Below are 57,671 nucleotides of genomic sequence, written 5' to 3' on the forward strand. Positions count from 1 at the left end.
GACCCAAGCTCGATGAACTGCGCGATGCGCAGTTCATCGAACAGGCCCGGTCAAGACCAGCAACGACCCTGCCCACCAAGACCGCCGCGCTGCGGGTTCGGCTGGCACCCCGGCTTCTTCGTCGGCCCGTTTGAAAAACTGCGCGTGGCGCAGTTTTTCAACCCTCGGTCCAGGCCGTGCCTGGTCCGGGTCGAGGGGCGGACAGCCCCCGCGGGGTCCGGGGCAGCGCCCCGGCGCGACCGCCTGCCAGCCAGCTTTCTGAGAATTCTCTCACGATCCCCTCAGGATCTCTCCTGCGTCGCGGCGCTAGGGTCCGCGCATGAGCTTCTGGCTCGCGCTCCCGCTCGCTGCGAACGTCGCGCTCGCGGCCACGGCGCCCCCGAAAACCCTCTCGTTCGACGAGGCCATCGGCCTGTCCGTCACGACGCCGGACGTACGCGGCGCCGAGCGCGCCGTGGCCACGAAACATGCGCTCGGCGCCCGGATCTCGGGGATGACGGAGAACCCGCAGATCTACGTGCAGCCGGGGTTCCGGGTGCTGCCCACGCCAAACCAGGGCGTCGAGATCCAGGCGAGCGTGACGCAATCGTGGAACCTTGCGGGGTTGTCCTCGGCCCGCAAGGCTGCGGCGCGGGTCGAGGAAGAGGAGCTCTCGGCCGGGGCGCGCGCGCTCGCGTTGACGCAAAGGCTCGATGCCGCGCGGGCGTGGATCGACCTCTGGGCGGCGGAGCGTGTGCTCGACGTGGCCACGCGGGAGGCGGCGCTCGCCGGGGAGTTTGCGCGGCTCGTGGAGAAGGCGGCGCAAGCTTCGGCGGCGACGAAGGCGGATGCGGCCGACGCGCGCGCTTACCACGCGGAGGCGCGGCTCGGGGTGATCGGGGCCGAGGGCGAGGTGTTCGAACGTGGGCTCGGGCTCTCGCGCGTGATCGCTGCGGGCGTGGATCCGCTTGGCGCGCGCGGGGATCTGCCGGTGCCCGTGCTCCCCTCGGGCGCGGGCTTGCGGGACGCGCAGAAGCGCGCGGCGATGCTGCCGACCGTGCAGCAGAAGGCGATCGCGGCGCGGGTCGAGCGCGCGCGCGAGGCCGAGGAGCGGGCCGCGCGCGGGACCTCGCTCTCGGTCGGCGTGTACGTGCAGCGGGATTCGCCTGGCGGGCTCGTGGGGTATGGCGCTGTTGGGCTCACGCTCCCGGCCTTTGATCGCGGCGAGCGCGAGCGCAGCGTGATGGCCGCGCGCGCGGCGCAGCTCGAAGGCGAGACGAAGCGCGAGGCGGCGAATGCGTCGGCCGATGTGGCGATGGGGATCCACGAGGTCGAGCACACGCAGGACATCGTGGACACGCTTGCGGGCGCGATCTTGCCGGCGCTCACGGAGGGGCTCGCGGCGCGGGTGCGGCTCTTCGAGGCGGGCGAGGGGACGATGCTGGAGGTCCTCACCGCGCGCAGGAACGTCGCGGCCGCGCAGGCACGGCTGGAGCGCGCGCGGGCCGCGAACGCGTGGGCGCGCGTAAAACTCTGGCTCTGGCTCTCGGCCATGGATGACGGGAAGAAGCAGGAGAAGGCGCGATGATGGCGCGAGGGATCGGGGGGATCGTGGCGGCGCTCGTCGTCACTGCGTGCGCGGGCCCCGAGGCGGCGCCCGAGCCGGCCGCGGAGATGGGCGTGGGCCCGAAGAGCGTAGAGACGCCGTGGGTCGCGGCGCGCGCGCCGGGCGGGCTCTCGCTGCTCGAAGCGCCGGCCGAGCTCGTGCCGCCTGCGGGGGCGAAGGGCGCGGTGGTGCCGCCGTTCTCGGCGCGGATCACGAAGGTGCACGTGGAGCACGGCGAGCGCGTGGACGAGGGCGCGCCGATCGCGGACGTGGTGATGCCGGAGGTCGCGCGCGCGGCGGGCGCGTTCGCGGCGGCGGGCACGCGGATCGGGGCGCACGGCAAGCGCAAGGCGCAGCTCGAAGCGCTCCGGAAGGACGGGCTCGCGAAGATCGTGGACATCGCCGAGGTCGAGGGCACGCTCGCGGACGCGTCGGCCGCGCAGCAGATGGCGCTCGCGACGCTGAAGATCGCGGGGCTCGGGCCGAAGGACGTGGCCGCGCTCGTGCGCTCGGGCGGCTTGGTGACGTTGAAGAGCCCGGTCGCGGGCGTGGTGACGGACCTCGACGCGGCGATCGGCGCGTCGCGCGAGCCCACGGGCGCGCCGATCGCGTTGATCGAGGGCGCGGGCGCGGCGCGCGTCGAGGCGCGGTTCGCGCAGCGGCCGCCGCCGGGCGCGCGTTTCGTCTTCGTGGGGCCGCTCGGGCAATCCACGGCGCTCACGCTCCTGAGCGAAGCGCCGAGCACGAGCGGGCGGGATGGAACGGTGGCCGCGTGGTTCAAGCCCGCGGAGGGGATCTCGTTGCCGCATGGAACGCTGGGGAAGGTGCGCGTCTCGCCCGATCCGGGCGGCACGGCGGTGGCGATCCCCGCGGCGGCCGTGACGTTGAAGGACGGCGTGGCTGTGGTGCTCTCCCGAAAGACGGGCGCGCCGCTGCCGGTGAAGGTGTTGTCGAGCTCCGGGGCGGACGCGCTCGTCGAGGGCGAGTTGCGCCCCGGGGACGAGGTGGCCGCGGACGCGTCGCGCGCGCTGCCCACGCCCGGCGGAGACGTCGATTGATCCCCGCGCTGGTCAAGCTCTCGATCCGGCATCGGGGCCTCGTCGTGGCGGTGACGCTCGTCCTCGCCGTCGTGGGGGCTTTTCTCGGGCGGCGGCTCGAGCTCGACGCGCTGCCGGACATCACGAACAACCAGGTCCTCGTGCTGACGAGCGCGCCCGGCCTCACGCCCGAGGAGGTCGAGCGGCAGGTGACGCGGCCGATCGAGCTCGCGCTCGGCGGGCTGCCGGGCCTCGAAGAGCACCGCAGCTTGTCGCGGTACGGGATCTCGTCGGTGACGATCGTCTTCGACGACGGCGTGGATCCGTGGCGCGCGCGGCAGATGGTCTCGGAGCGCATCGGCGCGCTCGCGGGCGCGCTGCCGCCCGGCGTGAGCGCGCCCGAGCTCGGGCCCGTGACGGGCGGGCTCGGCGAGATCTTCCACTTCACGTTGAGCTCGCCGTCGCGCTCGCTCGCGGAGCTTTACGAGCTCTCGTCGACGCGCGTGGCGCCGCTGCTCCGCGCGGTGCCGGGCGTGGTGGAGGTGAACCCCTGGGGCGGCGAGCGACGCACGATCGAGGTCGTGGCCGATCCGGCGCGGCTCGCGCAGCGGCACATGACGCTCGGGGCGCTGCGCGAGGCGCTCGAACGATCGACTGGCAGCGCGCCCGGGGCGAGCTTGCCGCTCGGCCGTGGACAGGCGCTTCTCCGCGCCGTGGCGCGGCCGAAGGATCCTTCCGAGCTCGGACACGCGATCGTGTCGCCGCTCGATCAGGAAGGGCGCGCGGTGCGTGTCTCCGACGTGGCGGAGCTCCACGTGGGGGGGCTGCCGCGTATCGGCGCGGCGACGGCCGACGGCCGCGGCGAGGTCGTCTACGTGATGGTGCAGATGCTCCGGGGCGACAACGCGCTCGACGTGATGGACAGGCTCCACGCGCAGATGCCCGCCGTGCGCGCGGCGCTCCCCGAGGACGTCTCGATCCGGCTCGTGTACGACCGGAGCCACCTCGTCGGCAGCACGCTGCGCACGGTGGGCAAGAGCCTGCTCGAAGGTGGCCTGCTCGTCGGCGTGGTGCTCTTCGCGATGCTCGGGAGCCTGCGCGCGGGGCTGCTCGTGGCCTCGGCGATCCCGCTCTCGATGCTGGGGGCGCTCTCCGGCATGGTGGCGCTCGGGATCCCGGGCAACCTGATGAGCCTCGGCGCCATCGATTTTGGCCTCGTCGTGGACGGCGCGGTCGTGATGGTCGAGCACGTCTTCCACGCGTCGCAGAAGGGGAACGCGCCGGCCGGAGGGCCGGAACGCACGTCGTGGGTGAGCCGCGTCAGCGCCGAGGTCGCGAGCCCGGTGTTCTTCTCGGTGCTGATCATCCTGATCGTGTACCTACCGGTGCTCACGATGACGGGCGTGGACGGCAAGATGTTTCGGCCGATGGCGCTCACCGTGGTGTTCGCGCTCTTCACGTCGCTCGTCCTGTCGCTCACGTACGTGCCCGCCGCGATGAGCCTCGTGCTCCGGCAGAAGGACGTGCCGGCGCGGGATCCGTGGCTCGTGCGGTGGGTCGATCGGATCTACGGGCCCACGCTTTCCTTCGTGGTCAAAAGGCCCGTCCTCGTGGCCGCGAGCGCGCTCGTGCTTTTCGCGGCCGGCGTCGTGCTCTACGCGCGCGCGGGCAGCGAGCTCGCGCCGCAGCTCGACGAGGGGGACCTCGTGGTGCAGACGACGCGCGCCCCCGACATCAGCCTGGAGACGGCGGTCGTCGAAGCGGGGAAGTTCGAGGCCGCGGCGCGGAAGGTGCCCGAGGTGGTGCAGGTCGTCTCGCGCGTGGGCAGCCCCGCGGTCGCGACGGACATCATGGGCCTCGAACAAGCCGACGTGTTCCTCACGCTCGCGCCGCGGGACAAGTGGCGGCCGGGGCTCGATCGCGAGGCGCTCATCGAGGAGATCCGGCGCGCGGTGGACGCAGGCTCGCCGGGCGCGGATCCCTCGTTCACGCAGCCGATCCAGATGCGGTTCAACGAGCTGCTCGGCGGGGCGGTGACGGACGTGGCCGTGAGCATCTACGGCGCGGATCTCGGGGTGTTGCGAGAGCTCGCGGAGAAGATCGCGGCCGAGATCGCGGCCGAGAAGGGCGCGGCGGACGTGAAGGTGCTGGCGCCGCCGGACGTGTCGCTCCTCGAAGTCGAGCCGAAGGCGCTCGAAGCGTCGCTCGTGGGCCTCGGCGTCGGCGACGTGCTCGACGTGGTGCAGGCCGTGCGCAGCGGCATCGAGGTCGGCGCGACGTACGACGGGCCGCTCCGGATCCCGGTGGTCTTGCGGATCGGGGGCGTCGCGGGCGCGTTTGATCTGCCGAACCTGAGCTTGCCGACGGCGTCGGGCGGTCTCGTGCCGCTCGCGCGCGTGGCGAAGGTCGAGGCGCTGCCGACGCCGGGCCTCGTGAGCCGCAAGGATGGCGAGCGGCGTATCGTGGTGGGCTTCAACGTGCGCGGCGCGGATCTCGGGGATCTCGTGGCGCGGGCGCGCGCGCGTGTGGACAAGGCCGTCACGGCGCCGCGCGGCTACAGGCTCGTCTGGGGCGGGCAATACGAGACGTTCCAGGAGGCCTCGCGGCGGCTGCTCGTCGTGGTGCCGGCCGCGGTGGCGCTCATCCTCGCGGCGCTTTACGCCGCGTTTCGGAAAGTGAAGCCGATGCTCGTGATCTTCACGAACGTGCCGTTCGCGTGCGTGGGCGGGATGGTGGCGCTCACGATCCGCGGCATGCCGGTGTCGATCTCGGCGGCCGTGGGGTTCATCGCGCTCTCGGGCGTGGCCGTGCTGAACGGCGTGGTGTTGCTCTCGCGCGTGCTCGCGAACGAGGCCGCGGGGCAGGATCCCGCGGCGGCGGCCGAGAACGCGGCGCGCGCGCGGGCGCGGCCGGTGCTGATGACGGCGCTCGTGGCCGCGCTCGGGTTCGTGCCGATGATGCTCGCGCGGGGCGCCGGATCCGAGGTGCAGCGGCCGCTCGCGACCGTGGTCGTGGGCGGGCTCGTGACCTCGACGCTCCTCACCTTGCTGATCGTGCCGAGCTTGTACGGCTGGATTGGCCGAGGCCGCCGGGGCACGCCGGCGGCGGCTCCTTCCCCGCCGGAGGGCTCGTCCGGCGCTACGATGGCGGCGTGAAGCTCTTCGTGGTGGAGGACGAGGCCAAGATGGCCCGCCTGCTCGAACGTGGCCTCCGCGAGGAGGGCCATCAGGTGGACCTCGCGGCGAGCGGCACGGAGGCGCTCGAGCAGGGCCTCGGGGTCGTCTACGACGTCATCCTCCTCGACTGGTCGCTGCCCGGGATGGACGGCGTGTCGCTGCTCCGGCGGTGGCGGGAGCGCGGGCTGAAGACGCCGGTCCTCTTGCTGACGGCGCGCGGGACGGTGGGCGAGCGCGTGACGGGCCTGCGGGCCGGCGCGGACGATTACCTGGTCAAGCCGTTCGACTTCGAGGAGCTCGTGGCGCGCCTGGAGGCGCTGCACCGGCGCGGAGCGGGGCACGAGGCGCTGACGCGGCTCGGGCCGATCACGGTGGACGGGCGGCGCCGGGTGATCGGGCGGGACGGCGCCGAGGAGAGCTTGACGGCGCGGGAGTATGCGCTCCTGGCGGAGCTCGCGGGTCACGTGGGAGAGGCGCTGACGCGGACGGAGCTGCTCGGCACGGTGTGGGGGACGGGGTTCGACGGCGCGCCGAACGTGGTCGACGTGTACGTGGGCTATTTGCGGAGCAAGCTGCGGAGCGTCTGCGGCGAGGGGGTGACGATCCAGGCCGTGCGAGGCGTGGGGTATCGGCTGGTCGTGGCGAAGCCGCCGCGGGGCGAGGCGTGAGGGTCCGGGCGCGGCTCGTCCTGTTTGGTGCGGCGCTGCCGTCGCTCGCGCTGGTGCTCGCGGTGGGCGTGGCGGGTGTGGTGTTTCGCGGGAGCTTGCTCGGCGCGCTGGATCGGGCGCTGCTCGCGCAGGCGGCGGTGGAGAGCGTGAGCCTCTTCGACGGTCCGACGGGCGCGCCACACGTGCACCTCGGCAAATCGCCGCTCGCGGACGACGTGCGCTCGTTCGTGCCGACGGCGGGGCTCTACGACGCGGCGGGCAAGCTCGTCGCGCATTTCCCCGAGCATGGCTGGGTCCCCGAGCGGCCTTCTGCGGACGTGGGCGCGGAGGGGCCGCGGCTCTTCACGCATCGGGCCTCCGATGGGCGATGGATGCGCTCGCTCGTGGTGGCCGTGCGCGCGCCTTGGGGCGAGCCGTACGTGCTGACGCTGGAGAGCTCGCTCGCGGAGATCGACGCGACGATGCGGCTCTACTGGCAAGCGACGCTGGGGCTCGTGGCCGTGGCGGCGGCGCTCCTGTTTTCCTTGCAGGGGGTGCAAGCGGGCCGGATGAGCCGGCGGATCGGCGACATGACGGCGCAGCTCCCGGAGCTGCGCGGCGGGGCGCTCGCGTGGCGGCTGCCCCCGGATCCGACGGGCGACGAGATCGCGGATCTGCGCGTCGCGCTGGCGGAGGCGATGGAGCGGCTGCGCGCGGCGCGGGACGCGCAGGAGCGGCTGATCGCGAACGCGGCGCACGAGCTGCGCACGCCGCTCGGCTTGATGCGCACGGAGATGGACCTCGCCTTGCGCAAGGAGCGGAGCGTGGAGGAGCTGCGGGAGGCGCTCGCGGGGGCGCGGGGCGAGGTGACGCGCTTGTCGAACCTGGCCGCGCGGCTGCTCGATCTCGCGGCGCTCGGGAAGGTGACGTGGGAGGCGAAGGCGGGGGATCTCGCGGCCGTGGTGCGGGAAGCGGCGGAGGCGTGTGAAGGGGAGGCGGAGGCGCGGGGGCTGACGATCGCGACCTCGCTGCCGGAGGAGGCGCCGGCCGCGTTCGAGGCGCAGACGGCGCGGCAGGCGATCGACAATTTGCTCTCGAATGCCATGGCGCACGCGCCGCGCGGGACGACGATCACGGTGGGAATCGAGGCGGCGGGGGAGGCGTGGCGGATCTCGGTGGAGGACGAGGGCGAGGGGATCCGCCCCGAGGAAGCACCGCACATCTTCGAGCCGTTTTACCGGGGAGCCAAGGCGAAGCAGGGGCAGGGCGCGGGGCTCGGGCTCTCGATCGTGCGAGAGATCGCGCGGCGGCACGGGGGGAAGGTGGTTCTCGCGCCGAAGGAGGGGCGGGGAGCGCGGTTCGTCCTGGAAATGCCCCGGCAGGGGTGAAGGGGCGGTTCAAGCCGCCAAGGCCACGTCGGTCTCGGGCACGAGCCGCCCGTGCGTCGCCCGATAGAGGCGCACCGTCGTCTCCCCATCCACGACGGCTTCGGCGCCAAACACGCGCGGCGAGGCGCCCGCCCAGATCGATCGATTCTCCGATCGATGCGCGTGCCCGTGCGCCACGTGGAGCCGCTCGCAGCGCGCGAGCAGCGCGTCCATGGCCTCGGGCGCCTGCAATCCGTCGATCCAGTGCCACGCCGCGATCGCGTGTTTGCCCGGCGGGTGATGTTGCGCCGAGAGGACCACCTTCCAGGCGAAATGCGGATCCTCCGCGAGCCTGCCGAGCCGCTCGACGGCGCCCTGCTCGATGAGGCCACTCGATCGGGTCACGGGCAAGGGCACGGCCGTCGAGATGGGGACGATCAGCACGTCCCGGAGCTCGGTCATGGCGCCGGGGCGGCTCGTCCTTGCATAAGCGCGGAGGGGGCCTTCGAGGGCACGCGCGAACGCCCGTCCGTCGTCGTAGAGGTCGTGATTGCCGGGGACGAGCGTCACGCGCTCCGGCGAGAGCTTGCTCTCGGAGAGCACCTCCGAAAGGGTCTCGAACTGCGCGGACACGCCGTCCTCCGTCAGGTCGCCCGTCACGATCACGTGATCCGCGTCCGTCATGCGCGCGCGTACGAGCGCGTCGAGCGCACGTTCACGCCGGCGACGCGCGCACGGCGATCGACCGAACGTCAAATAACGAAGCCTCCACAGCTCCATTCCGCTGCGGCTGTCGTGGCGATCTTCCAGCAAATGTAGATCCGTCACCTGCGCAATCCGCGTCATGGCGCGCCATCATGCACGGGCAAGTTGACGATCCTGCGACGGCCGCGAAAAACCTCCGCGAAAGCGGTGTCGCCAATCTTCACACGAGCAGACACCAGAATGTGACGAACGACGGATAACGTGGCCTCCCGAGGTGAAACGATGAAGAGCACGCTGGTGGCTCTCCTCGCGGGGGGAGCCCTCTCGTCGATCGTGATGACCGTGGCCTCGCAAGGGGCCGCGCTGCGCATTCTGCGTCGGGCTCCCGCGAAGGAGCGCCCCACGCCGCCCATCACGATCCTGAAGCCGCTCAAGGGCGTGGACGATGGGTTACGGGAAAACCTGCTTTCCTTCGCGTCCCAGGACTACCCGACCTACGAAGTCCTCCTCGGCGCGGAAGACGCGGACGATCCGGCGCTCGTCGTGGCGCGTGAGGTGATGGCGCGTTGTCCGCGCGCGCCGTTCTCGATCGTCCATTGCCCGCGCCGGACGGGCCTGAACCCCAAGGTCAGCATCCTCGAAGCGCTCGCGGCCCGCGCGCGCCACGAGCATGTCCTCATCTCGGACTCGAACGTGCGTGTGGGGCCGGGGTATCTGGGAGCCATGGCGGCAGAGCTCGCGGATCCACGCGTGGGGCTCGTGACGAGCGTCATCGTGGGCGCGGGGGAAAGGACCCTCGGGGCTGCGCTGGAGAACCTGCACCTCAATTCGTTCATCGTGCGCTCGACGCTCGCGGCGAAGGTGTTCCTGGGGCACGCGTGCGTGATCGGGAAATCGATGCTGCTGCGACGCGGGGATCTCGCCGCGGTGGGCGGTTTTGCCTCGGTGCGGGACGTACTGGCCGAGGATTACCTGCTCGGCAAAGCGTTCCAGGAGGCGGGATTTCGTGTCGCCTTGTCGACGGAGCCGGTGCGGACCGTGAACGAGCGCTGGCGCCTCGATCGGTTCGTGAGTCGGCATGTCCGCTGGACGCAAATGCGGCGGCGCGTGCACGTCGGTTCGTACTTGGTCGAGCCGCTCTTCAATCCCGTCCCGCTGCTCCTCTTGCTTTCGCTCGTGGCCGGCGGCGCGCTCGGAGGGGCCGCGCTCTTCGGCGTGGCGCTGAAGATCGCCCTCGACGCGGCGCTCTGGTCACGCCTACGCGGCGCGCGGATGTCGTGGCGGTGCGCCAGCCTCGTGCCCTTCAAGGATGTGCTGGCGACCTTTACGTGGGTCGTCGGGGGCGTGCGGCGCACGGTGGATTGGCGGGGCCATCGAATGCGCATCGGGGAGGGGACGCGGCTCGAGGCGATCGATGTCGCGGCGACCGTGAACGAGCCGGCGGAGGTCGCCCCGAGGGTCGATCAACGATGGGCTGCATGAGCCGCGCCGGCTTTGTACGGAGCCTGCCGTGGGCACGAACCCCGACGCGCCTCGAATGAAACGGTCGTGCAACGAATTTGTGACATTCGTGTGAGGACAAGGATACGGGTCGGGCCGGTCTTGAAGTTTCCGCGATCGTTCATCTACCCTGAACGAACCACCCCGGAAGCTTCTGGACCTCGATGCGATCCTCCCTTTTCCTTGCCATCCCCTGCGCCCTGAGCCTCGCGCTCGTGGCCCCGGCCGCGCTCGCCGCCGGCCCGAAAAAGCCGCCCACCAAGGAGGAGATGCAGGAAGCGCAGCGCCGCTACCAGAGGGGCCGGGAGCTTTACGAGGACAATGATTTCACGGCGGCGCTCGTCGAGATCCGCCGCGCCTACGAGCTCGCGCCGAGCTACAAGCTCCTGTTCGACATCGGCCAGATCTGTTATCAGCTCCCCGATTATCCCTGCGCGCTTCGCAGCTTCAAGCAATACCTCGACGAGGGCGCCGGCGAGATCAACCCGCAGCGCCGCGCGGAGGTCGAGAACGACGTCCGGAAGCTCGAAGGGCGCGTCGCGACGCTCAAGATCACGACGACCCGGCCCGGCGTGGAAATCCTCGTGGATGACGTGATCGTCGGCAAGACGCCGCTCGATACGCCCGTCCTCGTCGGCGCGGGCAAACGCAAGGTGACGGCGCGTGTGCAGGGCGCCGAACCGGTGACCCGCGTGATCGAAGTGGCAGGCACCGATGTCGTTGATGTCGCGCTCGAAGTCGGCGCCGGGAGCACGGCGGCTGCGCCTTCCGCCGGCGACGGGACGAACGTGCCAGGCGCGGGGTCGCCGGGGGAAGACAAGGGCGCGGGGCGCCACGTGCCGGTCGTGCCCTGGGTCATCACGGGCGCGCTCGCCGTCGGCACGGGTATCGTTGGAGGCCTCGCGCTCGCGAAAAGCTCCGAGTACCGGAGCCAGCTCGATACATTCGGCGCGACCCGCGCGACGCTCGACGCGTCGTACGGCACCATGAAAAACCTCGCCATTGCGACGGATGTCTTGCTCGGCGCCACGGCGGTCGCGGGCGTGACTTCGTTGATCCTCACGCTCACGGCCGGACCGAAGGGCCCCGCGAAAGCCGCGCTTGTCCCCGTGCATGCCGGCGTCGGCCCGGGCAGCGTCTGGGTCAAGGGCACCTTCTGATCTGAGCTCGTACGGGAACGAACATGCAAGAGAACAAGGCCCTCCCGCCGCATCGTCGCGGGTCCCCTCCCGCCTTTGGTTGGCTCCGCGCGGCCCTCGTGGGGTTCGTGATGGCGGGGCTCGTGGGCGCCTGCAACCTCCTCGTCGAGGGCGCGACGGATCAATGCACCACGGACGCGGATTGCAACAAATTCGGGAACGGCTCGGTGTGCCAGCAGGGCGTGTGTGTCGTGAAGGGAGGCTCGGGGTCGAGCAGCGGCTCGGGCGGCTCGGGCGGCGGGGAGGCGTGTTTCTCCGGCGAGCCCACGAAGGACGAGCAGTACCTCAACCAATGCACGGACGCGACGTGCGTCGATTTCGACAACTGCGCCCGTCTCGGGCTCTGCGATGGCGCCGCGTTGCCCCCTCTCGTCGAGCCCACCCCCGTTCCTTGAATCTCCCCGAGGCATGGTCATGAACGAGATTCGATTCCCCAGCACGAAGGCGAAACGTCCTCTCGGGGCCGCGCTCGCCCTCGGCTTCGCGGTTACGCTCGTCGCGGAGGGCGCGTCCGCCGTTCCCACGAAAAACTGCTTCGACTCCGTCGAGCGACCCAAGGTCGTCTACGTCGCCGGATCGAGCGCCGTGAGCGGCTTCCTCGGCGTCATCCAGGGGATCCTCACGGCCGAGGGGTCGCCGTACACCATCGTGTATCAGTCGCAAGGCTCCTGCACAGGCGTCTCGGCCGTCTATTCCGAGGACCCCGCCTCGCGGCTCATCAAGGACATCCCGGCCGCCGGCGGCAAACCCGCGAACTATGCCCGGTTCTACAACGCCGACGGCACGACCGAGGAGTGTTTCCTCGATCCGGCTGGCAATCCCGTCGACGTCGGCGTCTCCGACGTGTACGCCGGCACGTGCGATTTTGCCATGGCGCCGTCCGGCGTGCAGATCGCCGACTATCAGGGCCCCATCCAGCCGATGACGTTCGTGGTTCCGGCGCTCTCGACGCAAAAAGTCATCAGCGCCGAGGCGGCGTACATGATCTTCGGCACGGGTGGCCACATGGGCGCCGCCGCGCCGTGGACGGACCCCACCTATTTCTTCGTGCGCAATGCGAGCTCCGGCACGCAGCAGATGATCGCGCGCGCGATCCACGTGCCCGCCGACAAATGGTGGGGCAAGGATCGCGGTGGATCGAGCGCCGTCCGCGATGGGCTGAAGATCCTGCTCGACGCGTCCCTCGCCGAGCAGGCGATCGGCATCCTCTCGACGGACGTCGCGGACGACGCCCGCGCCGATCTTCGGGTCCTCGCGTTCAAGGCGTTCGGGCAGAGCTGCGGGTATTACCCCGACTCCACGCCGTTCCTCTTCGACAAGCGGAACGTGCGCGACGGCCATTACCCGATCTGGGGGCCTCTCCATTTCTACACCCGCGTCAGCGCGGGGATTCCGACGGAGCAGGCGGGCGCGCTCGTGACCCGCTTCGCCGCGCCCAAGCTCTCGAACGCGCTCGTCGAGGCGATCACGAAGAAGCACCTCGTCCCCAAATGCGCGATGCGCGTCGACCGGTCCACGGAGATGGGCCCGCTGAAGACGTACACGACCGACTCGCGCTGCGATTGTTTCTTCGAGCAGATCGTCAACGGGAAGACGACCTGCCAGGCCTGCACGCAGTCCTCGGAGTGCCCTTCGAGCGCGCCCGCCTGCAGCTACGGGTATTGCGAAGCGCCGTGATTGCCCGCGCTCGGCGCGGTCACCAGGGATTCTGGCCGTCGCCGAGCGAGCGCTTTTTCCCCGTCGTCGTGGCTGTCGGCGCGGCCGCATTGAAGGGATCCCCATCACCGAGCTTCCGCTTGGCGCGGGTGCTCGTCGCGGCGGGGGCGGGCGACGGCGGCGGGGTGGGGGTCGCCGCCGGTTCTTCGGGCGCATCGTCGCTCGCCGTCGTATGGCTTGCTTGCGCCGCGCCGCTCTTCGGCTCCAGCACGAGCTCGAGCTTCGCGTCCTTGTCGAAGGTGACGATCTGCGCGGCCGATCGATGATCCCGCGCCTCCGCGTGGACACGGTGGCTGGCTCCATCCGCGGGGAATTTGCCGGTGAAGGGGTTCGTCGGCAGGTGCGCGCCGTCGAGAAAGAGGTCCGCTTGCGCCGGGATGGCGCGCACTTTGATCTCCACCATCGCCGTCCCCTCGGGCGTGGTCGTCGGGGAGGCGGCAGCCGTTGCGACAGGCGCGGCCGACGGGGCCGGCTGCAGGGCCGATTCTGTTTGCGTGGCCTCGGCCGACGACGGCGCCGCATGCGGGCCGGGCGTCCCCGATTTCAGGTAGACGAAGGCGCCCATCGCCGCGGCGAGGACGATCGCGGCGCCAAGGATCATGCTCCCTCGGTTCGACGCCGGGGCCGCCGCGACCTGCATCGTCGCTTCGTGCCCCTGCGATGGCAGGGCCCCGGGGGGCAAGCTGTTCGTGCCTGGAATGTGCGCGTTTGATCCCGTCAGGCTCTTCGGATTCGAGCCCGAGCCGTTCAAGCTGTGGCGCCCGGAGCCTCCGAGGTTCGGGATGCTCAGCGAATCGGGCGCCGCGTCGGGCGGGCCCGCGACGTCGGGGATCGCCAGCCGCTCCCCCGATTGTTGCGCTTTCAGCTTGCTGATCTGCTGGTCGATCACCTTGCGGATGTCGGCCCGTTTGTCCCCGAACGCGGTCGTCACGTAGCGGCCCACGTCCTCGCTCGACGCGCGGAGCCGAGCCTGCTCCAGACACGCGAGGATGTCCGCGCGCATCTCGGCCGCTGTGGCGTACCGCTCGGCCGGATCCCGGGCCATCGCTTTGGCGCAGATCCGATCGATCTCCTCGGGCGCGTTTGGATTCACGTCGAGCACGCGGGGGTACTCTCCCGTCGCGAGCCTGTGGAGCACCTCGATGTCCGAGGCCTTGTCCCAGAGCTTGCGGCCCGCGGCGATTTCCCAAAGCACGATGCCGAGCACGAAGATGTCGGCGCGCCGATCGAGCGGCTTGCAACGCGCCTGCTCGGGCGCCATGTAGGCGACTTTGCCCTTGACGATGCCGGTGCGTGTCTCCCCCGAGCGCACGTCGGATTTCGCAATGCCGAAGTCGAGGATCTTCGTGTGCCCGTCGTAGGTCACGAGGACGTTGTGCGGGCTCGCGTCGCGATGGACGATGTGGAGGGGCGTGCCGTCGTAGTCGGTGAGCTCGTGCGCGTAATGCAGCCCTGCGAGCGCGTCCGCCACGATACGGAACAAAAGCCCGGGCGGCGGCGGGTCTTTTTTCGCGCGGCTGATGATGCGGTTGAACGGCTGGCCTTCGAGGTACTCCATGGCCATGAAGTATTCCCCGTCGGACTCGCTCACCTCGTACGTCTGGACGACGTTCGGGTGGCTCAGCCGCGCCGCGAGGCGGGCCTCGTCGAGGAACATCTCGACGTGATCGGGATCCTCGACGTAATCGCGCCGGAGCCGCTTCACGACCTGCAGCTTGTTGAATCCAGCCGGGCCGGGGACGACCGCGAGGTACACGTCCGCCATTCCGCCGTGACCGAGGCTCGCGATGAACCTGTACTTGCCTAGGCTCGAATCGCCGTCGTGATGGGACAGGGGCGGGGCAGCAGACACGGCCCACATGATCCGCTCCTTGCCGTGACGAAGCAAGGACGATTCCGTGGCGCGCGTTTTTCTCCGCGTCGGTTCACCGACAACCGTAATGAACCTCGCGTGTCACACAATCGTAACGAGACCGTCGGCAACCTGAAACGCGCGTATGCGTCACGCAATCGTGACAGGCTCCACGCCACGCCGAAACGGAGACGCGTCACCCTCGCGCGCGCTCGTTCCGAGCGGGACGAACCAAGCGAGGTGCTGCGAATGAAACGAAAGATCACGGGAGCCGGGCCGCGTCATCTCCTCACGCTCGCGGGCGCCGGTGCGCTGCTCGCCGCAGCGCTCGGGGCTTGTGGGAGCGACGGGAAGAACGGCGCGGAGGGTCGAGACGGCGTCGACGGGCAGGACGGGACGCAAGGGCCGCAAGGGGAGCCGGGGTCACAAGGCCCGCAAGGAGAGCCCGGCGCGCCCGGGGAACCCGGGTCGCAAGGAGAGCCCGGCGCGCCCGGGGAGCCAGGGTCCCAAGGGCCGAGCGGGGAGGCGGGCATCAAGTGGCCCGATCCTTCGCGGCCGCTCTCGGGAATGATCGCGCTCTCGTTCCTGGATGATCTCGGGACGGGCGCGGCGGATCTCGGAGCGTACGTGCGGACGCGGGTGGATCAGGTCGCGAAGGGCGCGTTGCCGCCCGGCGTGCAGTTCCCGCTGGCCAATGTGGCGACCGACAGCGTGCGCGCGATCGCGGGCCTCTCGGGGAACGTGGTCGTGGCCTGGCTCGATCCGCTCACGTTCGATCAGAGCCACGCGGCGCCGCGGTTTGGCGCGAACAATGATTACGTCGCGTTCTTCGGGGACGGCTGGAGCGACGTCGCCGGCGCGGCGCCGCAATGGAACGGCAGCGGGGCCTCCGGCTGGATGTGGGTCAACCACGAATACATCTCGAACAACGCCCCGACGGCGACGACGGCGCCGGTGGGGCAACACCTGACGCTCGCGACGTACCTCCGTTCGATGGATGTGCTCGTGAACGACGTCACCTCGAACGAATGGTCGGAGGCGAGCCGCGCGACGTACGTGCAGGAGTCGAAGCGGCAAAACGGCGGTTCGTGGTTCCACGTGGTGCAGGATCCGGCGTCCGGCGAATGGGAGGTCGATCGCGGGGCGAAGGCCGTGCGGTACGATTCGACGAGCCGCACGCTCCTGCACCTCACGGGCATCAAGACGGCGGCGGAGGATCACGACGATCAGGGCAATGCATTGCCGCCCGGCGTCGTCAGCGGGATCATGGGGGATTGCTCCGGAGGACAAACGCCCTGGGGCACGGTGATCACGGCGGAGGAGAACGTCCAAGATTATTACGGCGACCTCGAGTCCTTCTGGACCAGCGAGCAGAAGCTCGTCCTCGGGGCCGGCGCCGATCCCGGCGGGCCGATCACGTTCGACACGAAGGTGAGCCCGACGAGCGAATATGGACTGTCCCCGGATCCGCTGACGCACCACGCGCGGGATCTGTATGGGTACCTCGTGGAGATCGATCCGGGGCAGCCGGAAGGCGAATACGAGGGGAAGACCACGAAAGGCGTGGGGCACAAGAAGATCGGCGCGATGGGCAGGGCGCGATGGGAGAACGCGACGTTCGCGGTCGACGCGCAGTGGAAGCTCGTGCCGAACCAGCGCGTTGTCGTCTACGCCGGGGACGATCGGCGGAGCGGCCGCATTTTCAAGTGGGTCTCGAAGGACCCGTACACGGCCGGGATGACGAAGGCGGACTCGCGCGCGCTGCTCGACGAGGGATCACTTTACGTCGCGCATTTCGCGGGCCTCGACAACACGACCGGCGTCACGATGCTCGCCACGGGGCAGGCGCCGACGGAGGCGCAGCCGGGGACGGGGCAATGGATCCACCTGAGCACCACGAGCACGACGGTCGCGCCGAACGCCGCCGCGCTCGGCGAGCCCGGCAAGACGGTGGGCGCCGCGCTGATGGATATGGACTTCAATGGCCTCGGCGGCTTCCTGAGCGACGACGACGTGCGCCGCGCGCTCTTCACGGCCTGCGCGAAGGTCGGCATCATGGAGCTGAACCGCCCCGAGGACGTCGAGTACAACCCGAGAGATCCGAGCGGCACGCCCCGGCTTTACGTGGCGTTCACGAACCACGGCCGCAAGACGCAGCTCGATCAGCAAGGCAAGCTCATTGCTCCGGCCGAGCACGACGTGACGTCGCCGAAGCGCCCCGACGCGGTCGGAAACATCTTCGCGTTCCAGGAAGCCAATGCAGCCGATCCGGGCGCGTCGATGTCCTTCACGTTTTTCCGTGCATGGGCAGGGACGAAGGCCGCGGGGCCGTACGACGCGGCCAACCCCGACAACCTCGTCATCGATCGGGACGGCGGCGTCTGGTTCGGCACGGATGGGAACTTCGGCACGAACAAGACGTCCGACGCCGTTTATTTCCTCGACCTCGATCCGGCGCACGCGGCGGGGCAACCCGGGATCGTCTCGGCGACGTTCGGCAAGGCATTCCGCGTCCTCGCCGTGCCGAGTGACGCAGAGGCCACCGGTCCGGCGCTCGGGCCGGACATGCGTACGCTTTTCGTGAGCGTGCAGCATCCCGGCGAGAGCGTGTGGAGCGTCTGGCCGAACGGAGGTTGAGCCCATGAAGAGGACGCACGAAGTTCGCCCGGGATCGTGGCTCGCCGCAGCGCTCGCGTTTTCCCTCGTGGCGGCTTCGTGCGGCCGCCGCGAGGAGCGCGGCGCCGAGGCCGGATACGACCCGCTCGCGCGCGCCCGCGAGGCGGCGGGGCGCGTGAGGAACCCCGAGGCCTCGGTGCCGCCGCTTTGTTATACCAAGACCAACGGTACCTCGAATCCCTGCTGGGTCTGCCACACGAGCGCCCACGGCCCGAACACGCGCGCGGACTGGGATCTCCAGGTGGAGTATTCGTTCTCCGAGACGGCCCTGAAGAACCATTACGAGAATCTGTTCGTCGACCGAAGGGCCGACATGGCGGCCCTCTCGGACGAGGAGATCCTCCGGTACGTCCGTGAGGACAACTATGGCCCGCTCCGGCGCGCGCTCGCCGGGGCGCCAGGGTTCGAGGGGTACGTGCCAGATCTCGACCTCGAACGTGGCTTCGACGAGCAGGGATTCGCGAAGGACGGGAGCGGGTATCGCGCTGTGCGGTACAAGCCTTTTCCCGGCGCATTCTGGCCGACGAACGGGAGCTCCGACGACGTCTTCCTCCGCTTGCCCGAGGCCTTCCGCAAGGACACGCAGGGCGCCGCGTCCCGCGCGATCTACACGCTCAACCTGTCGCTACTCGAAGCCGCGATCACGTCCGATCCCGATGCCCCGCCGGATCGGATCGATCGCAGGATCGAGCCCGTCGACGAGCGCCTGCTCGGGTTCGATCTCGACGGCGACGGGACATTTGCGCCGGGCGTCACGCGCGTGCGGCGTTTGCCAAAGACCTACGCCGGGGGCGCGTCGAGCGTCCCCCTCGAGCGTGGGCTTTACCCACGCGGCGTCGAGTTTCTGCATTCGGTCCGTTACCTGGATCCCGACGCGCCCGGGTTCGCCGCGCGGCGAATGAAAGAGCTACGATATGCGCGAAAGGTGCTCTCCCCCGATCGATGGGCGCTCCTGCGGGCGCAGGAGAAAGAGCTGGACGAAAAGGACGAGGGGCTCCTGCCGGTGTATACGGGATCGGCGATGGGCGGGCTGCGGAATGCCTTTGGCTGGCAGCTCCAGGGGTTCATCGAGGACGAAGCTGGGCGGCTGCGGCTCTCGACGGACGAGGAGCATCGCTTTTGCATGGGCTGCCATTCGAGCCTGGGCGTGACGGTCGATCAAACGTTCTCGTTCGCCCGCAAGGTGCCCGGTGAAGCGGGGTGGCGCATGCAAGACATTCGAGACATGCCCGACGTCCCGCAGCTTGGCCACACGGAGCCCGAGGTGCTCGTGTACCTCCGGCGCGTCGGCGGCGGCGACGAACTCCGGGCAAACGATGAAATGACGGCGCGATTTTTCGCGGGCGGCGCGCTCGCCGAGGCCGAGGTGCGGCGCGCGGCGCCCGGCGGCGATCGGGATCTCGCGTTCCTCCTCTTCCCGTCCCGCGCGCGGGCGCTCGCCCTCGACAAGGCCTATCGCGTGCTGGTGCGCGGGCAGCGCTTCGATCTCGGCCGAGATGCGCTGCCCACGCCCGCCGTGAACGTGCATGCCACCATCACGAACGGGTCGACGGGGCTCGAAGCGGCGAATCGGGTGTACAGGGACGGCCGATTGCGGCTCGATTGGGGGGCGACGGCCACGAGCGCGAGGTAGGACCACGGCGAGCCCCATGCAAAAGGGTATCGCCTCCCGGGGGCTTGCGATACCCTGCCGGCGGTGGACCTCCCGCAGACGCTCCACGTGCTTCATACCTCGCCGGCGCTCACCGTCGTGGATTTCACGTGTGCCTGCGGTCCCCGGCATGCGTCCCCGGAGGAGGCCTCCGCGAGCACGGACTTCGCCTTCGTTCGGCGGGGCAGTTTTCTCAAGGAGAGCGAGGGCCGGAGCCTCTGGGTCGACCCGCACCGGGTGCTCTTCCACAACACCGGCGAGGTGGGCCGGGTGCGGCACCTCGTCGACGGGGGCGATCGCTGCACGATCTTTCGCCTTTCGGAAGATCTGACGCGTGAGGTGGTCGCGTCGCACGACGCCGCCGGCGCCGATCGGCTCACACGTCCTTTCACCCGGCCCGAGGCGCCGGCCGACAGCCGCACCTATCTGCTCCACCATCTGCTCGTGGCGGAGCTCGAACAGGGGCCCGGCGAGCCGCTGCGTATTCAGGAGCGGACGCTGGATTTGCTCGACGCGGCGTTAGGCGCGGCCCGAGGCAGCGCGCTCCGCCCGCGTCCCCGCGACGCGGCCACGCAGCGCCGTCATCGCGACCTGGTCCAAGGCGCGGCGGAGCTGCTGTCGCGCAACCTCGCGGACCCTCCGGACCTGGCACAGATGGGCCAGGCGCTGGACAGCTCACCGTTTCACCTGCATCGGGTCTTCCGGGCGAGCACGGGCCTGCCGGTGCACCGTTATCTGCTGAGCCTGCGCCTGCGCACGGCGCTGGAGCGCCTGGTCGGCGGGGCGCGGGATTTGACGGCGCTGGCCCTGGATCTCGGCTTCTCGGACCACAGCCACTTCACGAACGCCTTTCGCCGCGAATTCGGGTGCAGCCCCTCCGCCGTGCGGCGCCTCCCTTGGCCCACGTCGGCGCGCAAGATCCTGCAAGTCCGCACGCCGACGGAGATCTAGAGTCCTCGGTGTCGAGAGGAGGATCCATGATTGGTGGCATCAAGCGTGTGCAGGTGAGGGCGGGTTCGGAGGCCGATTTCGAGGCGGCACACCGAGCCTTGGTGGCGCAGGTGAAAGCCCATGAGCCGGGCACGCTCAGCTACGAGCTGTTCCGGGATGGCGCCCCGGGGCGTTACGTGGTCCTCGATTGTTATCGAGACGGCGAGGCCCTGGCCGCCCACAACGTCTCTCCTCACGGAGCGATCTGGTTTCCTCGGATGCGGGCGATGCTGGAGCGGATCGACGTGAGTTATTTCCCGGGCCATGCGCCGGGCGAGACGCAGTACACCGCGCTTTCCTTGACGCGCGCGCCGTGGGAGAAGGCGTTCCGTCTGGCCGCGGACCTTCGCCTCCTGCCTCGCTGGGCCACGCGTTTCTGTCAGGAGCTCCGCGAGGAGGGAGAGACGTTTGTCGTGCGCTCTCCGCAGGGAGACGTGCGGCTCCGCTACGAGGCAGACGCCGCCGCGCGCGTGATCTGGCATTGCATAGATGCAGGCGGCGGAGAGCTGCGTATGCCCATGCGCGTGTTGCCGCACGGCCCCGGGAGTCTGCTTTTGTTCACCATCCAGCAGCCGGCCGGGTGCTCCGACGCGGCCTTCCACGAGCAGATCGGATGGGTGGATCAGGAGATCGGTCAGCTCCGGGAGCTGGTCGAGGCGCCATAACGTCCTGGAACGGACGGACGATGCACGGGCCGCGCTTGCACCGGTTTGTCTGGGACTGTGTTATCCCGCAGGAGGCGGTCCGAACCAAGTGGTGAGCGCGTCCGCGAGCCCCACCTGGGTTCGGTCTCCCACCCAGGCCACATATCCGTCGGGCCGCACCAAAACGGAGGTGGGAGCCGGGACCGCCCCGATGGCCGGAAGCTCCCACGTGCCCGCGTATTGGGCGTCGAACACCTGAACGCGCTCCGCCCATGGAGGGAGCTCGAAGCCGCCGGGCTCCCCGAGGTTGAGGAGCACCGGCCGGGCATCGTGCAGCAGGGTGAAGACCCGCCGCGGGCCGTCGGCGGTGATCAGGTCGAGATCGGGCATGCGGCGTCCGAGCAGCGGGTGCCCCTCGCCGAGGTCGTAATGAACGTCCAGGCCAGACATCTCCGCGGCGAGTCGTCTGCGAGGCTCGGCCATGCTGAGGAGCGTGGAAACGTAGTCGCCCAGGGCCTTCGTGCGGTCGTCCGTTCGACGAAGCGCGACCTGCGCCATGGTGGCGCGTAATGCGCGGGCAGCGACCGGGTGGCGCTCGGCGTGATAGGTATCGAGCAGGCTTTCTGGGGAGGTCCGCTTGACCACCTGGGCGAGCTTCCATCCCAGGTTCACCGCGTCCTGCACGCCGATGTTGAGGCCTTGTCCGCCCACCGGGGGATGCACGTGCGCGGCGTCGCCGGCCAGCAGGACGCGTTTGTCGCGGTATGTGGCCGCCTGACGCGTCATATCGGTGAACCGCGAGATCCAGGTGGGACTGTGGATCCCATAGTCGGTCCCGTAGACGGCGATCAGCGCTTCACGGACATCACGCAGGGTCGGTTCGCTGGCGGGTCCTACCTGCGCTTCGGTCAGCACGGCCCGCATCCGCCGCCCATCCTCCAGCTTGCCGAGCCCATGGGTACCAAGGGCGTCGTGGCGGAAGCCCCATGCCGGCTCCTCGGACACCTCGACCTCGGCAATCAACCAGCTCGTCGTCGGATCCCAGCCGGGGAACGTGATGCCGGCTGCTTTGCGGATCAGACTACGTCCTCCGTCGCACCCGACGAGATATTTTCCTCGCAGCGAGGTGCCGTCGGACAGCTCGACGTCGACGCCGGTGTCGTCCTGCGCGAACCCCGTCACTTCACGGCCGCGATGGATCGGCACGGAAAGCTCGTCGACCCAGCCGGCCAGGATGCGCTCGATGTGGTTCTGCCACAGCCCGAGCACGTAGTTGTGTCGGGAGGGAACGTCGCTGATGTCCAGAGGAACGTGGAAGTGCACGACCGGATGCACCTGTCCCTGCGAGAGGAACCGGTCGGCGATGCCGCGCTGATCGAGGATCTCGATCGTGCGTGCGTGCAGACCACCCGCGCGCGAGCCGACGAGGTCCTGGCTCGCGCGCCGCTCGACAATGGCAACGTCGACGCCCGCCAACGAAAGCTCGCCCGCCAACATCAGCCCTGTCGGACCTCCTCCGGCGATCACCACCGCATGCTCGGTCCTTGCCACCATGTCGCTCCTCCCATTCTTGAAGGTTCTGGCCTCGGCCAGAGGGTCTGGCCTCGGTCAGCGACTCTACGGTACGACCCGGGTCTTGCTGCAAGCCCATCGATGCGTTATACGCTGGGCGTGGCAATGAGGAGGGACGCTCCTCGCACGTGTCCGTTTGGACGGACAAACCTTTCGTGAAGCGACGAGCGCGGCGCGCAACGCGTGGCAGGGCGGGTCCGTCGCTGCTCCGCTGCACCTGCTGCTGGGGCGCTCGTGTGTGTGGTTCGTCGCACCGAACAAAAAACGCAAAAGCGCCCCTCCCTCTCCGTCTCTAGGGCGAGCGCCGGTGGCCCGACGGTCCCGGCGACACCGTGGAGGAGAACAGGGATGCGCAAGCTCGTGGTTGTCATGGCGCTGCTGGCGGTGGCCGGCTGCAATTCGAACAAGGGTGAGGACGCCGCCGCCAAGCCGGCCGGCTCGGGCGCGGCGGCGGCGAAGGGCGCGGCCGAGGCGCCGAAGGGGGGCGAGGCCAAGGGCGACCTCGCGGACGTGGAGCTCGCCTCGATGCCCCTCAAGATCAAGGTTCGGCCGGGCGGCATGGGCGCCATGGACATGAGCCTCGACGAGCAGCACAAGAGCGCCACCGTGGACATCGGCGACGGGGCCTCGCTCAACGTCAGCGAGGCCAAGGAAGACTTCGCGGCCCTGAAGAAGGGCTTCGAGGGCGACACCGCGCTCTTTCCCTTCAAGAAGTGGGCGAAGGAGGGCCCGAACATGGCCATCGTCCAGTTCGAGAACGCGGGCAAGACGGGGTACATCGGCTTCGTGCTGAAGGAGATCGGCGGCAAGAAGTACGTCTGCAAGACGACCGGCTTGGACGGGGTTCCTTCGGTCGAGGTCGCGGAGAAGAACCTCAAGCCCTGCGAGACCCTCGCGGCCAAGTGAGGCGGCCGCGGCCCGGAAGGGCGCGCCGCTCGCAGCAGGCGGGTCGTGAGGATGGCGGCCGTGTCGTCCGAAAGGGTCGACGCGGCCGCGACCGAGCAGGCGGGGCATGCGCGGAGCCGCATCTTTCTAAGGAGCATCGAATGTCATTCGAAGGGTTGTGTGCTGTTCTCGGAGGTCTCCTGCTCGCCACCGCCGCGGGGTGCGCGGCCGGCCATGCGGGTCAAGATCCGTCGGGTGGTGGCTCGGATAGCGCTGGCGGGGCCGGCGGGGCCGGCGGCTCCGGCGGCGGTCAAGGGGGCGGCGGAAGCGGCGGTGGCGGAGGATCCCTGGGCCACGCGCTGCCGCCGCTGCCGCTTCACACCGAGGGGCGCTGGATCCTCGACGCCTCCGGGGAGCGATTCAAGTTCGCCGCGGTGAACTGGTACGGCGCCGAGGAGATGGACTACGTCCCCGCCGGCCTCGAGATCGCGGAGATCGGCGCCATCGCCGCGCGCATCCGCGCGCTCGGCTTCAACGCCGTCCGGCTCCCGTGGTCGAACGAAATGGTCGATCTGAACCCGGTCGTCGGCGACGCGGTCGTCAGCGCCAACCCGAAGCTCAAGGGCAAGACCGCGCTCGAGGTGTTCGACGCCGTGATCGACGCGCTCGCGTACGAAGGGCTCGTCGTCCTCCTCGACAACCACGTGAGCGAGGCCGACTGGTGCTGCAGCGATACCGATCAAAATGGCCTCTGGTACACGTCGAAATACCCGGAGGCGACGTGGCTGAAGCACTGGGAGGCCCTCGCGAAGCGCTACGCGACGCAGCCGGCGGTCGTCGCGGCGGACCTTCGGAATGAGCCGCGGCCGGTGCTCGAAGCCGGCTGCCAGGCCTGCACGCAGTGCCCCTGCGGGAGCTGCGGCTGCGTGACGCCCGTGTGGGGCGGGGGTGATCTCGCCACCGACTGGCACGGGGCGGCCACCCGCGGGGGAAACGCCGTGCTGAAGGAGAACCCGAACCTGCTCATCGTCGTGGAGGGGCTCAACTATGCGTCCGACCTCGGGGGGCCGTATACGTTGCCCGTCACGCTCGACGTCCCGGGTCGGGTCGTCTACTCGGCGCACGACTATGCCTGGTTTCACACGGGGCTCAGCGATTATCAAGCGCTCAAGACGGAGCTCGGCAACAAGTGGGGTTATCTCCTCACGCAGGGGCAGCCCTTCACCGCGCCCGTGCTCGTCGGCGAGTTCGGCACCTGCCACAACGCGGCCACGTGCGTGAGCGACGCGACGGGGCAAGGGTTCTGGTTCTCGGCGCTCCGAACGTATCTGAGTGAGGCGGACATCGACTGGGCGTATTGGGCGGTGAACGGGACGCAGGCGCGCGGCACCGGCCGGGTCTTCGGCGCGGAGGAGACCTACGGGATCCTGGACACGAAATGGGAGGCTCCGGCGTCGGAGCCGCTGCTCTCGTCGCTGCAAGCGCTGCAGGCGGTGACGCAGAAGCCGTAGCTGCGGCAGCGAGCGACCTCCTCGACACGTCGAGGGGAGGCGATGGGACCGGCTGGTTCACTCGACGAGCTCGAGCACCACCTCGGCGCCGAGCCGAATCCGGTCGGCCGGCCAGAGCTGGCAGCGATGCGACTCGGCGTGCTCATTGACGAAGGTCATCTCGTGCGTCGCGAGGGGCGTGATGTGGATGCCGAGGCCGTTCACGTCGATACGCGCGTGCGCATCCTCCACGCTGCGGTGCCGGTCGTCGAGGAAGATGCCGGCGCCGGCCCCGGAGCCGAGGACGTGGCTGCCTTCGGGGAGCAAGTATCTGCGGCCCATGAATGGGCCCGGCGAGAGGACCACGAGGGAGAGCGGCTCCTTCATGCGCCCATCGACGTCGCTCGTGAACTGGGCGAGCGTGTAGGGCCCCGCGGGGAGGTCGTCCTCGGCCGCGAGGTCGGGCAGGGGAGCGAGCAGATCGAGCACGCCGTCGCGCAGCTCGTCGACGAGATACCCGAGCGATAGAATGCGCAGGAGCAGGAGGTGGGGATCGCTGGGATCGGCCTCGCCCCGTGGCGTCGTTTGGCTCCACACGTCGTACTGGAGGAGCTGCCAGGCGACGAGCGAACGAACACCGGCCGGCAACGCGGCGTCCGTTGCGAGGAGCTGGACGGCGTCCGGGATCGATTCGAGATGCGGGATCCTTCTCCCGCGTGGGATACGCCACGGGATCACGGACCATCGAATTGCCTGGACGACGCCCGGCCCACCCGACGCGAGCTCGGCGGCGCGGACGGCGAGCGCCTCGGCGGTCTCCGCACCCGAGGGATCGCTGGTCAATGCGAGCGTGAGCGCAAGGTCGGGCCCCTCCGCCTCCTCGATTCCAGCGCCCGGCGCGATCCCCACGTCCATCGCGGCGCGGCGGGCGAACCTCCGGGGCTGCGCACGAGCCATGTTGAAGAGCGGGAATCGACAGCGCAGATCACGCGTCGTCAAATTCCGCCAGAGGGTTTGTTCGGCGTTCTCTGCGAGGACGTCGATTCGCCATCGTCGCATGGCGCGGAGGACTTCGTGGAGGCGGGGGCGCGGCGGGCAAAGGAGGTTCGCCACGACATCCGCCAAGGAAGGCTCGGGCGGGCGAAACGGGCGCGCCACGCGTTCGCGCGTGGTCTGCGGTGTGAGGATCTCCAGCGAGACGGGCGCCTCGACGGCCGGGTGCGGGCTGTACCGAAAGACACGACGGACGCTTCCGGCGAATTCGATGGGATCCCCGTGCTGGAGCGGCGCCGGCGTGGCCCCGCGGACGAGGCGCCGACCGCATGAAGCGACGGCACTCGGCTCGTCGAGCGCTTCGACGGCGTATCCGCGCGGCCCCGTCGTGAAGCGGGCGTTCTCGCCATGGATGCAGACGAGGAGCTCGCTCCCCACGTAGGCCCCGAGGCGGCTCTTGAAGTCGGGGTCGTCGAGGAGCTCCGCGGGCGGCACGGGGGTGAATGCGCCTTGCCAAACCGCACGATCGTCGAGGTGGTAGGCGACCCGCAGGACGAATTCGCCGGCGTGCAGGGCGGCGCCGTGGGGGACGTGGCCCGCGCGGGCGCCGCGGGCATCGGAGACCTCTACGAAAAAACCGTCCGCGTCGGGCTCGATCACGAGCTCGAAGGGTTCGGTCGAAGAGACGTCGTCGCCGCGGAGAACCGTACGTCCGAGGATGGGCACGATGAACCCGTCCCGGGGGCCTCCCTGGACCATGACAAAGGCGGGCGGCCGTCCGAGTGGAAATGCCCGCGGGAGCCAGGGCGCGACACCCGGGCAGTCGATGAAGCCCTCCTCGTCTCTGTCGACCGTCATCCATTGCACGACGATCCCGAGGCGCGGCTGGACGAGCCACGTGATCTCGGACGTGTCGTCGCCGACGCGCACCCATGCATTGCCAAACGGCGCGGCCGTCGCCGCGACGGGCGGGCGGTCGAGGAACGCCCCGACGAAGGGCTCGCGAGGCTCGCCGTTTCGCCCGTCCACGGTGAGGAGGGGTTTTTCGCCGAGGCGCAGCGAATCCCCCAGCGGCCCGTCCGCGTCGAGCTCGCGCACGGCGACGAGCTCTGTTCCATCGGGCAGAACGGCGATGATCGAATTGGTGGGCACGTATCCCCTCGCCGCCATCCAACACATTCTTCGCGCGGAGGTCAACAGCGAGGGCGCCCGGGAGCGTCTCGCGTATACTTCGCGCATGAACACCTCCCAGCGCCCTGACGAAGATCTCGAGATCCGCCACCGCACCGTCGACGTCGGCGAAGTACGCCTGCACATCGCCGAGGCCGGCAGCGGCCCGCTCGTCGTCCTCCTGCATGGGTTTCCCGAGTTCTGGTACGCGTGGCGGCGTATCCTCCCGGCGCTCGCGCGCGAGGGGTTTCATGTGGTCGTCCCGGACATGCGCGGGTATGGATCGTCGGACAAGCCGGAGGGGATCGAGCCGTACGGCACCCAGCACCTCGCCGCCGATATCGCGGGGCTCGTGCGGGCGCTCGGCGCGCCGCGGGCCTCGGTCGTGGGGCACGATTGGGGCGCCGCCGTCGCGTGGTGCTTCGCCATGGCCCATCCGGAGCTTCTGGAGCGGCTCGTCGTGATCAATGGCCCGCACCCCGTGCGGATGCTGCGCGACGGGTGGCGCTCGCCGCGGCAGCTCGCGCGGAGCTGGTACATGTTCCTGTTTCAGCTCCCCGATGTCCCCGAGTACTTCATGAGCCGGGACAACCACGCCCCGCTGATGAAGGCGCTCCGCGAGGAGGTGCGCGGGCCGAACGCGCTCGACGCCGAGGAGCTCGAGCTCTATCGCGAGGCGTTCGCCGCGCCCGGCGCGCTCACGGCCATGGTCAACTATTATCGCGCCGCCCTTCGACGGAAGAGCCAGGTCCCCGCGCGCCGTGTCGACGCGCCGGTGCTCGTGCTCTGGGGCGACGAGGACCGCCACCTCGGCCGCGAGCTCGCCGATCCGGGGGCCGATCTCGCGCCGGACGTGCGTATCGTGCATTTTCCCGGCGCGACGCACTGGATTCACCACGAGCGCCCCGCGTTCGTGACGTCCGAGATCACCACATTCCTTCGGCCGAAGGGCGCGTGATTCCCTGTCGGCTGCTCGATCCGCCTATCGCCCAAGTGGCAACGTCACCGTGAACGCGGCGCCCTCCCCCGGCGCGCTGTGGACGCAGATCGTCCCACCAAACGCCTGTACGATCGCGCGGACGATGTGGAGCCCGAGCCCGAGGCCGCCATAACTGCGCTCCGAGACGGCCCGCTCGAAGCGCCCGAAGATACGCTCGTGATCCTCGGCGCGGATGCCGATGCCCTGGTCCCGCACCGTGAAGACGGCGGATTCGGCGGCGACGCAGACCTCCATACGAATCGGCTTTCCCGGACCGTATTTCAGCGCATTCGAGAGGAGGTTGTCCACGACCTGCTCGATGCGGAGCCTGTCCCAGAGGCCGACCACCGGGGCCGCGGCGTCGACGAGGAGCGGCGCGTGCACCCGCGCGGCGTCGGGCGCGAAGCGCTGGCATACGTCGCGTACGACCTCGACGAGATCCACCTCCTCCCGCTCCACGGAGAGCTTTCCCGCCTGGATGCGCGTCGCGTCGAGCAGGTCCGTCGTCAGATCCGTGAGGCGCCTCATTTGCCGCTTGGCCACGTCGAGCACGCTCTTGACCGTGCGCACATACGGCGCGTCGGGCTGCGCCGCGGTCGCGCGCTCGAGGGATTCGAGCCGCAGGAGCAGCGGGGTGAGGGGCGTCTTGAGCTCGTGGGAGGCGATCGAGAGGAAATCGTCGCGCGCCTGCACCGCGTCCCGCAACAGGGCGACGAGGCGCGCATTTTCGTAGAGCGGCCAGGTCATGTTCGCGACCGCCTGGAAGAGCTTGACCTCGTCGTCCGACCATCGACGCGGCGTGGCCGTGTAGGCGGAGAGATACGCGACCCACGCTCCATTCCGGAAGAGCGGCACCATCAGGATGGCAGCGACGCCGTACCAGCCACGAATGCGCTCGTGATCGGCGCTCATCCGCGGGTCGGTGCGCGTGTCGTGGATGACGATGACGTGACCCTCGTGTATCTCGGCGAGGGTCCCGCCCCAGACGTCGAGGGGAAACCGATCCGCGTCGAGGGGCTTTCTCCCATATTCGTATTCGCGGACGTGCACGACCTCTTGCGCCGCGTGATCCACCAGCACGAGCCCCGCGCCGCGCGCGCCGATCCGCTCGCCGAGGCGCGTGACCGCGAGCCGCGCGAGCGTCGCCGGATCCTCGTAATGCAAGAGCTCGGACTGGAGCGCGAGCAAGAACTCCCGGCGCTCCTCGAATCGCTTCTTTTCGGTGATGTCCGTGGAGATGCCCGCGACCATGGCGGGGGCGCCGTCGGGGCTCGGGAGAGGGAATTTGATGGAGAGGTACGTGTGGAGGCCGTCGGGCAGGACCAGGCTCTCCTCGACCTCCACGGGCAGCCCGTGCTCGCGCACGATCGCGTCGTGGGCGTGGAAGACGGCGACCGTCTCTCGCGGGAGCACGTCGCGCTCGAAGGCGCCGAGCAGCTCCTCCCGGGGTTTTCCATAGGCGAGCTCGACGGTTCGATTGACGAGGACCAATCGGCCCTCCGCGTCCTTGATGTAGATGGCAGCGGGCGCATGATCCGCGATGGCCTGGAGCTGCGCCTGGTGCTGCCGGAGGGCCTCGGCGAACGCCCGGGCCCGGTCGCGCTCGGCGGTCACCTGCGCCCGCGCCGCCACGAGCACGGCGCGCTCCACGCGATCTTCCTCGATACGCGCCACGACCCCGGCCGCGAGGTAGGCGAGGACGTGGAAGGCGACGAGCGTGAGGAGCACGAAGACGGAAAAGGAAAACGTGAGGCTGTAGAGCTCCGCGTAATTGCCGAGGCGCAGGAGGACGGCCAGCCCGAGCGGCAGGACCGTGGCCACGAGGAGGAGCCTGCGGAGCAGGACGCCGCTCGATCCGCCGCGCAAGAGGGCCGCCAGAATGCCCCGCTCGGGCGTGAGCGCGAGGCACGAGATGCCGATGAGCAGCGTCGCGACGGCGCTGGGAATGGCCATGCCGCTCATGCGGGTGACGCCGAGGAGGACCCGGGCGCCGTGCACCTGCCCCAGGAGCGAAAGGAGCGCGAGCAATCCCCCGATCGCCGCGCACGGGGTCGTGAGGGCCCGCGCGCGCCGCGAGCCCCTGGACACCGAGAGGCACGCGAGCGCCGTGAAGTTCGCGACGACGGCCGTGTATAGCGACATCCGGCCCGGGAAGGGGGCGGGCATGGCGTGCGCTGCGCTTTCGAAAAGGAGGCGGTCGAAGAAGACCTTGCCGGTCGCATATTCGACGAGCGTCGAGAGCGTGATGACGAACGAGGCGGCCGCGAGCGCGCTGGCCGGCAAGGAGCTGGAAGCGTTTTTCCTTTGCCGGGCCGCGCTCACGGAGAGCACGGCGAGCGCCTGGAGGATGAGCGCCACGGCGGTGACGGGCATCATCGGTTGATGACGGGGCAGCCAGGTGCGGAGCCTGGGGTCGTCGAGCGCCCAGCCGGCGAGCGCGCCGATGGACACGATCACGACCGCGACGCCGAGAACCACGGCGAGGCGAGCGGCCGAGCGAGAAATCGAAGCACCATCCAACACGGCCTCCGGAGGACCACGCAGGTCCGCAGGAGGAGCTCGGTCGAGCTCGGATGACATAAAACCCAATTTACAAACTATCAACGCCGAATGTCAGAGCAATCGCCACGTCTCGGCGCGTGAACACGCGCGGCGCTGAGGACGTGCGTACGGTTCCGTCCTGCTCGTCCGCGTGTTCTTCGGTTGATCCCGAGAGCGAGGGCTCGTTTGGCGGGGGATGCGCGCGGCAGACGCGGGGCGACCGTCAGGGTGCGCCGAAGAGCGCCTTCATGACGTCGGGGAAACGGCGGTTCCAGGAGATCTCGTCGTGGGCGCCGATCGGATCCTCGTACCAGAAGAGCTCCTTGCCCTCGACGTACCCATACGACTGTTTCAGGAGCGCCACCATTTCGACCCCGCGCTTGGTGGCGGCCGCCTCGATCGCCTCGTTGTGGAAGCCGCCCGTGCGGATGAGGCCCCAGTCGATCCAGAGCCGCGGCCGGATCGCCGGGGCGCCGAGCGTGTTCGCGAGGGTCGTCACGAGCACCGAGCTTTCGAGCGGGCCGCCCGGGAAGTTTCCGCCGAAGACCGGGTCGAGCCCCGCCCAGAACGAGGGCGAGAGGCAGCCGGCCTTGCCGAACCGATCCGGGCGACGGTTCGCCATGTAAAACGACGCGAGCCCGCCCCGCGAGGAGCCGAGGATGGCCGTGTTCGCCGGCTCGGGCTTCGTGCGGTAATACGTGTCGATGAAGCTCTTCACGTCGTCCGCGACGTACGCCGTGTATTCGGGCAGATCGCAGCAGGGCTTGCCGTCGCCCATGTCGACGTGGCTGTACTCGCGCTCCCGCTCGATCGGGTGGAGGGCGACGACGATCACCGGGGGGATCGCCTTTTCGGCGTAGAGCTCGGAGAGGCGCTGATCGACGTCCCACGTGATGTTCCCGGGCCCGCCGGGCCAGAACGTCGTGTGTCCGTCGTTCATGTACACGACGGGATACCGCGCGTCGGTCTCGGCGTACGCGCGGGGCAGGTAGACGTGCACCTTGCGCGGGGCGAACCCCGCGGGGCCGATTGTCAGCGCGTCGTAGGTGTGAAAATAGCCCGAAGGCTGGGCCTCGTCGTGCTCCCAGCCATTCTGTCCGCCGAGCGTGAAGGGGGTCGTCGGCAGCGGGACGATCGGACCCCCGCCGCCACTGCCGCTGCTGCTGTTGCCCCCGCTGCCGCCGCCGCTGCCGCCCCCGCCGCCGCTTCCGCTTCCGCCGCCGCCTCCGCTGCCGTTTCCGCTTCCGCTTCCGCTTTCGCTTCCGCTCGATGCGGCGTGGCTCGCCGTGGGGTCTTCGGTATCTGCGGCGGGCGTGCAGGCGAGCAGCCACGCGAGGGTGGCGAGGGGGAGGGCGGCGCGGGGGCTCACGGGGCGGGGCTCATTTCTTCGCGGCCTTCATCAGCTCGCCGATCTTCTTGCCGAGCTCGTCGAGTTGCTTCTTGTACTCGTCCATCTGCGCCTGGTGCTTGTCGGCGTTGGCCTTGGCGGCATCCTCTTTGGCCTTGTCCTTGGCCGCGACCGCCTCCTCGCCTTCCTTCGTCGCGGCCTCTTTTTGCAGCCGCTCGTGCTCCATCAGCTTGCCGATCACGATCCGCTTGTTCACGTACGTGCCGGAGTCGGCGGGGTCGGCCGCGATCGCCTTGTCGTACCACTCCGCCGCCTTCTTCAGGTGCTCCTCGACGGGCGGGGCTTTCATGTCGCGGGCGCCGCCCTTGCGCGCGGCGAGCTCGCCCATCCACTTGAGGGACCCGAGGTCGTTCGGGTTCAGCTTGATGGCCTCGACGAAGTTCTTCTCGGCGCTGTCCGTCTCGTTCTTGGACATGTAGATGCCGGCGAGGTTCGCGTAGACCTCGGCCTTCTTCGCCGCGTCGGGCTTGAAGTCGAGCGTCTTCAGGATCGCCGCCTCGGCCGCGGCCATGTCGCCGGCTTCCTTGTGGCTGAAGGCCTTTTTCTCCCAAACCTTCTCCTGCTTGGGATCGGCCGCGAGCGACTTGCCGTACTCCTCGGCCGCCTTCGTGTAATCACTGGCGGCGAGCAGCTCGTCCCCCTTCTTCAGGTGCTCCTGGGCCGGCCCCTTCGGCCCCTCGTCACACGCCGGAGCCCCGGCAAGCATGAGCGCCCCGACGAACCACAGGATCTTGGTACGAATCTTCATGCGTGACCCCTCAGGGCGAACGAATGCCCCACCTCGTTCGCTACACCTCACGCGCCCCGCCCACAAGAGGTTTTTCGCAAGGATCCTCAAAGCGGGCGGTCGACCATTTCGACCCAGCGCGTCGCGCGCGTCTCGCCGTGCTCCCGCGCCGCCACGAATTCCGTCCGCGCGCCGGTCGCGTCGCCCTGGAAGAGGCGCACCATCCCCGATACCCAGTGCTGCTCGGCGGTCTTCTTGCCGCGGCCGACGAGCCACGAAGGTCCCCACTCGGGCGCGTTCTCCCAGAATCCCGCGGCCGTGATCGCGGGGTCCCTCTCCCAGACCTCGACGCGCGGCAGGTCCTTCCAGATCGCATGGCAAAGGATCTGGAAGCCCATGAAAGGGAGAAAATCGTCCTTGCCGCGTAACGCGCCGAGCTGCTTTCCGAATGCGGCGTCGAGTCCCTTTTTGCGGCCCGCGAGGATCGATACCTCCGAGACGCAGAGGTTCTCCGGCAAGAATTCGTTCACGTACGCGAGCATGCGCGGCGCGTCCTCGCGGCTCATGACGAAACGCGCGACGCCGACGAGGGGCATCAAGCGCGCCGGGTGCGGCAGGGCCCGATCCACGCGGCGCGCGACCTCGAGGATCTGCTCGGCCATCGCGTACTGCACGAACTCGAGCACGTAGCCGCCGTAGCCCTCGTCGAGGAAGATGCCAGCGTCCGGATACCGCGAGACGGCCGTGACTTCGCCTGCCGCCCCGGTCTCCGCGACGACGGCCTTGGCGAGCGCGATGCAGTCGATGGCGCGGTTCTCCTCGGTCTCGGGCATCCACGCCCAGAACTCGGGCTTTACGTAGGAGCTGCCGACCCCCGCGGCCGCCGCGAGATCCGTCAGGTTGTTGTCCTGCTCGCCCGTGGCGTACTTGTAGGAAAAGCCATCCGTTCCGCTGATGTAACGGCCCATCGCGTGCTCCTCGTTCGGGGTGCAACGAATATCGAGGGGGGCGCGCGGCGTCAAGGTGCCGCCCTTGGCGCGGAGGGATGCCTTGACAGGTTACAAGTTGCCTCTGTAGGGTGTCCCCCGACACGCTTCGATCATTCTGGAGGGACGCGAGAATGTTGCCTACGGTAGGATCCGACACGCTGAAGACGGCCTGGTACGCGGCGGATGTCGGGGGACGGACGCTCGGCGTGGCGGCGATGGAAAACCTCGTTCCGGATGCGAAGCGTCGCGCGGCGCTCGAGGAATCGGGGAACAAGGTCGTGGCGGCGGTCAAGCAGCTCGTGGGGGCCTACGTCGCGCGGGTTGTGTTCGAATATGTCGACCAGCGCGTCGAGATCGGCAGGGGACGTGGGGTCGACCGTGGCTTCGACGCGGTCATCGCGGTTTCGTCGGAGACGATTCGCACCTCGCTCCCGGATCGGAGCACCTCCAATCCCGAATACCGGGCCATCTTCCCGCACGGCACGGAGGAATACACCTCGCCGACGGTGAAGGAAGACGAGGATCTCGCGATCGACCTGCGGAAAGCGGTCCACGACTCCACGTTGTCGGTGAAGGCGGACGTGCTCGCGCTGCTCGACAAGGTCCTGCCCATCGTCGGCCCGGTCGCGTCGTCGGTGCGGGAGGGGGACAAGCACGTGAATGCGCTTTTCCAGACGGAGCTCGGCGCGCGCAAGCTCGTCATCGATACGTTGTGGGAGGAGCGAAAGGCCGTGGAGAATGCGCTCGGGCGCGGCGGGCGTGGTCTCGCCCGGTTCATTTATTTCGATTTCAGGAAGGGGCGCGAGAATGATGCCGCGGAGGAGCCGGCGGGGGCGGCGGAGCCGGACGCGGCTGCGAAGACCTGACCGACCTGCGGGGTTGCGCCTCGACGAGGACACGAACCGAGCGTCGATCGTGTCCTCATGGGTCGACAAGGACGCAAAGGGCGTCGGAATCCTGCGCTGGTCCACCGACGAGCGCGCGGAGGGGGGTCCGATCCCGTCCTTGTCAGCTCACAAGCCCGCGCAGGGAGCCCGGTTTGTGTCCTGGAGAGGATGCCAACACACATCAGGAGCGCGGATCGCGTCCTTGTGGACGGACAAGGGCGCGGGGGGAGCCGGGATCGGCGCCTGGTGAGGGAGCCAGGACACGCGGGGAGCGCGGCGTGTGCCCTGGCGGGTCGACAAGCGCGCGTTCTCAGGGCGCCGCGGCTCTTCGCGCCACGAGCATCACCTCGCCGACCTCGGCGCCTTTCTTGACCCAGCGGTAGAGGAGCACGCCGCCCGCGAGCGTGCTGCCGGGCATCGCGGCGAGGCTTCCGGTGGCCGTGAGGACGGGCGCGAGCTTGTCGCGATCGAGCACGGCGAACTGGTCGCCGCCGCTGACCGTCACGAAATCGGAGAACGCGTGTAGGTTCGGCAGGGGAGCGACGGCGCGCGCCCGCTCCTTGCCGGCGACGTCGTAGGCCACGAGGTCTTTGTTTTCGAGGTAAAAGCCGCCGCTCGGGTCGTCGTGGACCGTCGTGCCCGCGGGGATGTGGACGGTCGTGGTGACGGCGCCGTTCGCGGGGTCGAGGAGGAGGAGGTCGAGCGGCGGATCGCCGTTCGTTTCGACCGTATAAAAGGGGAGGTGGGTGCCGCGCGGGACGGCGAACGCTCCCGCGGGGACCTTGGCGCGCCAAACGGGTTTGCCGGTCCGGATGTCGTGGAGGAACGCCGCGTCCTCTGCGAACCGGAAGAGCCCGGGCGGGTTGTTGATCCAGGCGAGGAAGCTCTTCTGGACACGATCGATGTTTGCCTCGGGCGGCGAGGCCCAGCGCCGGGCGCCGGTCTCCGTGTCGAAGACCGTGACTTCTTCGGCCGAGCTGACGAGCCAGAAGAGCTTGCCGTCCGGGGAAAAGGTCGGGTCGTCGCGGGGGGGCTCGCCGGGCGGGTTTGGCGTGCGATAACGGACGGCGCCGGTCTTTGCGTCGAGCCCGAGCAAGACGAGCGGGTGCGAGAGGCGGCCGACGGTGGGTTTGGTTTTGTCCTCGACGAGGACCACGGTCGTTTGGCCATGGCCTCCGACGAGCGTGGTGCCTCGGCCATAACAACCGGAGCTCGGCGTGCCGTCGGGATCCCACTCCTCGATGTGGGTCTTTTCGAAGGAGGCTTTTTCGAGGGGCGCGAGGGTCTTGCAGTCGACGACCTGGAGCGTGCATTCGCAGGCGAACGCGCACGCGGCGCCACGCGTGACGAGCGAGCAGGTGCCGTTCGGCGGGACGCGCGCGGGCGCGTCGTGGGCGCCGGTCGTCGGATCGAGCGTGAGGAGCTGATCGGCGGCCCAGTAGACGACCTTGTCGCCCCGCAGGCCAAGCGTGTGCCGGCCGCGCGCGGCTTCGGGCAGGAGTTTTTTGCGAAAGCGGAGCGCCCCGGTTTTTGTGTCGTACCCGGCGAGCGTGACGAAATCGGGCTCGATGACGATCGTGGTGTCCTTGGCGATCAAGGCATCCCATGCAGGGATGCGCAGTCGGACCTCGATGTCGCCGGTGATCGTGCTTGCGGGCGGCGTCTCGGGGGCCGGCGCGGCTGTTGGGGTGGGCGTCGGTTTCGTGGAGCTGGCCGCGGGCGTCACGGGGGGCGTGGGGGGGCGGCTGCTGGGGTCCGGGGGATGGGATGCGCAGGCGGCTGCGAGGAGGACGGGGCAGGCGAGCCGTGGGGAGAATCGAGCGCTCACGGCACGAAGGGTACAGGAGGCCCGTCGGGCTGGGAACCGTCCGGCATCCGGCTTGCCCTGGGGAGGGGTCATGCGGCTCCATCTCCCGCTCGGTGTGCAAAGCCGGTCGCGGCGCGCGCATGCACGCTGGCGCAGGCTTTCCCGTGCCGACCGTGGAGACGAGCGTAGGACGCTCGTGCCCTTCGGCCGGCTGATCCGGCCGGGCGTCGGGGTTCGGCGCTTCGTCAAGGACCTTTATAAGGAGTTTCGCGAGGACCAGGTCTCGACGGGCGCGGCGGCGCTCGCGTATTTTCTGATGCTATCGATCTTTCCCGCCGCCATTTTCCTCCTGAGCTTGCTGCCGTACCTGCCGATTCCGGATCTGGAGCCGGCGATCATGGATCTTTTGGGGGAGCTGATGCCGACGCAGGCGGCGGAGCTCTTCACGACGACGATTGATCGGGTGCTTTCGGAGCGGCGGGGCGGGCTGCTCTCGGTGGGCCTGCTCGGTGCGTTGTGGGCTGCGTCGAACGGGCTCAATGCGGTGATTCAGCAGCTCAACGTGACGTACGACGTGCGTGAGACGCGGCCTTTCTGGAAGACGCGGGGGATGTCTTTGCTGCTCGTCTTGCTCTTTGGGGCGCTTGTCGTGACGGCGTTCGGGCTGATCGTGTTTGGCGGGATCTTGCAGCGCGAGGTGGCGGAGATCATTGGCTGGAGCGGCGCGCTCTTGAGGCTCTTCTCCGCGTTTCGTTGGATGGTGATCCTGGGCTTTTTGCTGACGGCGTTTGCGGTCGTGTATTCCTTCGGGCCGAATGTGGAGCAGCGGTTCCGGTTCCTCTCGCCGGGCGCCGTGTTCGGGGTCGGGGTGGTCATCCTGGCTGCCCTCGGGTTTCGCTTTTATGTGGCGAACTTCGGGAAATACGAGGCGACGTACGGGAGCCTCGGCGCGGTGATCGTGCTCCTCTTGTGGCTCTACGTCGTGGGCATCGTGATCCTGCTCGGCTCCGAGGTGAACTCGCTGCTCGAACACTACGCACGAAACGGCACACGCAAAGGCGAACGCCAACGACCTGGCTCGACTCCCTGATCGATGCATCAACCGCATCGCGGTTGATGCACCTTCGGTCCAGGCCGTGCCTGGTCCGGGTCCAGGGGTGGACAACCCCTGGTCGGGGCCCGGGGTGAAAACCCCGGCGCGACGCTCCCCTACGACCGACGGCCGGCCCAGCGGATGACGGGGCCTGTGCCTCGGCCTCCGCCGAGGGTTGTGGCGCCTCGGCGTTTGCGCCAGTCGCCGGTGAGGATGCGGCGGCGGCCTGCGGATTGCTCGGGGGCGAGGGTGTAGGCTTGGGCTTCGCGGCCGCCTTCGAGGCGGATGGGGAGACGCTGGTTTAGGACGGGGTGGCCGCGGAACACGTCGAGGGCGGCGAGGGCTTGGGGGTCGAGGGCGTAGAGCTCGCCTGTGACGGCGACCATGCCGCCGGGGACGAGGGCGCCTGTGGGGCCGAGATCGACGAGGTCGTAGGTGGGGGGGGTGGTGGCGGGGCCGAGGGGGCGTGCGGTGGCGAGGCGGGTGTGGAGCTCTTCGCCTTGCATGAGGCTGTCGCACACGAAGAGGACAATCTCGCGGTTCGTCGGCGGCGCGGCCATGGCCGGAACGATAGACCACGGCGGTGGAGACGCAAAGCCCGGTGGGGGGGCGCGTCCGGGGCGGGATACGTGCGAGGCAGAGGCCCGGCGCCTTGCTCTGCAGGGGGCGGCAAACTAGGCTGCGCCGCGCCATGTCGCCCGAACCTGTCTTTCGTCGCCCGAGTGCTGCGGGCTCCTTGCCACGCCGGGTGCGCTTCGCCTCTGCTGCGCTGGTCCTCGTTGCCTCGGGCCTCGTCGGCGCCTCTGGCTGCTTCGCGCTCGCGGATGGCCTGCCGCCGCCTCTCGATGCGTTCTACTACCCGACGGGCCTCGTGGTTTCGCCGGGGGGGACGGCGCTCTACGTGGCGAACTCCGATGTCGACCTGCAATACAACGGCGGCACGGTCTTCGCGCTCGACCTCGTCAAGCTTCGGGCTGACACGGGCAAGTTGCGGCAGGCGATCGTCGATGCGGCTGCGAGCTCTGCCGGGGGCGACGAGGCGATGCGCGCGGCTTGTGGCACGCTGGGCGTTGGGCGGAACGACAACACCACGCTCTACCCGGGGCCTTGTGCGCCCGTCGTGCTGGCTCCGTACCAGCAGGGCGGCAAGGCCGTGACGATCGGCGCCTTTGCTTCGGATGCGGTGATCGCGGTCAAGCCGAACCCTTGCGCGGACGGCCGCGGGGCGCGCCTGTTCGTGCCGGTGCGCGGCGATCCCTCCGTGACGTACTTCAACATCACCGACGATCGCGAGATCAACTGCGACGGCGCCCCGCTGCCTGCTTCGTCGCCTTGTGGGGCCACGATCTGCCTCGATTGCGGCGTGACGACGGCGGGCGGGCGTTGCGCGCGGGACTTCCTCGTCGGCCGGGATCCTTCGGACAGCCAGCGTGGGCTCACGCTGCCCGTCGAGCCTTTTGGGATCGCGGTGGACGATCGCAGCGAGTCGATCGTGGTCGTGCACCAGACCGAGCAGACGGCGAGCCTCGTCGTGAACCGGTGGGAGAGCGAGCCTGTGCTCGAGCACTACCTCACGAACTTGCCGCCGGGGCCGACGGACGTGGCGAGCTTCCCGATCCCGCGGTTCATCGAGGAGAACCGGGAGACGGTCGACTACACGCCTGCGTTCGGGGTGAGCTTTCGATCGACGGCGGTGTTCGACGTGCTGCGGTACAACGATGATGGCGGGTCGAGCCCGGCGCGGCCGTTCGTCACGCGGAACGCGTCGGTGCGGATCGGGACGACGGCGAGCTCGACGGACTCGCGTGGCATCGCGGTGGATGGGTCGAAGCGGCGGGCGTGCGAGGAGATGTGCCCGACGGGTGCTGTGCGAAACGGCTGCCTGCGGGCTTGCGCCGAGGACAATCCGCTTGGGATCTACATGGCGAACCGTGCTCCGGCGGCGCTCGTGATCGGGCAGGTCGAGACGCGGTTCACGGAGCGCGAAGGGCCGAACGGGCCGGAGGTGACGGGCGCGTTCGAGGAGGTCACGTTCCACGACTCGGTGCCGCTCGCGTTCGGCGCGTCGCGCGTGAAGATGGGGCGGATCATCGGCAAGGATGGCTTGCCGGCGTGGCGTGTCTTTGCGGTCACGTACGATTCGGGGATCGTCTTCTCGTATGACCCGGCCTCGCGGCGCGTGGACAACGTCATCAAGACGGGCCGTGGCCCGCACGCGCTCGCGTTCGACACGGAGCGGGTGCGGGACGAGGCGGGGAACCTGGTGCTCGACGCGGAGGGCAAGCCGATCTGGTACTCGACGATGTACGTCGCCCAGTTCACGGACTCGTACGTCGGCGTCGTGGACCTCGACATGCGGAACCAAGCCACGTTCGGGGCCTTGTACATGACGCTCGGCCAACCGGTGCCGCCCAAGGAGTCACAATGAAGCGGCGTTTTTCCCATTCCCCCCTCGGCGGCCTTGCGCTCGCCGCGCTCGGCTTGCCCTTGGCGCTCGTCTCCAGCGGCGGATGCCAGACGCAGACGGTGCCGACGGCGGTGCGCGCCCTCGAGCGCTCGGGGCGCGTGTCGTTCCTTTGCCTTGGCGCGCCGGGCGTTGGGACGACGCCGGCGCTGCCGTTTGAACGGTGCAGCGGCACGCGGTTCGAGACGCCGGAGTCGTACGCCGTGGCGAACGGGGCGACGACGCAGCCGCACCTCTACGCGCTCGTGACGCAGACGACGCGCGGCGAGGTGGCCGTGGTCGACATGAGCACGAAGGTCGACGCCGTGCTCGATTCGAATCCGCGCGTGCCGGGCGCGAACTTCCTGCCGATCGGCGCGCAGCCCGTCGACATCGCGAGCACGAACGGCAGCATGGCGGCGTTCGTCGGCGTGGCCGAGCCCGGCCGCGAGGGGATTTTTGCTCTCGCGGCGAAGGACATCCGCGTCTGCGATACCTGCGCGCCGAAGTCGCTGTCGAGCTGGCCTGCCTGCGCGTTGCCCGGCGCGCCCGGGGAGATGCTCGTCGTCTACGATCCGAAGAACGACGCGGACGAGGTGCGCGCGCGCTGCGATGACGCGACGTTCACGAAGCCGCGGGATCCCGAGCCCGATGGGGCCGGCGGTTACCTCGTCGACCTCACGCAGGAGGGCCTCGGGCGGCCGAAGCTCGTCGTGACGATCCCCGATCACGGCGCGCTCGCGGTGATCGATGCGCAGACGCTCTTCGACGTGGAGCGCGAGGCCGACGGTACGCCGAAGAAGGATCCCGCGACGGGGGAGCCCGTGTACGTGCACGCGCCGGGCTCGTGGAAGGCGTGCCCCATCGATCGCTGGGTGCCGCTCACGGTGGATCTGCCCGTGCAGAGCCCGCCCGCGCCCCCGCCGACGGGCGCCGCTTGCATCGCGCCCCCGGTGACCCCGCCCGCGCCGGCGCAGGCGTACGATGCGCGCCCCGCGGGGATCACGCTCTCGGAGAAGCGGCTCTTCGTCGGCGACCTCGACGCGCCGGTCGTGCACGTGCTCGACATGAAGACGCCGTGCGAGCCGATCGAGCGTGATCCGCTTCTGCCGACGTCGCTGCGCGAGCCTTCGCGGGTCGTGACGACGAGCCAGCTCGCGGCGTCGCCGACGCTCGCGGGATCCCTCGATCGGTTCCTCTACGCGGTCGACGATCTCGACGGCAGCGTGATGGTCTTCGACATCGCCGAGGACGCGACGTCGCGCAGGCCGATCACGCGGCCGCACCCCGAGTGGACGCCCGGGCAGGCGCCCGATCGCGTGGAGTTCGGCGTGCCCGTGCAGGATCTCGTGATCATCGAGCGCGACAACCCGCTGCCCATCCCGAGCACGGGCGTGGCGCCGGAGGGCGTGCGTTGCAATCCGGATCCGGATCTCACGGTCTGCACGTCGACCGCGACGTCGTGTGATCCCGAGACGCTCTACCGGACGAGCGGGACCTACGAGACCGGCGCGGGGCCGACGCGCATGCGCGGGGCGTTCGCGTACGTGGTGCTCGGGACGGGGCAGATCGCGATCGTGGACATCGACGATTACGACGCGTTTTGCCGCGCGCCGACGCGGTACACGTATCTCTACGGCTGCCCGCCTCCCGGCGCGCCGGCGGGGCTCGCCGACGAGGAGGCGCTCGCGAGTTCGGGCGAGGTCTCGTGCAACGTCGTCGTGCCGCATACGCCGCGCAGCGCGAACTACATGCGGACGTCGGAGCGGACGGGCCAGAACCAGCCCGGCCTTTCGGGGTTCCCCTTGCTTTACAACAACCAGGGGACGCTCCAATCGACGTTTGATCTCGACGCGCCGCTGCTCCGCGCGACGGTGCCCGCGCCCAAGGACGCGAGCGAGGCGATCCCGGCCGTGCATTTCACGCTCGCCGTGGGCGGGACGCTGCGGGTGATCGATCAAAAGACGGGGCTCACGACGAACTCCGGGGATCTCGAGCACACGGTCGCGATGAATCTGGAGGATCCGCGCGCCCAGTCGACGAGCCAGACGTTCACGATCACCTACGAGGGGGCTTTGCCGGGGTTCGCCGGGAAAGCGGCCCGGCTCGATCTCACGGGCGGGCCCGTGGCGTCGCTCTCCGACGCGGCGAGCCGCTTCTGCGATTCGGGCGTGCTCGGGCAGCGCGCCTGGGAGGAGATCCTCGCGAGCGAGGGCGACGCGAACGCCGCGGCGAATGCGAAGTCCCTCGCCGATTACGTGCAGATCGGGTCGAACATCCCCGCGGAGGACGACGTTCACTGGAAGAGCCCGGAGACACAAGGGGTCTGCACGTTCCAGCAATGCAAAGCGACGTTTGGGCCGGCGGAGCTGCCGCGGCAGGCGCGCGACATCACGATCGTGGAGGCGTATCAGGATCGGCTGGAGCTCGGCGCGTCACGCGGCGGCGCCGCGCCGGAGGTCATCGAATGCTGCTTCCCGACGCTCGTCGGGTTCAATGTCCGCGTGGGCGGGCAATGGGCCGTGACGGGCAACGCCTCGGGCTTCATGCACCACGTGATCTCCGCGCCGGAGGGCGCCGGCACGACGCCGCTCGGGGCTTGCCGCAATTCGTGTGATCCGACGCTCGCGCGGCAAAACGGCCGCGTGCGCGCCGCGCCCCACGGCGTGGTTTTGAAGGACGGGGATCCCCTCGCGTTCATCAATCCGTTCTTCCGCATGGCCATCAACGATCCGGCGCCCGACAACGAATTCGACGCGGTCCCGGACGACAAGAGCACGACGGCCGACGACGCGCGCGCCGCGGCGATCAACGCTCCGCCGCGCGATACGTTCTTCCAGTTCGCGACGCAGGGCTCGTTCCGCCCGCTCATTCTGAACCTCGCCTCGGCCACGACCGAGATCCAGCCCCAGGCCATCTCGTTCGTCCCCTCCACCGGCGAGCTCGCCATCACGGACGGCTCGCTCGAAGGCCTCATCCTCCTCTCGGCCAGCCGCCTCGACATCACGCGCCAGTATTATTGAAGCCAAGGTTCGTCCCCGGACCCTGAACGTCTGTCGAGGTGCGTCGTTTTTCCGAGGCGCCCTGGACAAACGAAGCGGACCCGCCGGGCGAATCATGGTAAGGGGGGGCCGTGCAAGCTCGGAGCAACGGCAAAAAGCTCACCCCCGTGATGCGGCAGTACGAGGAGGCCAAGGCTGCCCATCCCGATGCAATCCTGTTTTTCAGGATGGGGGATTTCTACGAGATGTTCCGGGAGGACGCGGTCATTGCGGCGCGCCTCCTCGACATCACCCTCACGAGCCGGAACAAAGGGAATCCCGACGAAGAACCGATGGCCGGTGTGCCCCACCACGCGGCTGCCGGATACGTCACCCGCCTGCTCGCCTTCGGGCACAAGGTGGCCATCTGCGAGCAGATGGCCGATCCCTCGACGGTGAAGGGGATCGTGCCGCGGCAGGTGGTGCGGGTGATCACGCCGGGGCTCGTGACGGACACGGAGCAGCTCGACGCGCGGGCAAACCACTACCTCGTGGCCGTGGACAACGAGTCCGGCAATGCGGAACGAGGGATTGCGCTGCTCGATCTTTCGACCGGGGAGCTGTCGGCCGGGATGATTCCCGATCTCGCGTCCCTGCTCGCGGAGCTCGCGCGTTGTGATCCGCGGGAGGTGCTCGTGGGTGGGGGGCTCGACCCGGACGTGAAGAAGGGCGCCGGGCTCGCGGCGCCCCGAGCGGTGCTGCGGGACGACGAGCCGCTCGACGACGGAGACGTGGCGGCCACGATCGACGGAGCGGTGGCGGAGCCGATCGCGGCGGAGGCAGCGTCGACGCTGTCGCTCTCGGCGCGGCGGGCGGCGGCGCGGGCGCTGCGGTTCGCGCACAAGTGCACGCCGGGCAGCCCGCTGCCCGTGCGGAGGATCGCGCCGTACGACCCGACAGCGACGATGCGGATCGACGAGACGGCGCAGGTGCACCTCGAGCTCGTGCGAGGGGCGGACGGGTCGCGGAAGGGGACGTTGCTCGAGACGGTGGACGCGACGGTGACGCCGGCAGGGGCGCGGCTCCTGCGGCGGAGGCTGCTCTCGCCGCTGATCGACGTGGCGTCGATCCGGCGGCGGCTCGACGAGGTGCAGGCGTTCGTGGAGAACCCGCGGGCGCGGGGGGATTTGCGGGAGGCGCTCGCGAGGGTGGGTGATCTGGAGCGGCTCAGCGTGCGTACGGTGCTGCGCGAGGCGACGCCGAAGGATCTCGGCGCGCTGCGGGACGGGCTCCTCGCGGCGCCGGCTGCGGTGGCGGCGACGCGGGCGATCGTTGACATGGATGGCGAGGCGCGCGAGCTGTTTGGGGCGGAGGTGGACACGCTGCCGGAGATCGCGGCGAAGCTCGCGGCGGCGCTCGTCGACAGGCCGCCGGCGCTCGCGCGGGAGGGCGGGTTCGTCCGGGAGGAGTACGACGCGGAGCTCGGCACGCAACGCAGGCTCGCGCGCGGCGGCGCGGAGGAGATGACGAAGCTCGAAGCGGAGCTGCGGGAGAAGACGGGCGCGGGGTCCTTGCGCATCCGCTTCACGCGGGTGTTCGGCTGGTACATCGAGGTGACGAAGACGCACCTCGGCAAGGTGCCGCCGGACTTCCGGCGCAAGCAGACGGTGGCCGGGGGCGAGCGGTTCACGAGTGATCGGCTCGACGAGCTGGCGGATGGACTGGAGAACGCCGAGTCACGCGCGCTCGCGCGGGAGACCGACATTTTTGAAGGGCTCGTGCGGGTCGTGGCGGAGAACGCGGACCGGATCCGCAAGCTCGCGCGGACGCTCGCGTCGTGGGACGTGGCGGCGGCGCTCGCGGACGTGGCGCATCGGCAGGACTACGTGCGGCCCGCGGTGGACATGGGGGAGGCGCTCGTGATCGAGGGCGGGCGGCATCCTGTCGTGGAGCGCCTCGCCGCGGCGGGTCGCTTCGTGCCGAACGACACGACGCTCGATCTCGGCGGCGACAGGCTCTGGTTGCTCACGGGCCCGAACATGGCGGGCAAGTCGACGCTGATGCGCCAGGTCGCGCTGATCACGATCCTCGCGCAGGCCGGGAGTTTCGTCCCTGCGCAGGCGGCGCGGGTCGGCGTCGTGGATCGCGTGCTCTCGCGCGTCGGCGCGAGCGACAACGTGGCGCGCGGCGAGAGCACGTTCATGGTCGAGATGCGCGAGACGGCGACGATCCTGCGTGATGCGTCGCGGCGATCGCTCGTGATCCTCGACGAGATCGGGCGCGGCACGAGCACGTACGACGGGCTCGCGATCGCGTGGGCCGTGGCCGAGCACCTCTACGACGCGGTCGGCTGCCGCGCGATGTTCGCCACGCACTACCACGAGCTGACGGAGCTCGCGCAGCACGGGCCCGGCGTGGCGAACTGGTCGGTCTCGGCGCGCGAGCACGGCGGCGACGTGGTCTTCCTGCACAAGCTCGTGCGAGGGCCGGCGAGCCGCAGCTACGGCGTCGCGGTCGCGCGGCTCGCGGGGGTGCCCGAGCCGGTGCTCGCGCGGGCCAAGGCGATCCTCGCGACGCTCGAAGCCGGCGCGCCGCTGCCCTCGGGTAAACATGCGACGATGCGAGGACGCACCCGCCAGGGCTCGGTGCAGCTCGACCTGTTCGCGAAGGCGAAACCCGACACGGATGCGGCGGCGCCTGTCCTCGAAACGCTGCGCGCCGTGGAGGTCGAGCGGTTGACGCCGCTCGACGCGCTCACGTTCGTCGCGCGTCTGAAGTCGCTCCTGCCCTCCTGAACACCCCAAAAACGGCCGCGGAAAAAAGCAAGCGATCCGGCTCTGCGGGCGCACGGGCTTCCCGTACCTGTAGCTGGGACGTGCGCTTACCGTCCATCTTGCGCCGGGGAACGTTGAGGACGGTCCTGATCCGAGCCGGGCAAGGTGCGGATGCACTTTTCGGGTGATTCCTGACGGGGAGCGTGCAGAAATGACCTGCTGCCCCGATCATGACGTCTCCGAACTCCACCCAAGGATTGTCCCGGGAGCCCTTCCCGACGAACGACGCCCCGTTCCCCGGCCCTAAGGGGGATCAGGGCGTTCCGTACGTGCCGGGCCTGGTGCTCGAGGGCGTCGTGGCCGAAGGCGGGATGGGGCTCGTGTACGCGGCCCGCGAGATCTCGACGGGCCGGCGCGTGGCGCTGAAGACGCTGCGGGCCTGCTTCGCGCACGACGAGGGGGCGCACGCCCGGTTCGAGCGGGAGATCTCTTTCACGCGTCGGGTCGTTCACCCGAACGTGGCGCCGGTGCTCGGTCACGGGCGCATGAGCGACGGGCGGCCGTACTACCTGATGGAGCTTTACCGGGGCCGGACGCTCGGGGCCGTCGTGCGTGAAGACGGGCCGCTGTCGATCGGGCGCGCGCTCGAGATCACGGACCGGATCCTGGCCGGGCTCGAAGCCGTGCACGCGGCGGGGATCGTGCACCGGGATCTCACGCCGGAGAACGTCCTGCTCACCGAGGAGCCCAGCGGCGAGACGCGGGTGCTCCTGCTCGACTTCGGGTTCGCCCACGAGCCGGGCGTGGACACGGGGGACGGGGTGACGGCGGACAGCCGCGGCGCGCTCGTGGGGACGATCCGGTTCATGTCGCCGGAGCAAGTGACACGAGGCCGCGCGATCACGGCGCAGAGTGATCTGTTCGCGACGGCGCTGCTGCTCTACTACGCGGTGTCGGGGAAGCTGCCCTTCCGGGGGGAAGGGGACCTCGACGTGGCGGTGGCGACGGTGCGCAAGGCGCCGGTGCCGCTGCGCGCGGAGCTTCGAAACGTGCCGCGCGCGCTCGACGTGCTCCTGTCGCGCGCGCTGGCGAAGCACCCGGACGCGCGGTTCTCGGGCGCAGCGGAGATGCGGCGCGCGCTCTCCGGATTGAGGCGCCCGCGCGCGAAGGCCGCCGGGGCGGCCGCGGCGCTCGCAGGGTAGGAGATCCCCCGCCACGCGGCAGCGGACGGCGCATCGAGCACGCCGTGCGCGCCCGCCGTGGGCCCGCTCCTTGCCATGGACGCCCGCGCTGCGCGGCATTCGCTCACGGTTCCGCCCGCGGGGCGCATTGGCGGAGAGCGCCGCCGTAGCGACAGGCTTGGAGGAGAGGGCTCATGGATGCACTCGATCTGTTGGAGCAACAGCACCGCGACGTCTGTGCGCTTCTGTCGCGGCTCGTGGAGGCGTCGCCGGTGGGCGCGGGGAGCGACGAGGCGTTTTACGCCGCGCTCCGCGCGGTCGAGGCGCACGTCCGCGTCGAGGAGGCGTACGTCTACATCGCGTGCGCGAGCAGGCTCGGCGACGACGCGAGCGTGCGCGAGGCGCGCGAAGAGCACACACGGATCCTCGACGCCGCGCGTGTCGCGCTCGCGATGTCGCGTACGGCGCCGCAGTTCGCCGCGGTGATCGCGGCGCTGCGCGAGCGCTTCGAGAAGCACGCGGACGTCGAGGAGGACGTGGTGTTCCCGAAGCTCAAGCGCAGCCTCACGGACGAGGAGCTCGACGTGCTCGGCGAGGAGATCGAGCGCTCGTACAACCGGCTGCTCGCAGGCGCGGACGAGACGCGCACGTCGAAGACGCGTCCGTCGGAGGACGCGTCCAGGGCGGAGCCGCACATGCGTCGAGGCGTGCGTAGGCCGGCGCCGCGCGGGGCGATCTGAGGCGCGGAGTTCCTTGGGGGACCAACGAACGCAGCCCGGCTACACGGCGACCGGGCCGCCGAAGGCGCCGAAGAAGCGCGCGAGCCAGACGGCGATCATGGCGACGGCGAGGACGATCGATCCGAGGGTGACGAAGCGCGTCTGCTGGAACGCGAACGTGTACCAGCGGCCGTGGCGCACGTAGTTGTAGCTTCCTTGCAGGAGGACGAGCGCGACCACGGGGACCGTGGGGATCACGAGCGGGTGCAAGTGGACTGCCTCGTGGAGGTCGCCCGTGGCGAGGGCGAGGGCCGCGCGCGTGAGGCCGCAGCCGGGGCAAGGATGGCGCGTGATCAGCGCGAACGGGCAGAGCGGGAAGCGCACGGCGACCGCGACGGCAAACACGGCGCCGACGGCGGCGAGGCGCGCAGCGCGGCCGAGCGCGGATCCTTGGGGTCGTGGGGGGGAAGGTCGGGGGACGGGGGAGGGGTAGGGGGCGTGAAGAGGGACCGGGGCGGCGAGGGGTTCGTCCGCGCGTCGCCCCGGTTCGTCCTGCACGATCAACCCGCGTTCGGATCCCAGACCTGGTTCAGGTCCTTCGCCAGCGCGTAGGGGAAGAGCAGGATGTACATCACGAGGCTCTCCGACTGCGGGTTGCGCGAGCCGGCCTGCTGCTTCGCCCGCGCCACGAGCTCCGGCAGCTTCAGGATCATGAGCAGGTTCAGGATCGGGACGAAGAGGTGCCACGTCTGAAGCGACTCGTCCTTCGTGTAGGCCTTGAGCTCGTTCAGCATGCCGTAGCCGCCGAAGAGGTGGTACATGCCGCAGCAGAAGAGCGTGCCGAGGAGCGCGGTCGTTGGGTTGCGCGTCGTCCCGCGCATGCCGCCCATGCCGCCGCCCGGCGCGCCCATCATGGGGCCGCCGCCCATGCCCATCGGGGCGCCCATCGCGCCGCCGGGGTACTGGCCAGGAGCTACCATCGCGCCCGCGGGAGGCGCGCCGTACGCGCCGCCGGGAGGCGCGCCGTAGCCGCCGGGAGCGCCCATCGCGCTCGGATCCCCGGGCGGCGGGCCGTAGGCGCCGCCGGGCGGAGGAGCGCCGTACCCGCCCGCGGGGGGCGGAGGCGCGCTGTACCCGGCGCCCGCGGGGGGCGGAGGAGCGCCGTAACCGCCCGCGGGGGGCGGGGGAGCACCGTAACCGCCTGCGGGGGGCGGAGGAGCGCCGTAGCCGCCTGCAGGGGGCGGAGGAGCGCCGTAGCCGCCCGGAGGCAAGCCGCCCATGGGTCCGCCGGGCGGAGGCGCGCCGAAGCCACCGCCGGGGGGCGGGCCTGCCGGGGGCGGGAACGCGCCGGGCGAGGGCGGCCCCGGCGGCACGCCGGGCGGGTTCGGCGAGGGAGGTGAGAAGTTCGGGAGCTGATCGATCGCGATCGTGCTCCCGAGTCCGCCCTGCGGCTCGAATCCGCCGGCCGCGGGATATCCCGGCGGGGGCGGGGGCGCGGCCAGCGGCGGGGCTGCCGTCGGGCCGAGGCCCGCGGGCGGCACACCGATCACCGTGCCTGCGAGGCCCTGATCGCCCAGCGTCGGGCCGCCGGGCGGCAGTCCCGGCGGGGGCGGCGGCGCGGCGGCCGGCAGCGGAGCCATCGGCGGCGGCGCCGGCATGGCCCCTGCGGGCGGCGTCGGGGGCTGCTGGCTCATCAGCATCGTCCCCTTGAACTTCGGCGCGGCGGCACCTCTTAGGTTAAAGCCGCACTTCGTGCACGTCGTCGCCGTCTCCGAGTTTTGTGTCCCACAATTCGGACAGAACACGAACCACCTCCCGAGGCGCCGTGCGTCATTCGATCCAATGCGAAGGGCGCGCGGCGGCCGGCAGCGTAGTGGAGGTCCGCTCCACTTCTCAAGCACAACGCAAGGGATCGTCAGAGATCGATCGTGTGACGCGCGCGGTTGCGAGCGAGCAAACGCACCCGCGCGGTGAGGGAGAGGCGCGTCGCTCGCGTGAAACGAAAGCCCCGCTCGGGTGTGCTCGGGCGCGCCGATGCGCGTGGGAAAAGCAGAAAGATTCGGCATGGCGAACGGCGCGCCTTGACACAACCGGGGGTCGCTCACTAGCGTGCGCGCGCCTGCAGAAGGGGCCCGAGCGAAACGCGGGCAAAACCCTTCGGGCGGCTCGCTCTCCTTCCTGTCTGGCTCGTGGCCCGACGAAGGGGCACGAAGTCGAGCACGACGATACGTGCTCGCTTGCCGCCGCCTCGATCCACCCCTAGCCCTGCTGGCGAACGAACATGACGAAGTTCGCATTGTCTCCCGACCGCGAGAAGCACGTCGAAGAAATCCTCTCGCGTTACCCGAACCGCCAGGCGGCCTGCATCCCCGTCCTCCATCTCTGCCAAGAGCAGAATGGATGGATCTCCGACGACGTCGTCGAGTGGGTGGCGGCTCGGCTCGACCTGTCGGCCGCGCACGTGAAGGGCGTGGTGACGTTCTACACGCTCTTCAACAAGGAGCCCGTGGGCAAGCACCAGGTCTGGGTCTGCCAGACCTTGAGCTGCGCGCTCCGCGGGGCGGACGAGATCCTCCACCACTGCGAGAAGCGCCTCGGTATCCACGTCGGGCAGACGACGAAGGACGGGAAGGTGACCTTGCGGACGGCGGAGTGCCTCGCCTCGTGCGGCACTGCGCCGATGATCCAGGTCGACAAGGACTACTACGAGAACCTCACCACGGCCGAGGTCGATCGGATCCTCGATCGCCTCATCAAGTGACCCATGCTGCGACAAACGACGTATCTGACGAAGCGGTATGGCGTCCCCGAGGGGTGGACGCTCCCCGTGTACGAGCGTGACGGGGGCTATGAGCAGGCCAAGCGCGCGCTCTCGATGCCGCGGGAGGCCCTCGTCGAGGAGATGAAGGCCGCGAACATCCGCGGCCGCGGCGGCGCCGGCTTCCCGATGGGCGTGAAGTGGAGCTTCATGCCGTGGCCTCCGAAGCCGGAGAAGCCGCACTACCTCGTCATCAACGCCGACGAGGGCGAGCCCGGGACGTTCAAGGACCGAACGATCATGGAGCTCGATCCCCACGCGGTCGTGGAGGGCTGCATCATCGGCTGCTTCGGCATCGGCGCGCACGCGGCGTACATCTACGTCCGCGACGAGCTGCACCTGTCGAAGGCGCGCCTCTGGGGCGCGATCAAGGAGGCGCGCGCCAAGGGCTACCTCGGCGCGAAGCCCTTCGGGATCGACTACCCCGTCGAGGTCTACGTGCACACGGGCGCCGGCGCGTACATCTGCGGCGAGGAGACGAGCCTCCTCAACTCGCTCGAAGGCAAGCGCGGCGAGCCGCGGCTCAAGCCGCCGTTCCCGGCCCAGTCCGGCGCGTTCGGCATGCCGACGACGGTGAACAACCTCGAGACGATCGCGGCGGTGCCGGTGGCGCTGGCGATGGGCGGCGACGCCTTCTCCAAGCTCTCGGATCTGCACGATCAGAAGGACGGCGGCTGCCGGCTCTACGGCGTCTCGGGCCACGTGAACACGCCCGGCGTCTTCGAGGCGTGCGTGGGGCTCACGCTGCGCGAGCTCATCTACGACCTCGGCGGCGGCGTGAAGGGCGGCGAGCTGCTCGGCGTGATCCCCGGCGGTTCGTCGTGCCCGATCCTGCGGCCCGACGAGGTGGTGAATGCGCCGGACGCGAAGTCGCCGCTGCACCGCTGGCACGGCAAGAACGTGCTCGACGTGCCGATGGGCGTGGAGACGTACCGCGCGCTCGGGACGATGCTCGGCACGTGCTGCGCGATCGTGCTGAACAAGAACACGGACATCGTGCTCGCGATGCACAACCTGATGCGGTTCTACCGCCACGAGTCCTGCGGCCAGTGCACGCCGTGCCGCGAGGGCAGCGCGTGGCTCTTCCGCATCCTCGATCGGATGGTGCACGGCGAAGCCACGATGGAGGAGCTCGATCGGCTCCACGAGATCGCGGACAACATCATGGGCAACACGATCTGCGCGTTCGGCGAGGGCACGGCGATGCCCGCGCTCGGCTTCTTGCGCAAGTACCGCAAGGAGTTCGAGGAGCACGTGCGCACGAAGGGCAAATCCGGGACGGGGAGGCTCGCGCTGTGAACAAACTCGAACTCGCGTTCTTCGGCCTCTGCTCGGTCATCGCGCTGCTCGGCGCGGTCGTGACCGTGGGCGCGAAGAACCCGATCCGCGGGGCGATGGGCCTCCTCTCGACGATCATCGGGATCGCGGGGCTCTACCTGATGCTGGCCGCCGAGTTCCTCGCGGCGATCCAGCTCCTCGTGTACGCCGGCGCGGTCGTGATCCTCTTCCTGTTCGTGATCATGCTCCTCGGCCCGTCGGCGCAGTCGAAGCGCGACGCCCGGGGCGCGGTGGCGCGTTACGTGGGCGCCGCCGCGCTGCTCGTGAGCGGGCTCGGCGCGATGGTGCTCGTGATGCGCACGCAGTCGGGCACGCCGACGGCGCTCCCGGCCGTGCCGCCGCAGTTCGGCACGATCGAGTCGATCGGGCACGAGCTCTTCTCGACGGCGCTCGTGCCGTTCGAGCTCTCGGGCGCGCTGCTCCTCGTGGCCGTCATCGGCGCGGTCGCGGTCGCGCGCGGCAAGCAGGTGGATCCCACGCTGCTGCCCGCGGCGGACGCGAAGCCGAGCCAGGCGCCCGCACCCAACGCAGCCCAGACCAAGGAGGCGAGGTCGTGACCGTCCCGCTCGAGTACTTCGTGATCGTGGGCGCCGCGCTCTTCATGACGGGCGCGGTGGGCTTCTTGATCCGACGCAACCTGCTCGTGCTCTTGATGAGCATCGAGCTGATGTTGAACGCCGTGAACCTCACGCTGGTCGCCTTCAACCGCCAGCACGTGGGGGGGCACACCGGGCAGATCTTCACCTTCTTCATCATCGCCATCGCCGCGGCGGAGGCCGCGGTCGGCTTGGCCATCGTCCTCGCGTTCTTCCGGCTCCGCAGCACGGTGCGCTCGGACGACGCCGATCTCCTGAGGAACTAGCGTGGAAGCCCTCAAAGCTCAGTTTCCCGCAACGAACTTCACGCTCCTCGCGGTCGTCCTCGCCCTGCCGCTCCTCGGCGCCTTCGTGAACGGCGTCTTTGGCAAGCGGCTCGGCAAGGCTGGCGTCCGCCTGATGGCCCTCTCGGCCCTCGGCGGTTCGTTCATCGCGGCGCTCGCCACCTTCCTCCTCCTGCCGAAGGGGGAGGGCGGCGGCACGCTCGCGTGGACCGCTTGGCGCTGGTTCTCGTTGAACGGGCGGATGGGACAAACGGTCCCCATCGACGTCGCCTTCAGCGTCGACGCGATGAGCGCGACGATGATGCTGGTGGTCACCGGCGTCGGGTTCCTGATCCACCTGTACTCGAGCGAGTACATGGTGAAGGACCCGGGCTACCACCGGTTCTTCGCGTACTTGAACCTCTTCTGTTTCGCCATGTTGACGCTCGTCATGGCGGACAACATGGCCGTGCTCTTCGTCGGCTGGGAGGGCGTCGGTCTCTGTAGCTACCTCCTCATCGGCTTCTGGTTCGGCGACGAGAAGAACGCGACCGCGGGCAAGAAGGCGTTCATCGTCAACCGCATCGGCGACTTCGGTCTGCTCGTGGCGATGGCGATCCTGCTCTACTACACGGGATCGCTGCGCTTCGCGGAGATCAACGCGAACGCGCGGAACCTGCTCGATCCGGTCACGATCTGGCCCTTCGGCAACCTCCCGATCGAGTCGCAGTGGGACGCGGCGAACCCCGGCGCGAACGCGGCGTACAAGGCGATCGTGCACCTGTTCCTGCCCGAGAAGGGCGTGCAGGTCTACGCCTCGACGCTCGTGGGCCTGGCGATGTTCCTCGGCGCCGCCGGCAAGAGCGCGCAGATCCCGCTCTACGTCTGGCTGCCGGACGCGATGGCGGGTCCCACGCCGGTCTCCGCGCTCATCCACGCGGCCACCATGGTCACGGCGGGCGTCTATCTCGTCGCGCGCACGTCGGCGGTGTTCCTGATGTCGCCGGCCGCGATGGCGACGGTGGCGGTGCTCGGGTGCGCCACGGCGATCTTCGCCGCGTCGATCGGCCTGTTCCAGCACGACCTGAAGAAGGTGCTCGCCTACTCCACGGTGAGCCAGCTCGGGTTCATGTTCATCGGCGTCGGCGTGGGCGCGTTCGCCGCGGGCTTCTTCCACGTCTTCACGCACGCGTTCTTCAAGGCCTGCCTCTTCCTCGGCGCCGGCTCGGTGATCCACGCGATGCACGCGCGGATCCACGACACGGACAAGTCGCAGGACATCCGCAACATGGGCGGCCTGAAGAAGTTCATGCCCATCACGCGGTGGACGTTCCTGCTCTCGTGCTTCGCGATCGCCGGCGCGCCTCCGCTCGCCGGCTTCTGGTCGAAGGACGAGATCCTGTGGCGCGCGTTCTCGACGAAGATCGTCGCGCCGGAGGTCGGCCGTTTGGAGCCGCTCTGGACGTGGCCCTCGTGGCTTGGCCAGGGGATCTACTGGGTCGGCGTGGTCGCCGCGACGATGACGGCGTTCTACATGTTCCGCGCCTACTTCCTCACGTTCCACGGTGAGTTCCGCGGGTGGAAGATCGTCGCGGGCTGGAAGGAGCCGAAGCACGGCCACGGTCATGACGATCATGGCCACGACGATCACCACGATCACCACGACGACGGCGCGCCGCTCGAGGGGCCGAAGCCCCACGAGTCGCCGCTCGCGATGACGCTCCCGCTCATGGTGCTCGCGGTCTTCGCGGTCTTCGCGGGCTTCCTGATGGCCGAGCCGATCCACATCGAGCCGCTCGGGCACATGCTCTCGCCGGTCTTCACGCGGGCGCACGACGCCGTCGTGCTGCGCGCCGAGGGCGTCGAGAAGCTCATGTGGCCGATGATGGGCCCCGGCGTGGCGGCGTTCCTCGGCGGCACGGGCGCGGCGATGGTCGTGTACCTGAACAAGGGCGGCGCGCCGGAGGAGTCGTTCAAGAAGGCGGCGCCGGGCCTCTACAGGCTCATCTACGACAAGTGGCGGATCGACGAGCTCTACGACGCGGTGGTCGTCGGGATGGTGGACGCGCTCGCGGACATCTTCACGGCCGCGGACAAGTGGCTCATCGACGGCGTCCTCGCGAAGCTCACGGCGGCGATCGTCGCGTTCTTCGGGACGGTCCTCCGCACGTTCCAGACCGGCCGCGTGCAGGTCTACGGCGCTGCGATGGCCCTCGGCCTCGCGGGCGTGGGCTTCTTCCTGGTCCGGCCGCACGCGGAAGCGACGGTCGACGATTCGAAGCTCCGCTCGGCCGGCGAGGTGGTCATCTCGGCGGCGCCCGGCCCCGGCTACACCTACCGCTGGGAGGGGACGGGGACGGAGCAGAAGGACTTCGGCGTGGTTCGCGAGGTCCGCATCAACGTCAATCCCGGGGAGACGAAGGACGTCAAGCTGCACGTGCGCAACGCGTTCGCGCAGGAGGCGACCCAGTCGTTCGCGGTCACGCGGCCTGGCCGCGGCTTCCCGTCCTCTGCGGCGCCTGTCCCGCTCGTGCCTGGGACGGTGGTGCCGGCGGGCGGCGGTAGCATTCCTGCGAAGGACATCCCCGGGCTCATCAACCCGCGAGGCGCACAATGAGCCCGCTCGATCTCGTGTTTCAGTACTGGCCTGCGATCGGCGCGGGCATCCTCGGCGCACTCGTCCCGCGGGGCGACGCGTCGACGAAGCAGCGCGCCGGCCTGGGTTTCATCACGGCCCTCACCACGCTCTTCGTGATCTGGCTCTGGCCGACCGAAGGCGCGGCGCAGGCGGCGAAGGTCCCGGGCGAGTGGCCCCACCTGCTCAACCTGCTCATCGCGCTGCCCCTCGTGGGCGCGGCGGCGGTGTTGTTCATCCCGCGGCAGATGCTCTCGTTGCTCCGCGGCTTCACGTACGTGGTGCTCGGCATCGGGTTCGTCGCGTCGCTCTGGCTGCTCACCGTCCCGATGACCGCGGGCTGGCACTTCCAGTACATCAAGGACTGGATGCCCACGCTCGGCATCCGCTACCACGTCGCGATCGACGGCATCAGCCTGTGGCTCGTGCTCCTCACGACGTTCGTCACGCCGATCGCGGCGTACGCGTCGTTCGGCTCGATCAAGACGCGCATCAAGGAGTTCTGCTTCGCGCTCCTGCTCCTGCAGGGCGGGATGATCGGCGCGTTCCTCGCGCTCGATCTCTTCCTGTTCTACGTGTTCTGGGAGCTGATGCTCGTGCCGATGTTCCTCATGATCGGCATCTGGGGCGGCGCGGATCGCGTGAAGGCGGCGATCAAGTTCTTCCTCTACACGATGGCCGGCTCGGTGCTGATGCTGGCCGCGATCATCTACCTCGTGTGGACGCACCAGAAGCTCACGGGTGACTTCACGTTCGACTACCTCGCGCTCTCGCGCGTGGTGCTCCCGAAGAGCGCGCAGCTCCTCTGCTTCTGGGCCTTCTCGCTGGCGTTCTTCATCAAGGTGCCGATGTGGCCAGTGCACACGTGGCTGCCGGATGCGCACGTGCAGGCGCCGACGGGCGGCTCGGTGATCCTGGCCGCCGTGATGCTGAAGCTCGGCACCTACGCGTACATGCGCTTCTCGATGGGGCTCTTCCCGGGGCCGGCCTCGAACCTGTCGGCGAACCTGGCGGGCGTGGCGATCCTGGGCGGCATCCTCTACGGCGCGCTGGTCGCGTGGAAGCAGCGCGACGTGAAGCGCCTCGTCGCGTACTCGTCGGTCGCGCACCTCGGCTTCGTGATGCTGGGGCTCTTCAGCGCGACGCCGATGGGCATGCAGGGCGCGGTGCTCCAGATGGTCAACCACGGCGTGTCGACGGGCGCGCTCTTCCTCCTCGTCGGCGTCATCTACGACAGGCGCCACACGCGCGAGGTGGACGAGTTCGGTGGGCTCGCGAAGGTGATGCCGATCTACGCGGTCGTCTTCCTGATCGTGACGTTCGCGTCGGTCGGCGTGCCGGGGACGAACGGGTTCGTCGGCGAGTTCCTCGTCATCATGGGCACGTTCCTCTCCGAGCGGCTCGGCAAGTTCGCCGGGATCCACACGGTGGGCGCGGCGGCCGGCGTGATCCTCGCGGCGGTCTACATGCTCTACGTGGTCCAGAAGATGTTCTTCGGTCCGCTCACGAACCCGAAGAACAAGCACCTGCCCGATCTCACGGTGCGCGAGTCGCTCGCGCTCGCGCCGCTCGTGCTGATGATCTTCGTCATCGGGTTCTTCCCCGCGATCTTCCTCGATCGGATGAAGGAGTCGATCCTGCTCCACCACAACCAGTACAAGGTCGTATCGGGCCAGGCGATCCTGTTCGCGGACGATCGTGACGCGAAGCTCCTGCCCGAGGACACGTTCTCGCCGGCGTTCCTGAAGGGCATGCCCAAGAAGGAGCAGCCCGAGGCGCCGGCGGCGGGCGGCGAGGGTTCGCAGGCAGCGCTCGGCGGTGAAGGGAAGGTGGCGCAGTGAGTACGGGGCTCTTCCTCGGTCTGTCGCCGCTGCTCATCGTCAGCCTCGGCGGCCTGCTCCTGATGGTGGCGGAGGCGTTCTCGAAGCGCCGCGTCGACGAGACGTCGGACGACAGGGATGCGGGTCCCTCGTCGGAGCTCTCGCTCGGCACGACCGTGACGCTGCTCGCGGGCGCGGTGTTCGCCGCGGCGATCTGGTTCGTGGGTCCCGAGAAGCTCGAGGGCGCGTCGCTGGTCGCGCCCTGGGTGATCGTCGACCGCTTCACCCTGTTCTTCGAGTTCGTGCTTTGCCTCGGCGGCGCGCTCGCCGCGCTGCTCGCGGGCGGCTACCTGCCGGAGCATCGGCTCGATCGCGGCGAGTTTTACCCGCTCATCATCTTCTCGACCGTGGGCGCGATGATCCTCGCTGCGGCGGGGGATCTGCTCTCGCTCTTCCTCGGGCTGGAGACGATGTCGCTCGGCGTGTACGCGATGGTCGGCTTCCGCCGCGCCTCGCTGCGCAGCACCGAGGCCGCGGTGAAGTACTTCCTGCTCGGGTCGTTCGCGGCCGCGCTCCTGCTCTACGGCGGGGCGCTGCTCTACGGCGCGACGGGGCACACGGATCTCGCGGGCATCCGCGAGGCGATCGCGAACGTGCAGCCGGGCAAGGGGCCGAACTTCGCGCTCATCATCACGGCAGCAGTGCTCATCATCGTGGGTCTCGCGTTCAAGGTGAGCGCGGTGCCGTTCCACATGTGGACGCCGGACGCCTACGAGGGCGCGCCGACGCCGACCACGACGTACATGGCCGTGGCCGT

42 protein-coding genes and 1 pseudogene (1 of these 43 running past the window's edge) are annotated in these 57,671 nt (G+C 69.5%); 30 read left to right on the forward strand and 13 right to left on the reverse strand.

What is annotated here, in order from left to right; translation table 11 throughout:
* Positions 1 to 319 precede the first annotated feature (319 nt).
* From QHF89_RS31695 to QHF89_RS31715, 5 genes are read left to right on the forward strand one after another with little or no spacing between them, the layout of a single operon-like run.
* Positions 320 to 1,567: a TolC family protein gene (locus QHF89_RS31695; RefSeq protein WP_136969548.1), complete on the forward strand. Its 1,248-nt coding sequence runs from the start codon at positions 320 to 322 to the stop codon at positions 1,565 to 1,567.
* The gene (locus QHF89_RS31700) at positions 1,564 to 2,643 is read left to right on the forward strand and encodes an efflux RND transporter periplasmic adaptor subunit (protein WP_136969547.1); all 1,080 of its coding nucleotides are present in this window, start codon (positions 1,564 to 1,566) and stop codon (positions 2,641 to 2,643) included. Before QHF89_RS31695 ends, QHF89_RS31700 begins: the two co-directional genes overlap by 4 nt.
* Positions 2,640 to 5,777 (forward strand): CusA/CzcA family heavy metal efflux RND transporter, encoded by a 3,138-nt coding sequence (locus QHF89_RS31705; RefSeq protein WP_136969546.1) that lies wholly within the window; start codon positions 2,640 to 2,642, stop codon positions 5,775 to 5,777. Before QHF89_RS31700 ends, QHF89_RS31705 begins: the two co-directional genes overlap by 4 nt.
* On the forward strand, positions 5,774 to 6,466 hold the full coding sequence (locus tag QHF89_RS31710) for a response regulator transcription factor (RefSeq protein ID WP_136931897.1): 693 nt from the start codon (positions 5,774 to 5,776) through the stop codon (positions 6,464 to 6,466). Before QHF89_RS31705 ends, QHF89_RS31710 begins: the two co-directional genes overlap by 4 nt.
* Positions 6,463 to 7,833 carry a sensor histidine kinase gene (locus QHF89_RS31715; protein WP_136969545.1) on the forward strand — a complete coding sequence of 457 codons (1,371 nt, stop codon included), beginning with the start codon at positions 6,463 to 6,465 and terminating at the stop codon, positions 7,831 to 7,833. The genes QHF89_RS31710 and QHF89_RS31715 overlap by 4 nt, the downstream gene beginning before the upstream one ends.
* 9 nt (positions 7,834 to 7,842) lie before the next feature.
* Here QHF89_RS31715 and QHF89_RS31720 read toward each other — a convergent pair whose 3' ends face one another.
* Complete coding sequence (locus tag QHF89_RS31720) at positions 7,843 to 8,658, reverse strand: metallophosphoesterase family protein (RefSeq protein WP_136969544.1); 816 nt, start codon at positions 8,656 to 8,658, stop codon at positions 7,843 to 7,845.
* 141 nt (positions 8,659 to 8,799) lie between these two features.
* On the opposite strand from QHF89_RS31720, the gene QHF89_RS31725 reads away from it, so the two are divergent.
* The 4 genes from QHF89_RS31725 (at position 8,800) to QHF89_RS31740 (ending at position 12,893) form a co-directional block, all read left to right on the forward strand.
* Positions 8,800 to 9,999, forward strand: coding sequence for a glycosyltransferase (locus tag QHF89_RS31725; protein ID WP_136969543.1), 1,200 nt, complete (start codon positions 8,800 to 8,802; stop codon positions 9,997 to 9,999).
* Positions 10,000 to 10,181: 182 nt separating this feature from the next.
* Positions 10,182 to 11,177: a PEGA domain-containing protein gene (locus QHF89_RS31730; RefSeq protein WP_136969542.1), complete on the forward strand. Its 996-nt coding sequence runs from the start codon at positions 10,182 to 10,184 to the stop codon at positions 11,175 to 11,177.
* A 23-nt stretch (positions 11,178 to 11,200) separates the two neighbouring features.
* On the forward strand, positions 11,201 to 11,611 hold the full coding sequence (locus QHF89_RS31735) for a hypothetical protein (protein WP_136969541.1): 411 nt from the start codon (positions 11,201 to 11,203) through the stop codon (positions 11,609 to 11,611).
* 19 nt (positions 11,612 to 11,630) lie between these two features.
* Positions 11,631 to 12,893, forward strand: a complete 1,263-nt coding sequence (locus tag QHF89_RS31740) for a hypothetical protein (RefSeq protein ID WP_136969540.1) — start codon at positions 11,631 to 11,633, stop codon at positions 12,891 to 12,893.
* Positions 12,894 to 12,912: 19 nt separating this feature from the next.
* Here the strand turns inward: QHF89_RS31740 and QHF89_RS31745 are convergent, their stop codons facing one another.
* Complete coding sequence (locus QHF89_RS31745) at positions 12,913 to 14,793, reverse strand: serine/threonine protein kinase (RefSeq protein ID WP_136969539.1); 1,881 nt, start codon at positions 14,791 to 14,793, stop codon at positions 12,913 to 12,915.
* A gap of 240 nt (positions 14,794 to 15,033) precedes the next feature.
* Here QHF89_RS31745 and QHF89_RS31750 point away from each other — a divergent pair, with 240 nt between their 5' ends.
* The 4 genes from QHF89_RS31750 to QHF89_RS31765 all read left to right on the forward strand — a co-directional run bounded on the left by QHF89_RS31750 (position 15,034) and on the right by QHF89_RS31765 (position 20,766).
* Positions 15,034 to 17,421, forward strand: a complete 2,388-nt coding sequence (locus tag QHF89_RS31750) for an alkaline phosphatase PhoX (RefSeq protein ID WP_136969538.1) — start codon at positions 15,034 to 15,036, stop codon at positions 17,419 to 17,421.
* 4 nt (positions 17,422 to 17,425) lie between these two features.
* On the forward strand, positions 17,426 to 19,093 hold the full coding sequence (locus tag QHF89_RS31755; protein WP_136969537.1) for a hypothetical protein: 1,668 nt from the start codon (positions 17,426 to 17,428) through the stop codon (positions 19,091 to 19,093).
* Between the two features lie 63 nt (positions 19,094 to 19,156).
* Positions 19,157 to 20,062, forward strand: a complete 906-nt coding sequence (locus tag QHF89_RS31760; protein ID WP_136969536.1) for a helix-turn-helix transcriptional regulator — start codon at positions 19,157 to 19,159, stop codon at positions 20,060 to 20,062.
* Between the two features lie 26 nt (positions 20,063 to 20,088).
* Entirely contained in the window at positions 20,089 to 20,766 is a 678-nt protein-coding gene (locus QHF89_RS31765) for a putative quinol monooxygenase (RefSeq protein ID WP_136969535.1), read from the forward strand.
* A gap of 60 nt (positions 20,767 to 20,826) precedes the next feature.
* Here the strand turns inward: QHF89_RS31765 and QHF89_RS31770 are convergent, their stop codons facing one another.
* Complete coding sequence (locus QHF89_RS31770) at positions 20,827 to 22,299, reverse strand: FAD-dependent monooxygenase (protein WP_136969534.1); 1,473 nt, start codon at positions 22,297 to 22,299, stop codon at positions 20,827 to 20,829.
* Between the two features lie 366 nt (positions 22,300 to 22,665).
* Here QHF89_RS31770 and QHF89_RS31775 point away from each other — a divergent pair, with 366 nt between their 5' ends.
* Together QHF89_RS31775 and QHF89_RS31780 are read left to right on the forward strand one after the other, a co-directional pair.
* Positions 22,666 to 23,223 (forward strand): hypothetical protein, encoded by a 558-nt coding sequence (locus QHF89_RS31775; protein WP_136969533.1) that lies wholly within the window; start codon positions 22,666 to 22,668, stop codon positions 23,221 to 23,223.
* Positions 23,224 to 23,363: 140 nt separating this feature from the next.
* A complete protein-coding gene (locus tag QHF89_RS31780; RefSeq protein WP_284721168.1) occupies positions 23,364 to 24,713 on the forward strand; it encodes a glycoside hydrolase family 5 protein in 1,350 nt (449 codons plus the stop codon).
* A gap of 57 nt (positions 24,714 to 24,770) precedes the next feature.
* On the opposite strand, the gene QHF89_RS31785 is transcribed toward QHF89_RS31780, so the two are convergent.
* Entirely contained in the window at positions 24,771 to 26,855 is a 2,085-nt protein-coding gene (locus tag QHF89_RS31785) for an FHA domain-containing protein (RefSeq protein WP_136969532.1), read from the reverse strand.
* Between the two features lie 67 nt (positions 26,856 to 26,922).
* On the opposite strand from QHF89_RS31785, the gene QHF89_RS31790 reads away from it, so the two are divergent.
* Positions 26,923 to 27,813 (forward strand): alpha/beta fold hydrolase, encoded by an 891-nt coding sequence (locus tag QHF89_RS31790; protein WP_136969531.1) that lies wholly within the window; start codon positions 26,923 to 26,925, stop codon positions 27,811 to 27,813.
* 24 nt (positions 27,814 to 27,837) lie between these two features.
* Here QHF89_RS31790 and QHF89_RS31795 read toward each other — a convergent pair whose 3' ends face one another.
* The 4 genes from QHF89_RS31795 to QHF89_RS31810 all read right to left on the reverse strand — a co-directional run bounded on the left by QHF89_RS31795 (position 27,838) and on the right by QHF89_RS31810 (position 33,478).
* Entirely contained in the window at positions 27,838 to 30,312 is a 2,475-nt protein-coding gene (locus tag QHF89_RS31795) for a PAS domain-containing sensor histidine kinase (protein ID WP_284721169.1), read from the reverse strand.
* 286 nt (positions 30,313 to 30,598) lie between these two features.
* Positions 30,599 to 31,744: an alpha/beta hydrolase gene (locus QHF89_RS31800; protein ID WP_284721170.1), complete on the reverse strand. Its 1,146-nt coding sequence runs from the start codon at positions 31,742 to 31,744 to the stop codon at positions 30,599 to 30,601.
* Positions 31,745 to 31,754: 10 nt separating this feature from the next.
* A complete protein-coding gene (locus QHF89_RS31805) occupies positions 31,755 to 32,531 on the reverse strand; it encodes a tetratricopeptide repeat protein (RefSeq protein WP_136969529.1) in 777 nt (258 codons plus the stop codon).
* Between the two features lie 86 nt (positions 32,532 to 32,617).
* Complete coding sequence (locus QHF89_RS31810; protein ID WP_136969528.1) at positions 32,618 to 33,478, reverse strand: hypothetical protein; 861 nt, start codon at positions 33,476 to 33,478, stop codon at positions 32,618 to 32,620.
* A gap of 152 nt (positions 33,479 to 33,630) precedes the next feature.
* On the opposite strand from QHF89_RS31810, the gene QHF89_RS31815 reads away from it, so the two are divergent.
* Positions 33,631 to 34,365, forward strand: a complete 735-nt coding sequence (locus QHF89_RS31815; protein WP_136969527.1) for a hypothetical protein — start codon at positions 33,631 to 33,633, stop codon at positions 34,363 to 34,365.
* A 331-nt stretch (positions 34,366 to 34,696) separates the two neighbouring features.
* Here QHF89_RS31815 and QHF89_RS31820 read toward each other — a convergent pair whose 3' ends face one another.
* Positions 34,697 to 36,112, reverse strand: coding sequence for a PQQ-binding-like beta-propeller repeat protein (locus QHF89_RS31820; RefSeq protein ID WP_284721171.1), 1,416 nt, complete (start codon positions 36,110 to 36,112; stop codon positions 34,697 to 34,699).
* 277 nt (positions 36,113 to 36,389) lie between these two features.
* On the opposite strand from QHF89_RS31820, the gene QHF89_RS31825 reads away from it, so the two are divergent.
* Complete coding sequence (locus QHF89_RS31825; protein ID WP_284721172.1) at positions 36,390 to 37,283, forward strand: YihY/virulence factor BrkB family protein; 894 nt, start codon at positions 36,390 to 36,392, stop codon at positions 37,281 to 37,283.
* Positions 37,284 to 37,402: 119 nt separating this feature from the next.
* On the opposite strand, the gene QHF89_RS31830 is transcribed toward QHF89_RS31825, so the two are convergent.
* Entirely contained in the window at positions 37,403 to 37,846 is a 444-nt protein-coding gene (locus QHF89_RS31830; protein ID WP_136969525.1) for a gamma-glutamylcyclotransferase family protein, read from the reverse strand.
* Between the two features lie 131 nt (positions 37,847 to 37,977).
* Between QHF89_RS31830 and QHF89_RS31835 the strand changes: the two genes are divergently transcribed.
* The 5 genes from QHF89_RS31835 to QHF89_RS31855 all read left to right on the forward strand — a co-directional run bounded on the left by QHF89_RS31835 (position 37,978) and on the right by QHF89_RS31855 (position 47,405).
* Positions 37,978 to 39,714, forward strand: coding sequence for a hypothetical protein (locus QHF89_RS31835; protein WP_136969524.1), 1,737 nt, complete (start codon positions 37,978 to 37,980; stop codon positions 39,712 to 39,714).
* Positions 39,711 to 42,752: a hypothetical protein gene (locus tag QHF89_RS31840; protein WP_136969523.1), complete on the forward strand. Its 3,042-nt coding sequence runs from the start codon at positions 39,711 to 39,713 to the stop codon at positions 42,750 to 42,752. The genes QHF89_RS31835 and QHF89_RS31840 overlap by 4 nt, the downstream gene beginning before the upstream one ends.
* Before the next feature lie 110 nt (positions 42,753 to 42,862).
* Positions 42,863 to 45,505: a DNA mismatch repair protein MutS gene (gene mutS, locus QHF89_RS31845; RefSeq protein ID WP_284721173.1), complete on the forward strand. Its 2,643-nt coding sequence runs from the start codon at positions 42,863 to 42,865 to the stop codon at positions 45,503 to 45,505.
* A 209-nt stretch (positions 45,506 to 45,714) separates the two neighbouring features.
* Positions 45,715 to 46,686, forward strand: a complete 972-nt coding sequence (locus QHF89_RS31850) for a serine/threonine-protein kinase (protein ID WP_136969522.1) — start codon at positions 45,715 to 45,717, stop codon at positions 46,684 to 46,686.
* Between the two features lie 173 nt (positions 46,687 to 46,859).
* Positions 46,860 to 47,405, forward strand: coding sequence for a hemerythrin domain-containing protein (locus QHF89_RS31855; RefSeq protein WP_136931873.1), 546 nt, complete (start codon positions 46,860 to 46,862; stop codon positions 47,403 to 47,405).
* Positions 47,406 to 47,444: 39 nt separating this feature from the next.
* Here QHF89_RS31855 and QHF89_RS31860 read toward each other — a convergent pair whose 3' ends face one another.
* The 3 genes and pseudogenes from QHF89_RS31860 to QHF89_RS50245 all read right to left on the reverse strand — a co-directional run.
* Positions 47,445 to 47,789 carry a DUF2752 domain-containing protein gene (locus tag QHF89_RS31860; RefSeq protein ID WP_284721174.1) on the reverse strand — a complete coding sequence of 115 codons (345 nt, stop codon included), beginning with the start codon at positions 47,787 to 47,789 and terminating at the stop codon, positions 47,445 to 47,447.
* Positions 47,790 to 47,944: 155 nt separating this feature from the next.
* Complete coding sequence (locus QHF89_RS31865) at positions 47,945 to 49,078, reverse strand: hypothetical protein (RefSeq protein ID WP_284721175.1); 1,134 nt, start codon at positions 49,076 to 49,078, stop codon at positions 47,945 to 47,947.
* A 45-nt stretch (positions 49,079 to 49,123) separates the two neighbouring features.
* A pseudogene (locus QHF89_RS50245) lies at positions 49,124 to 49,681 on the reverse strand (zinc ribbon domain-containing protein); the annotation flags it as partial.
* Here QHF89_RS50245 and nuoE point away from each other — a divergent pair.
* The 7 genes in view from nuoE to QHF89_RS31900 are tightly spaced (at most 3 nt apart) and all read left to right on the forward strand, a layout consistent with a single transcriptional unit that may run on beyond the window.
* Positions 49,666 to 50,145: an NADH-quinone oxidoreductase subunit NuoE gene (gene nuoE / locus QHF89_RS31870; protein ID WP_136931871.1), complete on the forward strand. Its 480-nt coding sequence runs from the start codon at positions 49,666 to 49,668 to the stop codon at positions 50,143 to 50,145. The pseudogene QHF89_RS50245 and the gene nuoE sit on opposite strands and share 16 nt — an antisense overlap.
* Before the next feature lie 3 nt (positions 50,146 to 50,148).
* A complete protein-coding gene (gene nuoF, locus QHF89_RS31875; protein WP_136931870.1) occupies positions 50,149 to 51,501 on the forward strand; it encodes an NADH-quinone oxidoreductase subunit NuoF in 1,353 nt (450 codons plus the stop codon).
* On the forward strand, positions 51,498 to 52,097 hold the full coding sequence (locus tag QHF89_RS31880; protein WP_232379752.1) for an NADH-quinone oxidoreductase subunit J family protein: 600 nt from the start codon (positions 51,498 to 51,500) through the stop codon (positions 52,095 to 52,097). The genes nuoF and QHF89_RS31880 overlap by 4 nt, the downstream gene beginning before the upstream one ends.
* On the forward strand, positions 52,094 to 52,402 hold the full coding sequence (gene nuoK, locus QHF89_RS31885; protein WP_136931869.1) for an NADH-quinone oxidoreductase subunit NuoK: 309 nt from the start codon (positions 52,094 to 52,096) through the stop codon (positions 52,400 to 52,402). The genes QHF89_RS31880 and nuoK overlap by 4 nt, the downstream gene beginning before the upstream one ends.
* Position 52,403: 1 nt before the next feature.
* A complete protein-coding gene (gene nuoL, locus QHF89_RS31890) occupies positions 52,404 to 55,016 on the forward strand; it encodes an NADH-quinone oxidoreductase subunit L (RefSeq protein WP_136931868.1) in 2,613 nt (870 codons plus the stop codon).
* Positions 55,013 to 56,875 (forward strand): complex I subunit 4 family protein, encoded by a 1,863-nt coding sequence (locus QHF89_RS31895; RefSeq protein WP_136969520.1) that lies wholly within the window; start codon positions 55,013 to 55,015, stop codon positions 56,873 to 56,875. The genes nuoL and QHF89_RS31895 overlap by 4 nt, the downstream gene beginning before the upstream one ends.
* Positions 56,872 to 57,671 carry the 5' portion of an NADH-quinone oxidoreductase subunit N gene (locus tag QHF89_RS31900; RefSeq protein ID WP_136969519.1) on the forward strand. 733 nt of this gene lie beyond the right edge of the window, so the window shows 800 of its 1,533 coding nt (coding positions 1-800); the start codon lies at positions 56,872 to 56,874; its stop codon lies off the right edge, out of view. The genes QHF89_RS31895 and QHF89_RS31900 overlap by 4 nt, the downstream gene beginning before the upstream one ends.

The sequence above is a fragment of the Polyangium sorediatum genome (assembly GCF_029946465.1).
Taxonomy (GTDB): domain Bacteria; phylum Myxococcota_A; class Polyangia; order Polyangiales; family Polyangiaceae; genus Polyangium; species Polyangium fumosum.

What these genes read in the sequence shown, in the direction of transcription:
- QHF89_RS31695 (WP_136969548.1), top strand. Translation starts at nt 320, where the DNA reads ATGAGCTTCTGGCTCGCGCTCCCGCTCGCTGCGAACGTCGCGCTCGCG.
- QHF89_RS31700 (WP_136969547.1), top strand. Translation starts at nt 1,564, where the DNA reads ATGATGGCGCGAGGGATCGGGGGGATCGTGGCGGCGCTCGTCGTCACT.
- QHF89_RS31720 (WP_136969544.1), bottom strand. Translation starts at nt 8,658, where the DNA reads ATGACGCGGATTGCGCAGGTGACGGATCTACATTTGCTGGAAGATCGC.
- QHF89_RS31725 (WP_136969543.1), top strand. Translation starts at nt 8,800, where the DNA reads ATGAAGAGCACGCTGGTGGCTCTCCTCGCGGGGGGAGCCCTCTCGTCG.
- QHF89_RS31730 (WP_136969542.1), top strand. Translation starts at nt 10,182, where the DNA reads ATGCGATCCTCCCTTTTCCTTGCCATCCCCTGCGCCCTGAGCCTCGCG.
- QHF89_RS31735 (WP_136969541.1), top strand. Translation starts at nt 11,201, where the DNA reads ATGCAAGAGAACAAGGCCCTCCCGCCGCATCGTCGCGGGTCCCCTCCC.
- QHF89_RS31740 (WP_136969540.1), top strand. Translation starts at nt 11,631, where the DNA reads ATGAACGAGATTCGATTCCCCAGCACGAAGGCGAAACGTCCTCTCGGG.
- QHF89_RS31745 (WP_136969539.1), bottom strand. Translation starts at nt 14,793, where the DNA reads ATGTGGGCCGTGTCTGCTGCCCCGCCCCTGTCCCATCACGACGGCGAT.
- QHF89_RS31750 (WP_136969538.1), top strand. Translation starts at nt 15,034, where the DNA reads ATGAAACGAAAGATCACGGGAGCCGGGCCGCGTCATCTCCTCACGCTC.
- QHF89_RS31755 (WP_136969537.1), top strand. Translation starts at nt 17,426, where the DNA reads ATGAAGAGGACGCACGAAGTTCGCCCGGGATCGTGGCTCGCCGCAGCG.
- QHF89_RS31765 (WP_136969535.1), top strand. Translation starts at nt 20,089, where the DNA reads ATGATTGGTGGCATCAAGCGTGTGCAGGTGAGGGCGGGTTCGGAGGCC.
- QHF89_RS31770 (WP_136969534.1), bottom strand. Translation starts at nt 22,299, where the DNA reads ATGGTGGCAAGGACCGAGCATGCGGTGGTGATCGCCGGAGGAGGTCCG.
- QHF89_RS31775 (WP_136969533.1), top strand. Translation starts at nt 22,666, where the DNA reads ATGCGCAAGCTCGTGGTTGTCATGGCGCTGCTGGCGGTGGCCGGCTGC.
- QHF89_RS31780 (WP_284721168.1), top strand. Translation starts at nt 23,364, where the DNA reads ATGTCATTCGAAGGGTTGTGTGCTGTTCTCGGAGGTCTCCTGCTCGCC.
- QHF89_RS31785 (WP_136969532.1), bottom strand. Translation starts at nt 26,855, where the DNA reads ATGGCGGCGAGGGGATACGTGCCCACCAATTCGATCATCGCCGTTCTG.
- QHF89_RS31790 (WP_136969531.1), top strand. Translation starts at nt 26,923, where the DNA reads ATGAACACCTCCCAGCGCCCTGACGAAGATCTCGAGATCCGCCACCGC.
- QHF89_RS31805 (WP_136969529.1), bottom strand. Translation starts at nt 32,531, where the DNA reads ATGAAGATTCGTACCAAGATCCTGTGGTTCGTCGGGGCGCTCATGCTT.
- QHF89_RS31810 (WP_136969528.1), bottom strand. Translation starts at nt 33,478, where the DNA reads ATGGGCCGTTACATCAGCGGAACGGATGGCTTTTCCTACAAGTACGCC.
- QHF89_RS31815 (WP_136969527.1), top strand. Translation starts at nt 33,631, where the DNA reads ATGTTGCCTACGGTAGGATCCGACACGCTGAAGACGGCCTGGTACGCG.
- QHF89_RS31830 (WP_136969525.1), bottom strand. Translation starts at nt 37,846, where the DNA reads ATGGCCGCGCCGCCGACGAACCGCGAGATTGTCCTCTTCGTGTGCGAC.
- QHF89_RS31835 (WP_136969524.1), top strand. Translation starts at nt 37,978, where the DNA reads ATGTCGCCCGAACCTGTCTTTCGTCGCCCGAGTGCTGCGGGCTCCTTG.
- QHF89_RS31840 (WP_136969523.1), top strand. Translation starts at nt 39,711, where the DNA reads ATGAAGCGGCGTTTTTCCCATTCCCCCCTCGGCGGCCTTGCGCTCGCC.
- QHF89_RS31850 (WP_136969522.1), top strand. Translation starts at nt 45,715, where the DNA reads ATGACGTCTCCGAACTCCACCCAAGGATTGTCCCGGGAGCCCTTCCCG.
- QHF89_RS31855 (WP_136931873.1), top strand. Translation starts at nt 46,860, where the DNA reads ATGGATGCACTCGATCTGTTGGAGCAACAGCACCGCGACGTCTGTGCG.
- QHF89_RS31865 (WP_284721175.1), bottom strand. Translation starts at nt 49,078, where the DNA reads ATGAGCCAGCAGCCCCCGACGCCGCCCGCAGGGGCCATGCCGGCGCCG.
- nuoE (WP_136931871.1), top strand. Translation starts at nt 49,666, where the DNA reads ATGACGAAGTTCGCATTGTCTCCCGACCGCGAGAAGCACGTCGAAGAA.
- nuoF (WP_136931870.1), top strand. Translation starts at nt 50,149, where the DNA reads ATGCTGCGACAAACGACGTATCTGACGAAGCGGTATGGCGTCCCCGAG.
- QHF89_RS31895 (WP_136969520.1), top strand. Translation starts at nt 55,013, where the DNA reads ATGAGCCCGCTCGATCTCGTGTTTCAGTACTGGCCTGCGATCGGCGCG.